At 46.4% G+C, this 51,634-nt stretch carries 45 protein-coding genes (1 of these 45 cut by a window edge); 16 read left to right on the top strand and 29 right to left on the bottom strand.

Annotation, left to right across the window (positions count from 1 at the left end; genetic code table 11):
• Positions 1 to 93 precede the first annotated feature (93 nt).
• Both porX and kdsB read right to left on the bottom strand, forming a co-directional pair.
• Positions 94 to 1,662 carry a T9SS response regulator signal transducer PorX gene (gene porX / locus AC1XTG_RS13350; protein ID WP_056281463.1) on the bottom strand — a complete coding sequence of 523 codons (1,569 nt, stop codon included), beginning with the start codon at positions 1,660 to 1,662 and terminating at the stop codon, positions 94 to 96.
• A gap of 171 nt (positions 1,663 to 1,833) precedes the next feature.
• Positions 1,834 to 2,571 carry a 3-deoxy-manno-octulosonate cytidylyltransferase gene (kdsB, locus tag AC1XTG_RS13345; RefSeq protein ID WP_056283368.1) on the bottom strand — a complete coding sequence of 246 codons (738 nt, stop codon included), beginning with the start codon at positions 2,569 to 2,571 and terminating at the stop codon, positions 1,834 to 1,836.
• Positions 2,572 to 2,622: 51 nt separating this feature from the next.
• Between kdsB and AC1XTG_RS13340 the strand changes: the two genes are divergently transcribed.
• The 4 genes from AC1XTG_RS13340 to AC1XTG_RS13325 all read left to right on the top strand — a co-directional run bounded on the left by AC1XTG_RS13340 (position 2,623) and on the right by AC1XTG_RS13325 (position 7,073).
• Positions 2,623 to 3,411: a DUF4905 domain-containing protein gene (locus tag AC1XTG_RS13340; protein WP_484842318.1), complete on the top strand. Its 789-nt coding sequence runs from the start codon at positions 2,623 to 2,625 to the stop codon at positions 3,409 to 3,411.
• Positions 3,412 to 3,414: 3 nt separating this feature from the next.
• Positions 3,415 to 4,428, top strand: a complete 1,014-nt coding sequence (locus tag AC1XTG_RS13335; RefSeq protein ID WP_484842317.1) for a LysM peptidoglycan-binding domain-containing protein — start codon at positions 3,415 to 3,417, stop codon at positions 4,426 to 4,428.
• Between the two features lie 218 nt (positions 4,429 to 4,646).
• Complete coding sequence (locus tag AC1XTG_RS13330; RefSeq protein ID WP_056283371.1) at positions 4,647 to 5,444, top strand: TIGR02757 family protein; 798 nt, start codon at positions 4,647 to 4,649, stop codon at positions 5,442 to 5,444.
• 156 nt (positions 5,445 to 5,600) lie between these two features.
• Entirely contained in the window at positions 5,601 to 7,073 is a 1,473-nt protein-coding gene (locus AC1XTG_RS13325; RefSeq protein ID WP_484842316.1) for a tail fiber domain-containing protein, read from the top strand.
• 64 nt (positions 7,074 to 7,137) lie between these two features.
• Here the strand turns inward: AC1XTG_RS13325 and AC1XTG_RS13320 are convergent, their stop codons facing one another.
• The 4 genes from AC1XTG_RS13320 to AC1XTG_RS13305 all read right to left on the bottom strand — a co-directional run bounded on the left by AC1XTG_RS13320 (position 7,138) and on the right by AC1XTG_RS13305 (position 14,110).
• Entirely contained in the window at positions 7,138 to 10,545 is a 3,408-nt protein-coding gene (locus tag AC1XTG_RS13320) for a ThuA domain-containing protein (RefSeq protein ID WP_484842315.1), read from the bottom strand.
• Between the two features lie 146 nt (positions 10,546 to 10,691).
• Positions 10,692 to 11,744 carry a sugar phosphate isomerase/epimerase family protein gene (locus AC1XTG_RS13315; protein ID WP_056281472.1) on the bottom strand — a complete coding sequence of 351 codons (1,053 nt, stop codon included), beginning with the start codon at positions 11,742 to 11,744 and terminating at the stop codon, positions 10,692 to 10,694.
• A gap of 10 nt (positions 11,745 to 11,754) precedes the next feature.
• The gene (locus AC1XTG_RS13310) at positions 11,755 to 12,900 is read right to left on the bottom strand and encodes a Gfo/Idh/MocA family protein (protein ID WP_056281474.1); all 1,146 of its coding nucleotides are present in this window, start codon (positions 12,898 to 12,900) and stop codon (positions 11,755 to 11,757) included.
• Positions 12,901 to 12,982: 82 nt separating this feature from the next.
• Positions 12,983 to 14,110 carry a Gfo/Idh/MocA family protein gene (locus AC1XTG_RS13305; RefSeq protein WP_484842330.1) on the bottom strand — a complete coding sequence of 376 codons (1,128 nt, stop codon included), beginning with the start codon at positions 14,108 to 14,110 and terminating at the stop codon, positions 12,983 to 12,985.
• A 248-nt stretch (positions 14,111 to 14,358) separates the two neighbouring features.
• On the opposite strand from AC1XTG_RS13305, the gene AC1XTG_RS13300 reads away from it, so the two are divergent.
• Entirely contained in the window at positions 14,359 to 15,609 is a 1,251-nt protein-coding gene (locus AC1XTG_RS13300; protein ID WP_056281476.1) for an MFS transporter, read from the top strand.
• Between the two features lie 69 nt (positions 15,610 to 15,678).
• Here AC1XTG_RS13300 and AC1XTG_RS13295 read toward each other — a convergent pair whose 3' ends face one another.
• Entirely contained in the window at positions 15,679 to 18,087 is a 2,409-nt protein-coding gene (locus tag AC1XTG_RS13295) for an endonuclease MutS2 (protein WP_484842314.1), read from the bottom strand.
• A 169-nt stretch (positions 18,088 to 18,256) separates the two neighbouring features.
• Positions 18,257 to 18,775, bottom strand: a complete 519-nt coding sequence (locus tag AC1XTG_RS13290; RefSeq protein WP_056281480.1) for a DUF7935 family protein — start codon at positions 18,773 to 18,775, stop codon at positions 18,257 to 18,259.
• 140 nt (positions 18,776 to 18,915) lie between these two features.
• Between AC1XTG_RS13290 and AC1XTG_RS13285 the strand changes: the two genes are divergently transcribed.
• The gene (locus AC1XTG_RS13285; protein WP_056281482.1) at positions 18,916 to 19,218 is read left to right on the top strand and encodes a HesB/IscA family protein; all 303 of its coding nucleotides are present in this window, start codon (positions 18,916 to 18,918) and stop codon (positions 19,216 to 19,218) included.
• Positions 19,219 to 19,227: 9 nt separating this feature from the next.
• On the opposite strand, the gene AC1XTG_RS13280 is transcribed toward AC1XTG_RS13285, so the two are convergent.
• Positions 19,228 to 19,800, bottom strand: a complete 573-nt coding sequence (locus AC1XTG_RS13280; RefSeq protein ID WP_056281483.1) for an NUMOD4 domain-containing protein — start codon at positions 19,798 to 19,800, stop codon at positions 19,228 to 19,230.
• Between the two features lie 158 nt (positions 19,801 to 19,958).
• Between AC1XTG_RS13280 and AC1XTG_RS13275 the strand changes: the two genes are divergently transcribed.
• A complete protein-coding gene (locus AC1XTG_RS13275) occupies positions 19,959 to 20,318 on the top strand; it encodes a CoA-binding protein (RefSeq protein ID WP_056281485.1) in 360 nt (119 codons plus the stop codon).
• A gap of 5 nt (positions 20,319 to 20,323) precedes the next feature.
• On the opposite strand, the gene AC1XTG_RS13270 is transcribed toward AC1XTG_RS13275, so the two are convergent.
• The 5 genes from AC1XTG_RS13270 to AC1XTG_RS13250 all read right to left on the bottom strand — a co-directional run bounded on the left by AC1XTG_RS13270 (position 20,324) and on the right by AC1XTG_RS13250 (position 24,360).
• Positions 20,324 to 21,325 (bottom strand): 3-oxoacyl-ACP synthase III family protein, encoded by a 1,002-nt coding sequence (locus AC1XTG_RS13270; protein ID WP_056281488.1) that lies wholly within the window; start codon positions 21,323 to 21,325, stop codon positions 20,324 to 20,326.
• Between the two features lie 36 nt (positions 21,326 to 21,361).
• Positions 21,362 to 22,066: a CDP-diacylglycerol--serine O-phosphatidyltransferase gene (pssA, locus tag AC1XTG_RS13265; RefSeq protein ID WP_484842329.1), complete on the bottom strand. Its 705-nt coding sequence runs from the start codon at positions 22,064 to 22,066 to the stop codon at positions 21,362 to 21,364.
• 16 nt (positions 22,067 to 22,082) lie between these two features.
• Positions 22,083 to 22,721: an MBL fold metallo-hydrolase gene (locus AC1XTG_RS13260; protein ID WP_484842313.1), complete on the bottom strand. Its 639-nt coding sequence runs from the start codon at positions 22,719 to 22,721 to the stop codon at positions 22,083 to 22,085.
• A 145-nt stretch (positions 22,722 to 22,866) separates the two neighbouring features.
• On the bottom strand, positions 22,867 to 23,577 hold the full coding sequence (locus AC1XTG_RS13255) for a hypothetical protein (protein WP_484842312.1): 711 nt from the start codon (positions 23,575 to 23,577) through the stop codon (positions 22,867 to 22,869).
• A gap of 105 nt (positions 23,578 to 23,682) precedes the next feature.
• On the bottom strand, positions 23,683 to 24,360 hold the full coding sequence (locus AC1XTG_RS13250) for an SAM-dependent methyltransferase (protein WP_484842311.1): 678 nt from the start codon (positions 24,358 to 24,360) through the stop codon (positions 23,683 to 23,685).
• A gap of 104 nt (positions 24,361 to 24,464) precedes the next feature.
• On the opposite strand from AC1XTG_RS13250, the gene AC1XTG_RS13245 reads away from it, so the two are divergent.
• A complete protein-coding gene (locus AC1XTG_RS13245) occupies positions 24,465 to 24,899 on the top strand; it encodes a hypothetical protein (protein ID WP_484842310.1) in 435 nt (144 codons plus the stop codon).
• Here the strand turns inward: AC1XTG_RS13245 and AC1XTG_RS13240 are convergent.
• Positions 24,892 to 25,668, bottom strand: a complete 777-nt coding sequence (locus tag AC1XTG_RS13240; RefSeq protein ID WP_484842309.1) for an alpha/beta fold hydrolase — start codon at positions 25,666 to 25,668, stop codon at positions 24,892 to 24,894. The genes AC1XTG_RS13245 and AC1XTG_RS13240 overlap by 8 nt on opposite strands.
• A 347-nt stretch (positions 25,669 to 26,015) precedes the next feature.
• Here AC1XTG_RS13240 and AC1XTG_RS13235 point away from each other — a divergent pair, with 347 nt between their 5' ends.
• Positions 26,016 to 29,366, top strand: a complete 3,351-nt coding sequence (locus tag AC1XTG_RS13235) for a TonB-dependent receptor (RefSeq protein WP_484842308.1) — start codon at positions 26,016 to 26,018, stop codon at positions 29,364 to 29,366.
• A gap of 55 nt (positions 29,367 to 29,421) precedes the next feature.
• Here AC1XTG_RS13235 and AC1XTG_RS13230 read toward each other — a convergent pair whose 3' ends face one another.
• A complete protein-coding gene (locus AC1XTG_RS13230) occupies positions 29,422 to 30,309 on the bottom strand; it encodes a glycerophosphodiester phosphodiesterase family protein (RefSeq protein WP_484842307.1) in 888 nt (295 codons plus the stop codon).
• A 12-nt stretch (positions 30,310 to 30,321) separates the two neighbouring features.
• A complete protein-coding gene (locus AC1XTG_RS13225; protein WP_056281506.1) occupies positions 30,322 to 31,230 on the bottom strand; it encodes a patatin-like phospholipase family protein in 909 nt (302 codons plus the stop codon).
• A gap of 403 nt (positions 31,231 to 31,633) precedes the next feature.
• Between AC1XTG_RS13225 and AC1XTG_RS13220 the strand changes: the two genes are divergently transcribed.
• Positions 31,634 to 32,608: a polyprenyl synthetase family protein gene (locus AC1XTG_RS13220; protein ID WP_056281507.1), complete on the top strand. Its 975-nt coding sequence runs from the start codon at positions 31,634 to 31,636 to the stop codon at positions 32,606 to 32,608.
• Positions 32,609 to 32,708: 100 nt separating this feature from the next.
• Positions 32,709 to 34,133 (top strand): leucine-rich repeat domain-containing protein, encoded by a 1,425-nt coding sequence (locus tag AC1XTG_RS13215; protein WP_484842306.1) that lies wholly within the window; start codon positions 32,709 to 32,711, stop codon positions 34,131 to 34,133.
• Between the two features lie 3 nt (positions 34,134 to 34,136).
• Here AC1XTG_RS13215 and AC1XTG_RS13210 read toward each other — a convergent pair whose 3' ends face one another.
• The 7 genes from AC1XTG_RS13210 to AC1XTG_RS13180 all read right to left on the bottom strand — a co-directional run bounded on the left by AC1XTG_RS13210 (position 34,137) and on the right by AC1XTG_RS13180 (position 41,527).
• Complete coding sequence (locus AC1XTG_RS13210) at positions 34,137 to 36,314, bottom strand: DUF5916 domain-containing protein (RefSeq protein WP_484842305.1); 2,178 nt, start codon at positions 36,312 to 36,314, stop codon at positions 34,137 to 34,139.
• Between the two features lie 40 nt (positions 36,315 to 36,354).
• Positions 36,355 to 36,654: a DUF3817 domain-containing protein gene (locus tag AC1XTG_RS13205; RefSeq protein WP_056281513.1), complete on the bottom strand. Its 300-nt coding sequence runs from the start codon at positions 36,652 to 36,654 to the stop codon at positions 36,355 to 36,357.
• 144 nt (positions 36,655 to 36,798) lie between these two features.
• Positions 36,799 to 39,399, bottom strand: coding sequence for a cytochrome c biogenesis protein CcsA (gene ccsA / locus AC1XTG_RS13200; RefSeq protein WP_484842304.1), 2,601 nt, complete (start codon positions 39,397 to 39,399; stop codon positions 36,799 to 36,801).
• Positions 39,396 to 39,830, bottom strand: coding sequence for a cytochrome c maturation protein CcmE domain-containing protein (locus AC1XTG_RS13195; RefSeq protein ID WP_484842303.1), 435 nt, complete (start codon positions 39,828 to 39,830; stop codon positions 39,396 to 39,398). Before AC1XTG_RS13195 ends, ccsA (AC1XTG_RS13200) begins: the two co-directional genes overlap by 4 nt.
• 9 nt (positions 39,831 to 39,839) lie before the next feature.
• Positions 39,840 to 40,061: a CcmD family protein gene (locus tag AC1XTG_RS13190; protein WP_056283375.1), complete on the bottom strand. Its 222-nt coding sequence runs from the start codon at positions 40,059 to 40,061 to the stop codon at positions 39,840 to 39,842.
• Between the two features lie 68 nt (positions 40,062 to 40,129).
• Positions 40,130 to 40,819, bottom strand: a complete 690-nt coding sequence (gene ccsA / locus AC1XTG_RS13185) for a cytochrome c biogenesis protein CcsA (protein ID WP_056281520.1) — start codon at positions 40,817 to 40,819, stop codon at positions 40,130 to 40,132.
• 45 nt (positions 40,820 to 40,864) lie between these two features.
• On the bottom strand, positions 40,865 to 41,527 hold the full coding sequence (locus AC1XTG_RS13180) for a heme exporter protein CcmB (RefSeq protein WP_056283378.1): 663 nt from the start codon (positions 41,525 to 41,527) through the stop codon (positions 40,865 to 40,867).
• Positions 41,528 to 41,769: 242 nt separating this feature from the next.
• On the opposite strand from AC1XTG_RS13180, the gene AC1XTG_RS13175 reads away from it, so the two are divergent.
• Positions 41,770 to 41,997: a FeoA family protein gene (locus AC1XTG_RS13175; protein WP_031525588.1), complete on the top strand. Its 228-nt coding sequence runs from the start codon at positions 41,770 to 41,772 to the stop codon at positions 41,995 to 41,997.
• Positions 41,998 to 42,025: 28 nt separating this feature from the next.
• Positions 42,026 to 44,161: a ferrous iron transport protein B gene (feoB, locus tag AC1XTG_RS13170; RefSeq protein WP_484842302.1), complete on the top strand. Its 2,136-nt coding sequence runs from the start codon at positions 42,026 to 42,028 to the stop codon at positions 44,159 to 44,161.
• Between the two features lie 135 nt (positions 44,162 to 44,296).
• Here the strand turns inward: feoB and AC1XTG_RS13165 are convergent, their stop codons facing one another.
• Together AC1XTG_RS13165 and AC1XTG_RS13160 are read right to left on the bottom strand one after the other, a co-directional pair.
• Positions 44,297 to 44,602 (bottom strand): BrnT family toxin, encoded by a 306-nt coding sequence (locus tag AC1XTG_RS13165; RefSeq protein ID WP_484842301.1) that lies wholly within the window; start codon positions 44,600 to 44,602, stop codon positions 44,297 to 44,299.
• A 39-nt stretch (positions 44,603 to 44,641) separates the two neighbouring features.
• Entirely contained in the window at positions 44,642 to 46,123 is a 1,482-nt protein-coding gene (locus AC1XTG_RS13160; RefSeq protein WP_484842300.1) for an NAD(P)H-hydrate dehydratase, read from the bottom strand.
• Positions 46,124 to 46,338: 215 nt separating this feature from the next.
• Between AC1XTG_RS13160 and rplS the strand changes: the two genes are divergently transcribed.
• Entirely contained in the window at positions 46,339 to 46,701 is a 363-nt protein-coding gene (gene rplS / locus AC1XTG_RS13155; RefSeq protein WP_484842299.1) for a 50S ribosomal protein L19, read from the top strand.
• A 95-nt stretch (positions 46,702 to 46,796) separates the two neighbouring features.
• Positions 46,797 to 47,576 (top strand): diaminopimelate epimerase, encoded by a 780-nt coding sequence (gene dapF, locus AC1XTG_RS13150; RefSeq protein WP_484842298.1) that lies wholly within the window; start codon positions 46,797 to 46,799, stop codon positions 47,574 to 47,576.
• 19 nt (positions 47,577 to 47,595) lie between these two features.
• On the opposite strand, the gene AC1XTG_RS13145 is transcribed toward dapF, so the two are convergent.
• Both AC1XTG_RS13145 and AC1XTG_RS13140 read right to left on the bottom strand, forming a co-directional pair.
• The gene (locus tag AC1XTG_RS13145; protein WP_484842297.1) at positions 47,596 to 47,895 is read right to left on the bottom strand and encodes a rhodanese-like domain-containing protein; all 300 of its coding nucleotides are present in this window, start codon (positions 47,893 to 47,895) and stop codon (positions 47,596 to 47,598) included.
• Complete coding sequence (locus tag AC1XTG_RS13140; protein WP_484842296.1) at positions 47,896 to 49,038, bottom strand: DEAD/DEAH box helicase; 1,143 nt, start codon at positions 49,036 to 49,038, stop codon at positions 47,896 to 47,898.
• Positions 49,039 to 49,205: 167 nt separating this feature from the next.
• Between AC1XTG_RS13140 and AC1XTG_RS13135 the strand changes: the two genes are divergently transcribed.
• Positions 49,206 to 50,030: a hypothetical protein gene (locus AC1XTG_RS13135; protein WP_484842295.1), complete on the top strand. Its 825-nt coding sequence runs from the start codon at positions 49,206 to 49,208 to the stop codon at positions 50,028 to 50,030.
• 9 nt (positions 50,031 to 50,039) lie between these two features.
• Here AC1XTG_RS13135 and AC1XTG_RS13130 read toward each other — a convergent pair whose 3' ends face one another.
• Positions 50,040 to 51,634 carry the 3' portion of a M14 family metallopeptidase gene (locus tag AC1XTG_RS13130; RefSeq protein ID WP_484842294.1) on the bottom strand. The gene runs 136 nt beyond the window's last position, so the window shows 1,595 of its 1,731 coding nt (coding positions 137-1,731); the start codon falls outside the window, past its right edge — the gene reads right to left on this strand; its stop codon occupies positions 50,040 to 50,042.

Below are 51,634 nucleotides of genomic sequence, written 5' to 3'. Positions count from 1 at the left end.
GCAAACTTAGGTCTGCTACTGTTTCAAAACTTTAATTTATTTATCCCAAACCTGTATCGGGTTTTCAGGACTAGTCACTACCTGTTGCATTAATTACTTAGCTGTCATATCGATGATCGGAATGATCATCTCTTCCAGTGACACGCCGCCATGCTGGAAGGTATCCCTGTACAGGTTGACGTACTGGTTATAGTTATTCGGATAGGCGAAGAAGTAATCTTCCTTCGTGAATACATAAGAAGTTGAAACGTGCGGTTTTGGCAGGAATATCCGCTCAGGCTTGCGGCAGACCATTAAATGGTTGTCATCAAATCCCAGGTTCTTTCCGTGTTTATATCTCAGGTTGGTGTTTGTTTCACGATACCCAATGATCTTCACCGGCTTTTGTACTCGGATCATACCGTGGTCAGTGGTCAAAATCAGCCTGCATTTCTTTTCTGCCACCTTTTTTATGAAATCCAGAAGGGGAGAATGCTGGATCCAGGAGCGGGTAATAGAGCGGTAAGCTGCTTCATCTGGCGCCAGTTCCTTGATCATCTGCACGTCCGTCCTGGCGTGCGACAGCATATCCACGAAGTTATAGACAATCACATTCAGCTGATTGTTCAGCATGTTGTTGAAATTGTCAACCAGCGATTTGCCCTGATTTGTATTAAGAATCTTGTTGTAAGAAAACTTAATGTTGTTAAAGTGGTTCATTTCCAGCTGTTTTTGCAGGAAATCCTGTTCGTGGTTGTTCAGTCCCTCTTCACCTTCCGGCGTATTTTCATCGCTAACCCACCACTGCGGATGCTTGCGCTCCATTTCACTCGGCATTAAGCCCGAGAAAATTGCATTCCGCGCATACCCAGTAGTAGTTGGCAGAATGGAATAGTAGGAAGATTCTTCCTCAATGTTGAAATACTCCTGCAAAATGGGCTGGATCATCTTCCATTGATCATAACGGAAATTATCGATCAAAAGGAAAAATACAGGTTCGTCGGAGCTCTTCAGATGTGGAAATACCTTCTGCTTCATCAATTGGTGAGATAAGATTGGCTTATCCGACTTGGGGTCGTTCAGCCAGTCTTCGTACTCATCTTCAATAAACTTGCAGAAATTAGCATTCGCCTCACTTTTCTGCATGCTGAACACTTCTGCCATTCCCTGATCCTCGGAATTTTCGAGTTCCAGTTCCCAGTAAATCAGTTTCTTATAAATATCTGCCCACTCTTCGTGCCCGATCCTGTCCTGGTATTGCATAGCCAGGCTTCTGAATTCCTGCTGGTAGCTCAGGGTCGTTTTTTCGGTAACCAGTCGTTTGTTGTCGAGTATCTTCTTAACCGAAAGCAGGATTTGATTAGGATTAAGAGGTTTGATCAGATAATCATCTATTTTAGAGCCTATTGCATCCTCCATAATGTGTTCTTCCTCACTCTTGGTGATCATCACTACCGGAAGGCTGGGCTGCTGTTGTTTGATCTGGGCGAGTGTTTCAAGGCCGGTCATACCCGGCATCATTTCGTCCAGAAAAACTATATCAAACCGGTCATTTTCAATGCGGTCCAAAGCATCAGCGCCACTGTTTACAGGAGTGACATTGTACCCTTTGTTCGTCAAAAACATGATGTGTGGTTTGAGAAGATCTATTTCATCGTCGGCCCAGAGAATGTTATATTGCATAAGCTTGTTTTTTCAATGATAATTAAAATGGAATGCCTTTAAGGGTAACGGGACAATCAGAAAGTGTGGTATAAAAATACCCGTTTTAACATATTTTTAGAATTGACACCTGACTGTATACGTTGCCAAAACCGGTACAAAAGGCATACCAAGAATAGGGTTTTCGGCTGGTTACAAAAACTTTTTGGTAACACGTTCCAGGTCGTCAGGAGTGTCAACGCCGTGTGAATCGTCAGAGGTAATCACCGCTCTTATCGCGTAACCATTTTCCAGCCAGCGCAGCTGCTCCAAAGCCTCGGCCTTCTCCAATGCAGACACCGGCAGCTTTGTGATTTCGGCAAGTACGTCGGCCCGGTAAGCATAAATTCCAATGTGTTTGTAAAACGTATGTGCAGCAAGCCATTGCTCTTTTTCTGCATTGCGGAGATAAGGTATTGTTTGGCGGCTGAAATACATTACTTCATCTTTCTTGTTCAATACAGCTTTTGGCACATTTACATTAAACAGAAGATCTTCCTGATCGATCACTTTCACCAGGGTCGCGAGCTCGGTGCGACTGTCAAGTACCCCGGCGAGCTGGTCGATTGGTTCGGGGCTGATAAATGGTTCATCGCCCTGGATATTAATGATATAGTCAAAGTGGCCTTCTGTTTTTGTAAGCGCCTCATAGCAGCGGTCGGTACCGCTCTGGTGAGCTTCAGATGTCATTACAGCAATTCCTCCGAAGCTTTTTACATGATCCATAATCCGTTCATCGTCAGTGGCCACGATCACCTGAGCCAGGCGGGCCGCTTTGGATGATTGTTCGTAAACTCTCTGGATCATACTTTTACCCCCGATATCCACCAGGGCCTTCGCCGGAAAGCGGGTAGAGGCGTAGCGGGCGGGAATGATTCCTAATATTCGCACAAGGTCGTTGGTTTGATTTTTGTCAATTCTGTTCCCAAATAAAGCTAAAAATTGCAAAATACTTTTTCATATCGCTTTTCAAAGAATATCTGGCGCATCCTTCCCGATGCAGATCCGGCAAGCTCACTATGGGCTGTCGAGCTGCGTGACACAGAACATAAAGTTGCTTCTGTAGCGGTGATTGACTCAGCAAACAAAGCAATGCAATGGGAAGGTGTTCCGCTGGGAATGGACTGGTGGTCGTCAGTGACTTCGTTCTCCTACGGGCGGTTTTTCCTGCATCATTACAGATATCCCGATCTGCCGGAGCCGACAGACTTATCTGCATTCTCTGCGGAGGACGGCGCGCACTTATGGGACTTGCCAAATCATCTGCTGGTTAAAGTGGCTGATAAAAACCGCATTGAAGTAGCAGCCAAATCGGGGAGCGGTTTCAGCTACCATTTGTGTGACGTACGCTCAGGCGCGTTGCTGCCGCAAGAGGAAATAGGGGCGGATAATGAGGAACAGGTACTTTTGGAAGAACCTGTTCGTTACAAAAAAGGAAACGTATTTTTCGATAAGCTGGCGTCCTTTATTGAGGAAATTACTGGCGGACATCAGCCAGTTAGTATCGATTATTTAGAGAAAAGGCCCTTTATGATCTTTTCTTATTATATTTACCATCAGGATAAAACCGTGCAATATCTTCTGATTATCACTACTAAAAGGGAGCTTGTTTTACACGAAAAGCTATCAGAAGAACGCGAAGGAATAGGCCGCTCCACAATGATATTAAAGGCATCTTCATTGGTTTATCTTAAAAACAACAACGAATTTTCGAGTTTAACGCTTTCATAATAAATGAAATACATTTTTTGCCTGACTGTTCTGGCAGGTATTTTCTCAGGAATGATCAGTGCCCGGGCTGCGGGGAGTATAAGGATTGATTCAGTAGGAGTTGAAAGGGTGGGAGGCAAGGTGTTTGTCTTGCACAAGGTAAACCAGGGGCAAACCATGTTTGCGGTAGTGCGGCAATACGGTACTTCTATCCAGGCCCTGCGTGAAGCCAATCCCGGCATGAGCGATCAGATCCAGTTTGGACAAACTATCCGAGTACCCTATACTCCGAAGGTCAGCAAAAAAGAAGCTAAGAAAGAAGAGAAAAAGGAGGAGAAGAAGGAAGAAAAGAAAGAAGAGAAAAAAGAGGTTAAACCTGCGGTTCCGGCCACAGCTGCAAAGCCTGATACTACGCCATCCACTACTTCTGCGCCTACCGCAGGATCTGCCGTTTCGGTATCCCCCAATGGAAAGCACATCGTTGAGCCAGGACAAACACTTTACCGTGTTGCTGTGAAATATGGCGTTTTAATGGCAGATTTGCGTAAATGGAACAATCTGGCGGACGATAACTTGAAAGATGGTCAGGAGCTGATTGTAAGTGAAAAAGGTGCTGAAAAGGCTGTTGCGGCAGTTACACCACCCGTGGCACCGAAAGTGACGAGCACAACAGTTGTGAAAGACTCTGTAAAAGCAAAAGCGGTTGTTCCCGAGAAGGTAGTTAAGCCTGTGGAGGAAGTTGTTGAAGCGCCGAAAGTTGTCAGAGGCAAGAGGAAATCAGAATCCGGGTTGGCAGAAGTGATTGAGACTGACGAAAGTACCAGTAAGTTCCTGGGCTTGCACCGTAGTGCGCCAATTGGTGCGTTGGTAGAAGTATTGAATGAATACAATCAGGAGAAAATCATCGTCCGCATTATTGGACGGATACCGGATACCAGCGTTAATGATGATATTGTTATTAAATTATCATCACGCGCATTCGAAAAAGTATCCCCGAACAGCAAGCGTTTCAGAGCAGTTGTAAGTTACCTGGAATAGTTTTGTTATTAATCCCGTCATGAAACATTCACCCCAATTCCGTTCGAAGAGAGAAGAGGAAAGAGAAGCCCTGAAAAATACGGCTGGTTATAAAATTTGGAGCGTTATGTTCACATTGCTCTACCCCTTCATCGCAATTTTTACATTTCTTTTTTCAGGAATAGTCATGTTCTTCTCTGGTATCTCCCGTGTTCTGGCTTACCTGTTTGGAGGAAGCCATGCAAAGCATTGAAGTGCCCCATTTATCTCCCTACATCATTGATTTATTGGAGGAAAAAGTCGTGCAATACAACAAGCCCGACTTTATCTCCCTCGATCCCGTCAGTATCCCACATCGTTTTTCTGTAAAGCAGGACATCGAGATCATGGGTTTCTGGGCGGCAGTACTTGCCTGGGGACAGCGCAAAACGATCATCAGCAAATGCCTGGAACTGGCTTCGCTCATGGATAATGCTCCTTTTGATTTTATCAGAAATCATCAGGATAGTGATTTAAAACCCTTCCTGGACTTTAAGCACCGCACGTTTAATGCGACTGACACGCTTTATTTCCTTCATTTCTTCCAAAACTACTACCGGCAGCACGATTCACTTGAATACGCATTCAGCAAGCACATCAGCGCTTCGGACGAGACGATAGAAAAGTCGCTGATCGGTTTTCACAACATGTTCTGCGATTCAGAAAATTTTCCTTCGCGAACTGCCAAGCACATTGCCACTCCGGCCCGGAAATCCTCCTGTAAGCGGTTGAATATGTTTCTGAGATGGATGGTCCGGAAAGACAATCATGGTGTGGATTTTGGTATCTGGAACAACATTGTACCTGCACAGCTGGTCTGTCCCTGCGATGTGCATGTTGACCGCGTTTCCAGATTTCTGGGCCTTATCAAAAGACCTAACACTGACTGGCAAACTGCATTAGAACTTACTGCTTCATTAAAACAGCTCGATCCGTCAGATCCTGTCAAATACGACTTCGCATTGTTTGGGTTAGGGATTGAAGGTTTTGCAAAGTAGTGTTACAAACCCGCTTCCAAGTACTTAACCCAAGAAAAAAGGCGCTCCCGATCGTTAATTTTCCCCAGCCTCTGAATTATCCTTTTCTCGTAAATCACTCTAAGTGTAAAACTTGCAGCTGCAAAGTTTGCAACAATTCACTAAACGATCGGCGAGATGAAAAAAATCTACAGGTTATCAGGTGCTGTCTTTTTAGCGGCAGCAATGTTTAACAACGTTTGCGCACAAACCACCTCTTTCGGTTCGCAAGCCGGCAATCAGGGTATCGATGGTACTTACATGGGAATCTGGGCGGGCTCCTCCACAATTGGTGAGCATAATACATTCGTTGGAAGTCTTTCGGGGTACGGGAATGTTGGTGGGAATCAGAATACAGCGCTTGGGAGCAGGTCTGCCTACACGCTCTCTAGTGGTAGTGAGAATACCTTCTTAGGGTACTTCTCGGGTAAGGCAAACACGACGGGCAGTTGGAACACTTTCGTGGGTTCAAAGTCTGGCGCAGCGAATGCGGTTGGTCTGAGAAACACATTCCTGGGCGTAGAAGCAGGGGGTAAAAATTACTTCGGAAACGAAAATATATTCATCGGTTGCCGAAGCGGTTTTTTCAATACGGACGGAAACTACAATCTGTTTGCAGGTAATGGCGCCGGAGAATACAATTCAAGCGGCAATTATAATGTGTTCCTTGGCCATGGTTCCGGGAGAAGCAATTTGAAAGGACTTGCCAATACGTTTATCGGGTACGAAACTGCGGGTAGCGCTAACGTGACCTACGCGACAGCAATTGGTGCGGCGACCAAGGTTACCCGGGACCATAGCATTGTGCTCGGAACAATTTTCGACAATGTGGGAGTGGGTGTTGAAGCTCCCACTTACAAGCTCCATCTCAGTACTTTCTCAGCCGCAAAAGCAGGCTCTTCTGCCTGGATCATTGCTTCTGACAAACGTCTTAAAAAGGATGTTTCAGAGTACGCGGAAGGGCTTGATGTATTGAAGCAGATCAAGCCTGTCTGGTTCAGCTACAATGGAGAGGCGGGGTTGCCGACGAATAAGAAATTCGTGGGTATCATTGCGCAGGATATGCAGAAAATTGCTCCTCACATGGTAGGTACATTTACCTATCAGGATTCGCTCGGGAACAAAACGGACTATCTTGATTATGACGCCAACGCACTGACCTACATGCTTGTAAACTCTGTCAAAGAGCAGCAGCAAACGCTTGATCGGAAAGACGAGGAGATTCGCCAGCTCACCGCAGAAACTGCGGAGTTAGCAAAGAGGCTTACCCAACTTGAACGCATTGTAGCTTCCAATACAACCCGGCCGCTTACGACTCCTGCCGCAAGAACCAATGATGTAAATGAAAATGGCGTGATCCTGGAACAGAATGCACCGAACGGCTTTTCAGGTATTTCTTCTATCAGGTTCTTTATTCCGGATACGATCAAGGATGCGGTATTGAACATTTACTCGACCAATGGACAGAAAATCCGCTCAGAAATCGTCAGAACACGCGGAGAAGGCGCTGTACAGCTTTCTGCTGATGATTTTGGAACGGGCGTGTTTGTTTACGATCTCATAACAGATGGTAAGAGCAACGGAGCTAAAAAGATGATGGTAAGTAAATAGTGCTTTAAAACGAGAAAAGCCGGACTTCAATGAAGCCCGGCTTTTCTCATTTTACTAATTAAACTTATAGAGCAGCGCGGTCAAATCGTACCGTTTCAACAGTAAACAGCGGCTTTCCTCCTGCATTTGGATTTTTGAACACAAAGAACAGCTTGTGCAGCTTCTGGTCAGCCGGACCTTTTACTGGAATACTTACTTCTCCGGTTTTGTCAATTTTCACTTCACCGATCTTTGTACCGGCCGGGCTATCGAGGCGCACTTCCAGCGTTCCGCCAGCTGTAAACTTTTCGTTGCTGCCGCCAGCAATCGCCAGGTTTGTAATTCCCGACAGGTCAATACCGTCGAATGCGAAGAAACTGCCGCTTTTCGATCCCAGCACAACTTCCTTGCCATTCTCAACCTTGAAATTAACAGTATGCATGGCTGAGTCTGCCAGTGCGGCTGTCAGGGTAGCAGGGCGTAAAGCAAGTGTTTTCGCGCCTGTAAGTGGTCCCATTGTGCTGCTTCCCTTGTCGGTGTAGCTGGCCGAGATAATGTATGAACCCTCTTTTTTCTTCGCTTCCGTTACATAAGAGCCTTTCAATGGTTTTTTATCAACAGCCTTATCATTAGCAAGAGAAAGGATGTATTTGACCATATCCTCAATTTCCTCCGGCTTATGCTGCGGGTGGCCCGGCATTGCCTGCTCGCCCCAAACACCACTTCCGCCTTTCAGAACTTTATCAGACAATGTTTTAAGTGAATTGCGCTCGCTTGCATACTTCTTGGCAACTTCCTTGTAAGCAGGGCCAATGGATTTTTTGTCTATCGAATGGCATGCTTTGCAGTCGCTTAGTTCGATTAACCTTTTTCCGGTTTCAAATCCAGTATTTGCCTGGTGACCCTGGGCAAGTATGGTTTTGTCAAAACCTTCCAGATAATTAATGGTCACAGTTACTTCATCCTCAGCTATTTTCTTGTTTGCAAGGCTGCCATCTTCTTTATCCAAAACAGAAACTTCGTAGTTAACGGGTTTGTCGTTCCAGTAAAAGGATTTATTTCCTTTGATAGCTACATCCACTTTCGGGATCGCATTGCCAACTCTCACGATTACTTCCGAAGTATTTGCATTTCCTGCATTATCAGTCACTTTCAACACGGCGGTGTATTCACCCGCTTTCGCATAGGTGTAGCTTGGATTAGCCACATTGCTTTTTGGAAGACCTTTTCCAAAAGACCATTCGTACTTGATCGGATCGCCGTCGTAGTCGACTGAGCCTTTTGATGAAAAGTTAACTTTCAATGGCGTAGCGCCGGTGGTGTTGGTAGCAGAAGCTACTGCCAGTGGCACGCGGTTGCCAGCATTGTAAGTGATGTGTGACAGACTGGCTTCATCGTTTTGGGCAAACCAGTTTGGTCCGTATTCCAGTGTATAAAGCGAACCGTCATTGGCAAACTGCATATCAATCGGGTGACTGAATTTTGTATTTGGCAAGAAGCGGTCAATGCTTTTCAAATCACCTTGCTCGTTCATGGTAACTATATTGATATAGTCACGAATCCAGTCGTAAGCGAAAAATTTTCCATTGTAATACTCAGGGAATTTCACTTTACTGTCCTTAAAATCAGCAGAATAGTAAACCGGCCCGGCCATTGCATTACGGCCGCCTTTGCCCACGATCGCACCGAATTCAGGAGAGTCTGCATAAGGATAAAAGATGAATGCAGGATTAGCCGGCGGCAACTCTTGCAAGCCCGTATTATGCGGTGAGTTATTGATCGGTTTCGCAGGGTCAAATGGACCATGTGAAGTACTGTCAGCGAAATTGAAGTCGATATAAGGCTTGTTGTCCGCAATGAAGAGGGGATATCCGTAATAACCTGCCTTTCTCGCCTGGTTTACCTCGTCGTAACCGCGTGGGCCACGCTTTGGATCGTCCAGAGAAGCGTCAGGACCTACATCACCCCAGTACAGATAACCATTATGCTGGTCAACTGAAATGCGGTAAGGGTTCCGTGTTCCCATCACGTAAATCTCAGGACGTGCTTTCGGGTTGCCGGCAGGGAAGAGGTTGCCTTCGGGAATATCATACAAATTGGTTCCGCCTGGCATATTCGCGCGACGATCGCCGTAACGTGGTTTAATGCGTATTACCTTGCCTCTGAGCGAGTTTGTATTGGAAGAAGTATGCTGTCCGTCAAAGCCTTCACGTCCCGGCCGCTCGTCAATCGGTCCGAATCCATTGGACTGGAATGGGTTTACGTCGTCTCCGGTGGACAGGTACAAATTCCCTTTACTATCCCAGGCAATGGACCCGCCCGTGTGGCAGCAGTCTGTTCTTTTCACAGGAACAGTCAGTAAAACTTCTTCCGTACTGAGGATCAGCGTGTCTTTTACATCGTCATATTTGAAACGTGATAAATGCTGCGCCGTATCAGGAGCAGAAGAAAGCGGAGAATAGTACAGGTAAACAAGCTTGTTGGTTTTGAAATTAGGATCGATATTCAAGCCCATTAAGCCGTATTCCTGTTTGGTATAAACAGGTACCTCGGCTACAACTTTCACTTTGCCCGTTTTCGGATTATACAATTTCAGCTTTCCTTTTCTTTCTGAGAAAAGTACGCGCTGATCTTCCAGCACTACCAGCTCGGTAGGTTCGTCAAGCTTGGTAGCGAGCGTCTTTTTGGTAAAACGGTTTTCTTCCGGTCTCGACTTCGCGAAGTCCAGCTTCTCGGCCATTGCCCATTTCAAGCCGCCGATGAAATGTTTTACAAATACCGGATTTTCATAGGTAGCATCTTCATGTCCGAAGTTGGTGTAAAATGCTTTTCCCCCATCATATTCATGGTACCACGACATAGGATGGTTGTCGCCCATTTTTCCGTCTTTGTAAGACTTCTCGTCGATGTTAACTAAGACATTTACCTTTGGATTAAAGTTTTTGAAATCATAAAACTCATCCTTGATCTTCCATTTCTTCGGAAAGCCCGTCATGGAAGGGTGCTGATCATTTACAACGTAAGCTTCACCTTCCTGCACGTTCGGGTTGCCTGGGTGGCTTGCGAAATAGGCGCCGGACAGCTGGTTGTACCAGGGCCAGTCGTACTCGGTGTCGGTAGCCGCGTGAACTCCCACGTACCCGCCTCCTGCCTGGATGTAGTGTTCAAATGCCTCCTGCTGTTTCTCATTCAGGATATTGCCGGTAGTGTTCAGAAAAACAACCGCCCCATACTTTTGCAGGTTTTTCTCTGTAAAGACAGTTGCATTCTCGGTAGTATCTACCGCGAAGCCATTTTCTTTGCCGTATTTCATGATAGCCGCTTTCCCGGCAGGGATAGAAGAATGCCGGAACGCAGCCGTTTTGGCAAAAACAAGCACACGCTTTTCAGGTGTGACAGTCTGTGCCACGGACGCTAAACCGCAACAGACAAGGCCCATTGCACCAATTACTCGGAAGCGGTTCAGTAAGTTTTGATAAAGAATTTTACGCATTACAGATTAGGTGAACTGGTTATTTTTTAGTGTTGGAACTGCATTCTCATTCTACTCAAAACGAAATAATGCAGCAGGTAATTATATGAAAAAAACCTCCCTTCCATAAGGAAGACAGGTTTTTAATATACTTGTACAATCGACAATTACAAACCTAAAACTTTGCGGTTGAACGCCTCGTCAGCGCCGGTTCCGGCAAAATCGTCAAATGCCTTTGTAGTTACTTCTATAATGTGGCTTTCGATGAAAGGCGCACCTTCGGCAGCACCCTGAACAGGCGACTTAATGCAGCATTCCCATTCCAAAACTGCCCAGCTGCCGTAATCGTACTGAGATAGTTTGGAGAAAATACCGCCGAAGTCAACTTGTCCGTCACCAAGCGAGCGGAAGCGACCAGCCCGGTCGGCCCAGCCTGCAAATCCGCTGTAAACACCTTGCTTACCCGATGGGTTAAACTCGGCATCTTTTACGTGAAATGCCTTGATCCGATCGTGGTACAAGTCAATGAATTGAAGGTAGTCGAGCTGCTGGAGTACAAAGTGGCTGGGGTCGTAGTTGATGTTGGCGCGGGTGTGACCATTAAGGTAATCAACAAACATTTCGAATGTGGATCCGTCAAAAAGGTCTTCCCCGGGGTGGAGCTCGTAAGCTACATCCACACCGTTTTCATCATATACATCCAGGATTGGTTTCCATCTTGCAGCCAGTTCTTTGAATGCAGTCTCTACCAGTCCGGCCGGGCGCTGTGGCCACGGATACAGGAATGGCCAGGCCAATGCACCGGAGAAAGTAGCGCTCGCGGAGAGGCCCAGTCTGCGGCTTGCCTGCGCAACGTATTTCAAATGTTGCGTCGCCCATTCCGCACGTGCTTTCGGATTGTTGCGCACTTCGGGTACTGCAAAACCATCGTACATTTCGTCGTATACCGGGTGCGATGCCACCAGCTGGCCGATGATGTGCGACGCGAGCTCCGTAATTTCCAGACCTTTATCAGCCAGTTTGCCTTTCAGCTCATCAGCATAAGTCTGCGACTCGGCGCATTGTTTCACATCAATCACCCGCGGATCCCAGGTAGGAAGTTGAAGGCCCTTATAGCCCAACCCTGCCATGTAATCAGCAATTGAATCCAATGAGTTAAACGGAGCTTCGTCACCCAAAAACTGAGCAAGGAAAATTCCAGGTCCTTTTATCGTTTTCATATTTGTTGATTTAAATAGTTACCCAAGACTGCGCTCTGTTGCTTTCAAGTATCTTCTCACAAATCAATAATTCCCGGTATCCGTCTGCGAAGGTTGGGAATGTTGGGTTTTCTGGTTGTTTGCCTGCGGCGATGGCTGCGTATACCTCTTTGAACATTTGCTTTGAAGTATCAGGGAAGCCTTCGTTGTGCCCGCCAGGGAATGTAATTGTTGAGCGCACATCTTCATTCACAAGAGAAGGATCGCGCATCAGGATTTCATTGCTCTTGTCACGGTTACCGATCCACATTTCGTTCGGCGACTCTGAGCACCAGCTGAACGTTTTCTTGGATCCGGCAATTTCAAGCGCCATTCTGTTTTTCCGGCCCGCTGAAACCTGTGATACCGTAATTACCCCTTTGCTTCCGTTGTCAAAACGCAGCAAAACGTTTGCGTGGTCTTCCGTATTAATAGGTACATCGGCATAATCCTCAGGCTGCAGCATTTTGCCTGAATACGTTTCCACCGGTTTAAGCGGCTTTTTACGTGTTTTGTGAATGGTATTGAAGTCCGCCATTACTGAAACCGTTTTCAGGCCGGTAATGTATTCCAGAATGTCCATCAGGTGAGAGCCGATATCTGCAATCGCACGGGAATCGCCTGATTTGTCTGGTTCGAGGCGCCAGTTGTAGTCGGTTTCGTAGAAAAGCCAGTCCTGCAGATAAGATCCTATGAATGAATAAATCTCACCCAGCTCGCCTTTTTCGCGCATGGATTTCATCTGACGTGCCAGCGGATAGTAGCGCAGGTTGAAGTGTACAGCATTCACCAGTCCGGTTTCAGCAGCAAGCTTTACCAGCTCTTCGGCTTCGGCAAGGTCTTTGGCAAGTGGTTTTTCACAAATTACATGTTTTCCAGCGAGCAATGCAGCTTTCGATTGTGAGTAGTGCAGGAAGTTGGGCGTACAGATATGTATTGCCTGAATGTCATCCTGTTTCAAAAGGTCTTCGAAAGTATAGGAACGTTCGATTCCGAGTGCGTCTGCTTTTTGAGCGGCCAGTTCAGCCGTTACTTCGCAAAGCGCTGCTACTTCAACATTAGGAAGGCGTCGCAGCGCTTCAATGTGCGCCGGGCCGATGAAACCTGTGCCGACAACGCCGACTTTGATTTTATTCATAAACGGGTATGGATAATAGGTGAGAAAACAGTCCGCCGGAGCGGGTTGGGGATTTAAGGTTAAAAATAATGTTTAATGCAGGTCAGAAGTCAGTCCACTTGGTGTCCGTCTGATTGGAGGCAATGACAGTGTCAATGAACTTCATTCCTCTCAAACCATCCTGCGCAGTCGGGAAGTCGTATACCGGATCGGCTTTGCGGCCCTCCCAATAAGCCCGCAAATGCAATGCAAAATTGCGGTAGAGGTTGGCAAATGCCTCGAAGTAACCTTCCGGGTGGCCTGCGGGAATGCGCGTATGCACCTGGGCAGCTTTTGAAAGATTTCCTACGCCCGTGCGGATAATGCGTGCGCCCTGATTGGTTTTGTGGATCAATGTATTGGGGTCCAGCTGCTTCCATTGCAAGCCGCCGGTTTCGCCGTACACGCGGATATTAAGGTCGTTTTCTTCTCCGTTGGCGATCTGGCTGTTTTGCAGGATCCCTTTCGCGCCGTTGTTAAAGCGGAGGAGAATATTGGCGTCATCATCCAGCAGGCGACCTTCTACAAAAATGGTCAGGTCGGCGCAAAGCTGCGTGATTTTTAGCCCGGTAATGTATTCTGCCAGGTTTTCAGCGTGCGTTCCGATGTCGCCCAAGCCGCCGGCGGCACCGGAGCGTTTTGGGTCGGTACGCCAGGCAGCCTGCTTGTTTCCGGTCACTTCTACCAGAGTAGCCAGCCAGCCCTGCGGATATTCCACAATCACTTTCCTGATTTCGCCGATAGCACCCGACCTGATCATCTCGCGGGCTTCTTTCACCATCGGGTAACCGGTGTAGTTGTGGGTCAGACAGAAGATCAGGCCGGTTTTTTCAACCAATGCAACAATCTCTTCTGCTTCTTTAGTATTTAATGTAATCGGTTTATCGCAAACGACGTGAAAACCATTTTCAAGGGCAAGTTTGGCAGGGGAGTAGTGAACGTGATTGGGGGTAACGATCGCGACGAAATCCATTCGCTCTCCTTCCGGAAGCTGCTTTTCTTTCGCAATCATTTCTTCAAAATCATTATAAATCCGGTCCTCCGGTAAGTACAACGCTCTTCCTGACTCTTTTGACTTCAATGGGTCGGAGCTGAAAGCGCCGCAGACAAGTTCAATTTCTCCATCCATGATCGCTGCACGGCGATGTACCCCGCCAATAAACGCGTCCAGGGAACCACCTACCATGCCCATTCTGATCTTTCTTGACATTCCAGTTGGTTTAAAGTTTTGAAAAGATTTTAAAGGTATAAAGAGTAGTATATATCACTCTTACTTCTTACAAATATAATTTTAACAGTCAAAAAACACCCCCGAAAGCCTGTTAAAACCAGTAGAATCGCCGTTAATTTGTTTTTTCTGTGAAAATCTTAAATTAAAACTTTAAGGCAGACCGTTTCCAAAAAACCATCTAATTCAAATAATCAAACCCTTTTAGTCTTATGACTCAAACTGTTAACAGCAGCAGGTTATTCAACGCCAGTTGTCTTGCCATCATTACAACGGCCTTTTCATTCAGTATAAGAGCAGGTATCCTCCCGCAATTAGGCACTGAATTTGGCCTTACCGCCGAGCAGTTGGGCTTTATTAACTCCATGTTCTTCTTCGGGTTTCCAATCTCGATGGTCATAGGAGGTATCGTGTACCACACCATCGGACCGAAAATTATCATGCAGGTGGCCGTTGTGGCTCACACGCTTGGTATCCTGCTGACTATCTATGCAGGCGGCTACACAGGTCTTTTGGTGTCTACATTCTTTATCGGGTTTGGAAACGGCTGTACAGAAGCGGCTTGTAACCCGATGATCGCGGATATGTATTCTTCAAACAAGCTGAACAAAATGCTTGGCCGCTTTCACATGTGGTTCCCAGGTGGGATTGTACTCGGAAGTTTGATCTCGAAATTTATGACAGATGCAGGTGCATCATGGCAGACTCAGATCTGGGTATTGATGATCCCAACCGTTATTTACGCATTCCTTTTCCTTGGTCAGGCTTTCCCAAGACCAAAAGTGGAAGGTGTAACTTCACTTGCGAAAAACTTCCAGGCGATGCTTACTCCTTTATATATCTTCATTTTCTGCTGCATGGCACTTACTGCGATCACAGAATTTGGTCCTAACCAGTGGGTTAACGTGGTATTGAGTAACAGTGGAGCAGATCCAATGCTGGTATTGGCATTGACATTCGGTGTGATGACGATCGGCCGACTTTTCACAGGCCCTGTTGTTGATTTGGTTGGACAAACAGGTATTCTGCTTTTCGGAGCGGTTCTGGCAGCTATCGGTATCTACATGTTTAGCACAGTAACCGGCCCGATCGCCTATTTCGCAGCTGTGATTTTCGGACTTGGTGTATGCTTCAACTGGCCAACTGTGATCGGTTTCGTAGCGCAACGCGTTCCATTGAGCGGTGCACTTGGAATGTCCATCATCGGTGGGGTAGGTATGTTGTCTACTTCAATCTTCCAGCCTTTCATTGGTCGCTGGATCGACTCAGCGCATGCTGAATATTCGGCACAAGGTCTTACAGGCCCTGCATTGGAGCTGGCGGCAGGCCAGGCTACATTGTCTACCATGCTTACTTTCCCGATCATCCTCATCGTCGCATTCGCGATACTGTGGTTCTGGGCGGGGAACCCGAGAGCAAGTGCAATGGACGAAAAAGTCGTTGCTGAGCAGCCTCAGTTGTAAGGTCAGCTTAATAGCATGAAAAAAGCGTCAGGCAGTTATCTGCCTGACGCTTTTTTCATGCCGTCTAACCTATTTCAGTTTCACAATGGTAACCCCCGCGCCGCCACGGTCGGGATGTTCGTCCTGCATTCCTTTTACCTGCGAATAGCCCCTCAAATGGTTTCTCACAAGTGTTCTCAGGATTCCGTCGCCTTTTCCATGCACGATCCGCAGCTCATCATAACCGAGCATAATTGCATTGTCCATAAACTGGTCCACAAGCCCCAGCGCTTCTTCTCCGCGTTTGCCGCGCATATCCAGGTTGAAGCTGAAATTGAGCATGCGCTCATTCAAATCAACTCCTTTGGCAGTGGATTTCAGCTTCTTTTCGCCTGTGGCCGCTTTGTAGGTCTTGTTGGAAACCTTTTCGAGACGGTTCAGCTTTACATTCGATTTCAAATCCCCGATCCTGATCTCAGCATCTTTACCTTTTACAGCCAGTACCTCGCCAATAGCAGTCTGCCCGAGAATGCGCACGTAACTTCCCGGCACGATTTCGCCGCCTTCCGGCTCGTATATCTCCTCTGCCGGCGCTGTCTCTTTTACTTCTTCCAGCGCCAGGTTTTTCTTGCCAAAAGTTTCAAGTTCGCTTCGGACGGATTTCGTCTTCTCTTTCTCTGCTTTATTCTCCTTGATTTCCCGAATGGTATTCTCGATCAGCTGATTTGCATCAGTTAGCAGGTTTTTCGCTTTTTGCTTTGCCTCGTTTACAATCTTTTTCTCATTGTTTTCAAGACGTTCTTTCAAAGTAGTATAGTCTGCCAGCTGCTTGGCCAGCTTCCTTTCCTTGATCCCGATTTCAATGTTCTTCTCCGAAAACACTTTGCGTTCAATGTCGAGCTCTTTCAAAAGCTTCTCAAAGTTAACCTGCTGCTTGCCGAGCTTGTCTTTGGCGCGGTTTACCACAGATTCCGGTAGCCCGATCTTCGATGCAATTTCAAATGCAAACGAACTGCCGGGACGGCCAATTTCCAGTTGATAAAGCGGTTCCAGGTGCTCTCCATCAAACCGCATTGCGCCATTCACGAGCCCCTCGGTTTTGTCGGCGAGTACTTTCAGGTTTGTATAATGTGTGTTAATCACGCCATAAGCGCCCGATTTTACGAGGTTTTCCAGGATAGACTCCGCGATTGCGCCGCCCAGTCCCGGCTCGGTACCCGTTCCAAACTCGTCAATGAGGAATAAAGTACGCCGGTTTGCGGTTGTCAAGAAGTAGCGCATGTTCGTCAAATGGGAACTGTACGTACTCAGGTCATTTTCCAGCGATTGTTCGTCGCCTATATCAATGAAGATATTTTGGAAAAATCCCATGGATGAACCTTCGTCGACAGGTACCAGCAAGCCGCATTGGAACATATATTGAATAAGTCCCACTGTTTTTAAAGACACAGACTTACCTCCCGCATTCGGTCCCGAAACGATCAGTATCCTTTGCTTCTCACTCAGTTCAATGTTCAGCGGCACTACTTTCTTGCCTTGTTTTTGGAAAGACAAATGCAGCAGCGGGTGACGGGCATTTCGCCAGTCTATAAACTGTTTGTTGGTAAAAGGCGGATTGATCGCGCTCATTTCAGCGGCCAGTTTGGCTTTAGCCCGCAGAAAGTCCATTAACCCGAGAAAACCATAGGCTTTTTGGAGATCCGGAACAAAAGGTCGCAGCTGACTGGTCAGTTCAAGCAATATCCGGTTGACCTCGCGCCGTTCTTCATATTCCAGCTCGCGGATCTCATTATTGGATTCAAAAACGTCCGTAGGTTCAATGAAAACGGTTTGTCCGGTGGCGGATTCATCGTGGATAAATCCCTTCAGCTTCCTTTTATGCTCGGCCGCCACAGGAATAACCATTCTTCCGTTCCGCACCGTAAGTGAAACATCGTCACCGATCCAGCCGCTGCTCCGAGCCGATTTCAGGATTGTATCAAGCTTTTTACGGATTCCTGCCTGCTCCGAAATTAGTCTTTTTCGGATGCGTGACAGTTCGCTGGAAGCAGAATCGCGGATTTGTCCGCGGTCATCAATAATGCGGTCGATAGCGTCAGTGATCGATTTGTCGACTTTGATAGTCCTGGCGTACTCGCCCAAAATAGGGTAGGAGTCGGGCTCCTGGCTTTCAAAGAAGCGCTGACAAAGCTTGATCGTGAGCAATGAAACTTTAAGGTCAGAAAACTCGGCCTGTGTCAGCAACATTCCTTCGATTGCGGCGCGTTTGAGATAAGGTGTCGCGTCTATATAGTTCTGGGAAGGAAAATTCTCTCCGATTTCCAGGATACGCTGCATCTCCGCCGTCTGGCTGACGAGCTTTTCTACCAAAGTAAAATTCTCCGAAAACTTGATCTTTTCCACAAAAGCTTGTCCCAGCGGACTGATACAAGCCTCCTTCAATCGCTCCCGAAGTTTATCAAAACCTAATTTTTGTTCTAGTGTATTGGGGTAAAGCATTATTTGGCTTTCGGCGTTCAGCTTTCGGCTTTCGGCCTTTTTTAGTTAAAGATGGAAGTGGTGGCTTGTGAGTACTTCGGTTTTCGGCAATCGGCTTTCGGCTTTTTGGTTTATTGCTTGCCGGTTTTAATTCGCAGAGCAAAGGTCTGATTGCCGACGGCCGACAGCCCTAAAATATCCCCCTGATCTCCTCTTTCAGCACTTTCAATGCATGTGAGGCTGGCTGTACTTCTTTTTCGATTACGTGTGAAAAGATTTTTTTAGCCAGGTCAGAAGGTGGGGCTTCTGCTGGTACTTCGGTGGCTGCCTGGTTGATAACCGCAACGGTTTCGTTCATTGCATTGGTGATCTGTTCCCAGGCGTGTGTACTCATATATAGCTGCTGCGCCACGTTGTGATTGTATTCATCCCTGATCTCCTGCAAAAGGACCTGCTGCAATTCCAGCGCGCTCATTGCCGAAGGTACCAGTCTCAATAACAAATTACTAGGCGTGATACGTTCAAGAAAGAGGCACATGCGCTCGTAAGCCTGCAATCTCAGGGGAAGGGTGATTTCGACGTTTTTGCTTCTGATATCCAGTTTCTTGTTTTGAAAAATCTTGTCTGCAACTGTCGTGACGGTCATGTAAATGCCGAACGTAACAATCCCACCAAGTAGCAAAAAGGCCAGTATAAGCTGATATTCCATATTCTAATGTTAATTTTCGATCCAAAAACGAATTGCAAAATTAGCGGATTGCCAGAATAAGCGGATATTTATTTAAGGTCGCGAAATGGAACGGGGATCGCCGCTGTTTAGTTTTTATCCGAACGAGTATCTGCATTCAAATGGAAAGTCCGATTCAACTTACAGAAAACGCAAGGCTGGAAATAAAATCTACACTGGAAGCAAACAAGATTCCTGACACCTACGGACTGCGGGTAGGATTGCGCGGCGGCGCGTGCAGCGGCACTTTTCTGCTCGGATTTGACACTGCAACCGAGTTTGACCAGACTTACCTCGTGGAAGGAATCAAGGTAATCATAGACCGCCGCCACCTGATGTACGTGATCGGAGTATCGGTTGATTATGAAGAGGGCGTGAACGGCAGCGGCTATACGGTTTCAGCCAACGAAAGAAACATGAAGTAAGTAAATCAGTTATTCTTCGATTGTTACGTGTTTCCAGTTTTCGCCTGAACGGATCCGGTTAAGCTGCGTATGCGTAATCCCAAATTGCTTCGCAATCATTTTAAGTCGGTTATTGTCATTCTTAAGCAGCTTTTTAATGATACGCACTTTGCTTTCCGTCAACTTGTAATTTTTTGTACGTCTTGGGATCACACGGTTAATGAATGCCGGATTTTCGCGGTTATGCTCTATCATTTCAGCCTTCGTAACCCATTTTAGATTCTCGTAGTAGTTGTTTTGTTTTTCAAAGTCGATGTGTATAACAAAGTTATGCTCTGCATCAGGCTTATCTACAAAGTGCTCAGCTACAAGCTTGTGTACGTATCGATTTATTGTTTTTCCTCCCGCAACCCTGATATTCAGCGATCTGTACCCCTGGATAACTGATCCTTTAATGACCACTCCCTCCTTCGGATTGTTCTGAAAGCTTTTCAGCCTGCCGTAATTAGATACTTCGTAATGAGGAGCGTTCTCGATTTCGTCGAAATTAATTTTTGCCCACTTTTCGTTCCAGAAACTCCGACTTACATTTAACTCATTCATTGTGTTAAGGATATATTATTAGGTTTTTTCAGGTTGCATTTAAATTTGCCGCGTCGGCTTGCTATGCGCTTTGCTGGAAACATTTTTGCAATCTTTTTCTGTTGCTATAAGTGTGCCTTATCAGGTTTACACATTTACATTCATCAAAAACTATAAAAATGAAACGTACGCTCATCATCGGCGCTACCGCCAATCCAACCAGGTACGCATATCTGGCTGCTCAAAAACTCAGGAATTACGGTCACCCGATCTTGTTACTCGGCCGGAGAAAAGGTTCGGCTCTGGGAGAAGAGATACATCTTGAAAAGACAGACTGGGAAGACGTGGATACCGTTACATTGTACATTAACCCGAGCCACCAGCCTGAATATTACGATTATATTGTCTCTTTAAAACCCAAACGCGTCATTTTTAACCCTGGTACTGAGAACCCTGAATTTAAAAACATGTTGTTGGATAAAAATATCATACCAATTGAGGGCTGTACGCTGGTAATGCTATCAATTGGTCAATATTGATTGTATTACCACTTAATTAATGCAGAAGCCCACGTGAACCCGCTTCCGAAAGCAGCCAGACAAATCAGGTCGCCGCTCTTCAACCTGCCTTCCTCCCAGGCTTCCGATAATGCAATGGGAATGGAGGCGGCGGTGGTGTTACCGAAGCGTTGCAGGTTATTCACTACTTGCGATTCGCTCAGTCCCAACTGCTGCCGCACATAGTCGCTGATGCGGATATTAGCCTGGTGAGGTACCAGTAAGTCAAGGTCGCTGTGAGTGAGTCCGTTAGCTTCAAGTGCTTCACCAATTACCTCTCCAAAACGCACAATTGCGTGTTTGAAGACTGCATTTCCATTCATGTAAACATTAAATCCGCCTTCTTCCAGCATTTCGCTGTTCACAGGTCTTCCCGGCCTGCTGCTTCCTGGGTCGCGGACATAAAGTTCTTCTGCAAATCGCCCGTCTGCGTGCAGGTGTGTAGATAATATACAATGTTGGGGATCGTCGGTTGCCGATACGACGGCCGCACCTGCGCCATCACCAAAAATCACCGCAGTATTGCGCCCGGCGGTACTTTTATCTATCCACGAAGACTGGATTTCCGAACCTACCACCAAAGCATTCCTGTACATTCCCGATTTGATAAACTGGTCGGCGATAGAAAGCGCATATACAAATCCCGAGCATTGTTCACGAATATCAATGACGGGCTTTCCGTCCATTTTGAGCTCTCGCTGCATTAAAAATGCGGAGCCGGGGAAAAAATAGTCGGGGGTAATAGTTGCGTAAACGATTACGTCAATCTCATCAGCGCTCATGCCAGCGCGTTCCAGCGCCTGGCGGGAAGCAGCGGCGGCCATGCTGTAATTCGTGTCTTTGCCATATTCAAAGTAACGGCGCTCGCGAATGCCGGTACGTTCCTGGATCCATTCATCGGATGTTTCCATCCATTGTGTCAGATCATTATTGGTCACGATGTTTTCAGGAACGTAGTAACCCAAACCTGTAATGCGCGAGAATTTCATATTTGTATTTTGAACAACAAGTTGTCAATGATTTAGTCAGGCCTTTTGTCTTCTCAGATTCTCTGCCAGCGATAATCCGATATAAAGGACGAGTATCAATGGTATTGCAAGGAATTTTAAAGTAACAAGAAGCACGATCGAACTAACTATTAAAAGAAACCGTGCCTCGTTTCCTTTCCAGTCGAAATGTTTGAATTTTAATGCAATCAATGGCAGCTCCATTACCAGCAGGTACGACATTACTACTGTCAGGATCAGGAGATTGGTTGTGTTGATAATGATATCTTTCCAGAATTCACTTTCGAACTGAACTATAAATGGCAGCGCGGCGATCAGCATGGCATTGGCCGGAGTAGGTAAGCCAATGAAGGTATCCGATTGCCTGGTGTCGTTATTAAATTTGGCTAAACGCAGTGCCGAGAAAATCGCAATGATAAACGCAGGATAAGCCTTCCAGATCCCCATCAGGTCGGGAATGCTTTGCATTAACAATTGGTAAACGATAATCGAGGGCAGTAGTCCGAAGGTGACCATATCTGCCAGTGAATCGAGGTCTTTTCCAATGGCGGAACTCACTTTTAGCAGTCGCGCCAGAAAACCGTCCAGAAAGTCAAAAATCAGCGCCACGCCAACGAGGATGCAGGAGATCAGCAGGTTGTTATGAAATGCTTCCACCACGCCAATGCAGCCACAAAGAAGGTTTCCGCAAGTGAGTGCATTGGGTATGTTTCGCCTGATCATGATATCGTCGGGTTTCTTATCTGAAAAATGGATTGTTCTTTTTCTCAAAACCAACCGTAGTTGCATCCATGTGGCCTGCATAAACGGTATAGTCTTCCGGTAAGGTGAAGATTTTGGTACGGATGCTTTCCAGCAATGCGGCGTGGTTCCCGCCTGGTAAGTCTGTGCGCCCGATACTGAGCCGGAAGAGCACGTCGCCGCCAATTACAAAACGGGCTTCGTGACTTACAAATGCAATGTGGCCCGGTGCATGTCCCGGTACAAAAATAATTTCGAGACTGCTGTTACCAAAGCTGAATACTTCTCCTTCTTTGAGGTAACCGTCGAGTTCCGGTTCGTCGAATTTGTAAAAGCCGTAATTGGAAGCGTAAGTTCTTACGGCTTTCAGTAGCGGCTCGTCGAGCTGGTGCAGCGAAAATGGAATGTTGTATTTCCGTTTCAATGCAGCTACGCCCAGCACGTGGTCGATGTGTGCGTGCGTGTTGATAATATGTACCGGTTTGAGGTTGTTGGCCTCGATAAAACCGGCCAGCTCCTCCACTTCCGACTGCTCGTAACAACCCGGATCTATGATAACGGACTCGCCGGTCTCATCATAAAGCAGGTAAGTATTCTCCGAAAATGGGTTGAATGTAAAATCTTTTACGCGAATCATTAAAGTCAGATTTACTGCATTTGACGCAGGGGCGAAGTTACAAAAGACTTTGTAAACAGCCCCTCGGCGTTGACTTAATAAGACCTAAAAGAAAAATGCCACAATGCAAGACCCTCGCATTGTGGCATTTTGATGCTTTGCTTAATTAATCTGCCTTTACTTCCTGCAAAGTGACTATAATGCGGTTGTAGTACAATCTGGTAGTTCCCTCGTAGCCTGAATCCGTACCAACAAAAAGCCAGATCTCTCCATTTGGATTGGCTTTGACGATGAACGGTTTGTCTGCATTCGACTTGTCGATGAGCGTGTATTTCACTTCATCTGTTCCATTTGCCACATCTCCCAGCACCACCACATCCGCACCTCCCTGCGACTGCTGCCCTTTATCCAGGTTAAACTCGTACTCGGTACCTTTCAGGATGGTCCTCGGTTCTGTACCGGATGCGCCTACCTTTACATAAACCGAATTGGCGGGCGACCCCCCGATTCCTACACTGCCGTTTGCTGCATTGGTTCCCAGGTTGATATCAAAGACAGTCTCGTAAGTTTTACCCGGAACAAGGTCGGTTACCTTTTTCTTTAGGTACATAAAAACATCGTCGCTGCGGTTTGTGCTTTGAATCATAAAAGCTTGCTGAGAGCTATCGAGTCCCTTCGGTAAGGAGGTTACACCGGCAGCTAATTTCAAGATCGAAGTGTCAGTTTTGGTGGAATAATCGGAGAATTCAGCCACCCAGCCTTCCTCTCCTGTCTCAAAATTGGAATTCACTGTTGTAATTGCATCCAAACCGTCATCATTGCAGGCAGCCATCGCCAATGTGAAAAGTACACCTGCTGCTGCGATCCATTTTTTCATGGTACAAACTATTTTATTGATAAGGTAAATAATGCGTTGTTTCTTCCAAGAGGCAAATTCCGGCTGCAAGGTTGGAAACGGCACTGCTTTAAAATGGCTTTACACTTACCCGATTGAAAATATAACGGGCCGCTTGTGCAGGTCAGGTTTATTCGATTTCCAGTTCCTGACGGGCATTGTTTTCAAAAATTCGGTAGCTGCAGTGATGTCGGCTGCGATGCTGAGCATTGTATCCGGCTGGCAGGTTTCCAGCAGTGTGTCAAGCAACTGGTTATTCCTGAAAGGAGTTTCCATAAACAGCTGCGTCTGCTGTCGCTGCCGGCTTTCCCTTTCTAGGGTTTGTATCATTTTCTTACGCTGTACCTTGTCGATCGGCAGGTAACCATGAAATGCGAACGATTGTCCGCTCAGCCCCGAGGCCATAAGCGCCAGCAGAATGGAAGACGGACCTACCAGCGGCACCACCTGAATGCCCAGCTGATGTGCAATGTTCACCGCGATGGCACCGGGATCAGCAATACCGGGGCAGCCCGCTTCGGATATTACACCCGCATCGCGGGTCAGCCTTTTCAATGCATCATAAGTTTCGCCCTCAGGAGTGTCTTTGTTCAGTTCGATAAATGTGAGCTGGTCAATCACTTTCCCGAGGCGCAGGCTGCTGATGAAGCGCCTGGCGGTACGCACATTTTCCACAAAAAAAATATCCAGCGCTTCAATAGCCGAAATCACCCCCGGACTGAGTACCTGATCTTGTGTATCATCAGCCAGGACGGTGGGTATCATGAAAAGCTTTAAGGCAGTTTTATGCATTGAAAATTGTAGTTATTGCTTGTTTCCAACCAATCCGGGGCTATTTGCATCCTAAGGTTTATACAAACTTAATCACTATGAAAAGGCTTTTATACTTCACACTATTTCTTACGGTTCTTATTTCCTGTAAAAAAGACAGCATGGACGCGGCCATGAATGGAATTGCTGTTGCAAGCCCGATCGCCGGTAAGTGGCGCCTGAGCCAGATTGAACGCGCTTCCGTAGACAACAGGAACGAATGGGAATACGTTGCTGCTTCTCAGATCGATACTATTGGTTTTCGTGAAGATGGGGTTGTTCTGCAAGCCGACGGTCTGCCGATGTGCTGTGCGCCCAAATCCCTTATTATTAATGGCGTGTTGATGGATATCAAGCCTCAATACCCGATTCCTGCAAACGGACTTTGCGCAACTGTCAACTGTATTTATTGTCCGGTATGGGAAATCACAGTTACCAACAACGAACTAATCGTATCTTCCTGCCTCAAACAACGCCGGAAATACATCAGATAGCCTCGTCGAAAAAGCCTGTAACAGCTGCAACGAATTCTTTCGGTTTTTCTGCCTGCACCCAATGGCCAGCGTCTGCAATGGTTTCAAACCTGGCATCGGGAAACATTTCCTGTATTTCCGCAAAATCCTCGTCTTTAATATAATTAGACTTTTCGCCACGTATAAAGAGCACTGGGCCAGGAATGGGTGTCTCGTATGTGATCTCCTGACCTACATTGGCCATATCCGTTGTGAGTAGCGGCAGGTTAAAACGCCACGCAAAGCCGCCTTCATCCTTTCTGTACAGGTTTTTGAGTAAAAACTGGCGCACTGCCAGTATCGGCTCATATTCCCTTAACAGCTCATCAGCCTCGTTCCGGCTTTCTATCTTATCAAGGGGAATCGCATTCAAGCCTTCCAATATCCTGGCGTGGTGAATAGGGTAACCTTTCGGGCCGATATCAACCACAACCAACGCCTCGTAAGTGCCCGGGTAGGTTACGGCATATTGCATCACCGTTTTGCCGCCCATTGAATGTCCGATCAGGATTGGGTTCTCTAAATGATGTTCTGCTATAAATTCCTTTAAGTCTGCTGCGAAAGTGGGAAAGTCAAGCGGTCCCGCGTGTGGGGAGCGCCCGTGATTTCGCTGATCGACCAGGTATACGCGGTATCCCAGCTCCGCGATTGTCTTGCTGATCCCGGACCAGTTATCGAGCAGGCCGAAAACGCCGTGAAGTATAATGACCGGCTTGCCGTGTTCACCTACCTGTTTAAAATTGAGCTGCATGATATGAGTTGAATGAAATTTAATAATACGATAATATTGGAATTTTTGCCCGCAGGCGCCTCCGCTTAAAAAAGTTTTAAAATTACCGAAACCGGTAAATAATCGGCTGAATACGGAAATGCTGCTGATAAAGGATTTTTAACGATTTGATAACTTGTAAAATATTGAAGTATTGGTACACTATTCTGTATTATTCCAATAGATCAGTTAGTTACGTATATTAGTATTGTATTTTAGTAGGATTAACGTTTTTGTTTCTAAAATAAAAATCTTATTATTTTGCGGTAAATGATCACTCATCGCTATCGATGATGCCCCCATTTATACAAACCAAATCACCAACTTTTATGAACGGGAAAAGTTTACTTTTCAAGGCAGCGTGTTGTGCGCTGGTTACTCTTCTATTAACCATTTTCGGGCCGGATGTTTCTGCCCAGGTAACTTCATCAGCAATCACCGGCCGGGTTACAGACACAAAAGGTGACGCGCTTCCAGGTGCAACCGTTGTGGCGATTCACACGCCTTCCGGTACAAGGTACGGATCTGTTACTAACGAACAGGGTCTGTACACGATTCCGGCAGTTAGGGTAGGCGGGCCTTACTCAGTGACTGTCTCGTTCGTCGGCTTCAGCGACAAATCTCAGGAAAATATCTTCGCAAACCTGGGAACAGCGGCAAATGTTAACTTCGATCTGCAGGACGGATCTACAGACCTGAACGAAGTAGTTGTGACAGGAGCAGGAAGTGACATTTTCAGTTCTGATCGTACTGGTGCAGCTACAACCTTTAACAAAGGATTGCTGGGCAGCCTGCCTACTTTGGGAAGAACGCTGAACGACATTACCAAATACAATGCTTACGGTAACGGCCGCTCATTCGGTGGGCAGGACAGCCGTTATAACAACTTCACCATTGACGGATCGGTTTTCAACAACGGTTTCGGATTGGGTAACGAGGCAGCAGCAGGTGGCCGGACAGGTTCTTCTGCAATCTCGCTGGACGCGATCGAAGAGGTTCAGATCAACATTGCGCCTTTTGACATTCGCCAGTCAGGTTTTGCGGGTGCAGGTATCAATGCGGTAACCCGCTCCGGAACAAACGAATTTTCAGGATCGGTTTTCCATTTCTTCAAAAACAAAAGTCTTGCAGGTGATAAGACTTACGGAAGCAAGATCAATGTAACTGAGTTCAATGAAAAAACGACCGGTTTCCGTTTTGGCGGCCCGATCATTAAAAACAAACTTTTCTTCTTTGTAAACGGGGAGTTTGTAAAACGTTCGAGTCCTGCATTGGATTTCGTCTTAAACCGCGGCCAGTCGGGTGACAACGTATCCCGTACTACTGCTGCCGATCTGGAAGATTTGGGTGCTTTCATGAGAGATAAGTTCCAATATGATATCGGTGCGATTGACGGTTTTAATAACGAGAACAAGAGTAACAAGTTTCTTGCCCGCATTGACTACAACATCAGCGACGCGCACAAACTGACAGTTCGTTACTCACACCACGATTCTGATTCTGACGTGTTGATCAGCCAGAGCAACAGTAGTAACACAGCTGGTTTCGGTAACCGTACCAACTCGCTTTCTGCTATTTCTCCTCAGAATACAGGCTACATTATCCAGGATAATACACGTTCTTTTGTAGCTGAACTGAACTCGAACTTCGGTGGGAAATTTGCAAATAACCTGATCGGTACATTCAACAAGCAGATCGAGGACAGAAAGTATAAAGCGCCGATTTTCCCGACTATTGAAATCCAGAAAGACGGATCTACTTACACTACAATTGGTTCTGATCCATTTACACCAAACAACAAACTGGATTACTCCACGCTGAACATTACAGACAACCTGACTTATTTTGCAGGAAAGCACACGCTTACAGCCGGCGCTTCTTACGAGTATTTCAAGTCGAATAACCTGTTCTTCCCGACTTCAAACGGAGTTTATGTTTTCAGGTCTATCGCGGATTTCAAAAATGCGGCTAACGCATACCTGGCTAACCCGAATCTGACTGTTGCACCGGATACATTGGTTCGTTTCAACTATCGTTATTCATTGCTTCCAGGCGGCGCTGCACCTTGGCAGGAGTTCAAAACGCAAACGATCAGTTTGTATGTTCAGGATGAATACCAGGTTACGCCTAACTTGAAAGTGACGGCAGGTCTTCGTGGCGATTATATCACAATCCCGAACACTTCAAAGCAATATTACAATGCAGAAGTAGCAGGTATCGAATTCAAGGATCCTGCTGGCGAGCCTTACAATGTTAACACGGGTAATGTTCCAAAAGCACGCATTTACCTGTCTCCACGTATCGGTTTCAACTGGGACGTAAAAGGAAATCGTACCACCCAGGTTCGCGGTGGAACAGGTCTGTTCCTGTCCAGAATTCCTTACGTTTTGATTTCAAACCAATTGGGTAACAATGGTGTGAACTCTGCGACAGTTGCCGGAAACAACACGACAGCTTATCCATTTACATTGGATCCGTCACGTTACAACCCGACAACATCGGCTCCTTTGCGTGGCTACCAGGTGAATGCATCTGACGAAAACCTGAAATTCCCTCAGGTTTGGAAAAGCAACATCGGTATCGATCAGCAACTGGGCTGGGGTGTTGTAGCGACTGTGGAAGGTATTTTTAACAAAAACTACAATGCACTCCGCTATATTGACGTGAACCTGAAAGCGCCTACTGCACAGTTTGCAGGTGTTGATAACCGCGACCGCTTCCCGGCTTCTGGCTTGTCTGGCAATGCAGTTAACCCTGCCCGCCTCGTGAACACGACGGTTTCAAACGTGTACGTTTTGACCAACACCAACAAAGGTTATTCTTACTCGATCACTGGTAAACTTGAAAAAGCAGCAACACGCGGCTTCGGTGGAATGATCGGTTATACTTACGGACAAGCGAAAGACATTGCTTCGGTATCCAGTACAGTGGAAGGTAACGTACCGGGTATTAATGGCTTGAACTACCTGGATCTTGCATGGTCGGGTAACGATTTGCGTCACCGTTTTGTAGGATATGTAAGCTACCGTAAAGAGTATGGTGGTAAATTCGGCGGCGCTACCATGTTTACATTGGGTGGTGTTTCTAACAGTGGCACGAAGCTTTCTTACATCAGTTCAACGGATTTGAATGGTGACGGTCAGAACAATGACTTGCTTTATGTTCCAAACAGTGCTTCGGAAATCAGATTCTCTACGCTGACTACAACTGTTAACGGGAAAACTTACACATTCTCGCCTGAGCAGCAAGCACAAGCTTTCCAGCAATATGTTGACAATCACCCATATTTGTCAAAAAGAAAAGGACAATACACAGAGCGTAATGGCGGTGCTTATCCTTGGCTGACTAGATTTGACTTCACAGTTGAGCAGGATTTCTTCGTGAAAGTAGGAGCGAAAAACAAGAAGAACATCATTCGCCTGAGAGCTGATATTTTCAATGTCGGTAACCTGATTAACAACAAATGGGGTGTAGGAAACCAGGTGACTGTTTCTTCAAACAGCACACAATCCAACCCGCTTAACTTCGCCAGTGTTTCAGCAGACGGAGTTCCTTCTTACAGAATGGGAACGCAGGTTGTAAATGGCGAGACTGTCCTGGTTCGCGACGCTTTCGTGAAAGGTCGTACGATCAATGACGTTTGGCAGGCACAGGTTGGTATCCGTTATATCTTCAACTAAGCAGAAATCTGCTGGTTAGCAAGCGAGCCCGGTCATTTGGCCGGGCTCTTTGTTTTTATTCCTTTTTGTAAAATATACTTTGTACCAGCACCGGATTGTCGGTGCAGATGATATCCGGCCCGCCACTCTCCCAGAGCTTCTGATACATTGGCCGCGACGCGCTTGCCTGGAGTGTATCTATATTGCCATTGGTACCCAGCGACGATACGACATTCAGGTTATGTATTTTGTCGTAAAATGGCTTATCCTGCAAATCCCGCGGGGTTAATGCAACCAGCTTTTCCATCGGCAAGCCTGATTTGGTAACTGCTTCAATGTGATCATTACTGTTAAATCCGACAGCCAGCATCATATCCGGCGCAAGCTGGTGTGCTTGTTTTGCCTCTGCCAGCGAGTAGCAAATCAGCACCGACTTATTTGCATTACCGGTCGCTTTCAGCATTTCAATGGTTTTGGGTAAACTGGTTTCGGGCTTTTTATCGACAATCAGTACCAGGTTTTTGTCTTTGCTCCAATCCAGCACGTGCTGTAATGTAGGTATACCATGCTCAGTGATGGTACCCTGGCTGTCTTTCAATTTCAATTTGCTTACCTCTTTCCATTTCTTCTTATTCAGCGGCCCTTTTCCATTGGTGCGGGTTTCGAGCTCGTTATCATGTGAAATGACGAGGAGGCTATCTGCGGTCATTCTTACATCAAATTCGAGTAAAACGCAGGGGACCTGCTTGTAGGTCCTTTCAAAAGTGGCCATACTATTGCCTGGAAAACCGTCTTCGGTACCGCCCTGGTGCGCCATAATCATGGGAGTGGTGCGGCCGGAGGGTTTCAGGTAGTTTTGCAGCGCGTTAGGCATGTCAAATTTGCATTCACCTGTTTGTGCATTACTATACATCGGAATGGCGCCTAGCAGCATTGCAATTCCGTTTTTGACTATTGAGTTCATGAGATTGGAAGTTTAGTCCGCAACGTTGTCTGTCTTCAAAATCGATTCCATTCCTGTCCGGTAGCCTTCTATGATCAGTCTCGAAATATCGTCTGACGTAAAATGCTGTAAGTCCAGGAACAGTGGGGCGATAGGGCGGATTACAGTGAGCTTCATCTGCTTTCCTCTTAGTATAGACCGATCAACATACGATTCAGCCCAAAGAATATTACTGTTAACAATTTGGTTCACAGTGATATCCCGCACGCGTTCGATCAAAGTAATAAGGTTTCGTGCATTGATTCCTTCGGGTTGGTATAGCAGAGGGGAGTGGCAGGCAATGAGCACGATTTCGGTGGCGCCATCTTCAATAGCCTGGCGAATGGGCGCTACTTCGCGCATTCCGCCGTCCAGGTAAAGTTGCTGCTCTATTTCCACGGCAGGCATCAACATGGGAATGGAAGAACTCGCAAATACGAAATCCACATAATGTGGGTCCGTTGTCGAAACATACCTGATCTCGCCGGAGCTGACATTCACAGCACCTACTTTGACTTTAACAGGGGTGTTTGCCAGATAGTCGTTTTTAATGTTTTTGCGGATCAGGTTGTGCAGCGGTACCGGGTCGACGATTCCGTCAAACCTGCTCATTAATGTATTCATTCCGAGCATTACGCGGGAGCGCAGCATAGATATATCCTGCGGCGCGGTGATGTTTTTGATCCAGAATTCAAGCAGACGGCGACCGGCGACCTGCCAGTTAACCTCATTCTTTTCAATAAGCTGTTTGCCTGCCTCATTGGCCAGAAAGGTTGTATTTAATGCGCCTACCGAAATGCCGTAAATCATTTCAGGTTCGAACCCATTTTCGAGTACCGCCTGGATCACGCCAACCTGAAAAGCGCCCTTCATAGATCCGCCCCCAAGGACAAGTGCTTTCATTTATTTAATGAGTTAATGGGTTTATGAGTTAATGAGTTGATGAGTTAATGAGTTGATGAGTTAATGAGTTAATGAGTGAATGAGTGAATGCTGTGGAACCAAGATACAAGCTTTGTCACCCTGAGCGCAGTCGAAGGGAGGAGCGACAACGCAATCCCTTCGACCGCCCGGCGGCGCGGTCCGCTCAGGGTGACAAGATTTCCCTTCCTCCCTTTTCTCCTTCGTCCCTTTCCTCCTTCCCCTCCAATTCTAAACATTTTCAATATTAAATTGATATAAACAGAAGATTTTATTCCAAATTTGAAGATTAGTGTTCAGGAACATCTTTGGTGTTCACAGGATCGGAATCCTGGCCTGGACTACCTCTTAATATCCAGAGGGACGCTGTCCCTTTTACATGCATATGACCCTTTCAATAAAGGAAATTCAAGTTCCTATTGCAGATGAAATGAAGGCTTTCGAGCAGAAATTTCGTCAATTTATGAAGAGCGATGTAATGCTTCTTGATCAGATCATGAACTACATTGTAAGGCGTAAAGGCAAGCAACTACGTCCGATGTTCGTCTTTCTTTCCGCCGGGGTCTGCGGTACTATTTCAGAATCAACATACAGGGGCGGCGCTTTGATAGAGCTTTTGCATACAGCCACACTCGTGCACGACGATGTTGTGGATGATTCCAATTACCGCCGTGGCTTTTTCTCTGTCAATGCTCTATGGAAGAATAAAATTGCGGTGCTGGTAGGGGATTACCTGCTTTCCCGCGGACTGCTTTTGTCAGTCGATCATGAAGAATTCTCCTTGTTGAAAATCGTTTCCACGGCAGTCCGTGAGCTGAGTGAAGGCGAGCTGCTGCAGATAGAGAAAGCGCGCCGCCTTGATATCGACGAAGAAGTATATTACCAGATCATCCGTCAGAAAACAGCCTCACTGATCGCTTCCTGCTGCGCAGTAGGCGCTAGCTCGGTGGGTGCGACCGAAGAGATCGTTAGACGAATGCATGCATTCGGAGAGAAAGTTGGAATGGCATTTCAGATCAAAGACGACCTTTTCGACTATGGCGAAGAAGAAATCGGAAAGCCGCTTGGCATTGATATTAAAGAAAAAAAGATGACCCTGCCGCTGATTTATGCCCTCAACAAAGCATCCTGGCTGGAAAAAAGAAGGGTAATTAACATCATCAGAAATGAAAGCCACAAACCAGGCAAGGTGAAGGAGGTCATTGATTTCGTAAAAAGCTCCGGCGGACTGCGCTATGCTCAGGAAGTAATGCAGCGGTACGTTGAAGAAGCACATGCGATTCTGATGCAATTCGCAGATTCCCCCCACAGAAGATCTCTGGAACAACTGGTACAATTCACGATAGAGCGGAGCAAGTAAAAGTCTTACAGAAAGGCAGCAAAATTTAATATATAAGTAAGTGTAATAATATGACTAAGGATTTAGTTATATTCGTGTACTCACCTTAACGCTGCCGCTTATGAAAACTTTTCTGCTGTGTCTGCTCTTATCCTGCGGACAATTATCAATCGCCCAGTCAGTTGTGCTCTATCAGAATGAAAATAGAGGCGGAGCACCAGTTCCTCCTGATCTGGATAAGAAGTACGGGAGCCAACCCACCAACAATTTCGAAACGCCTTACAGCATTCAGAAACGCTTTCAAAATGCCTTTCAAAGGATACTCGGCAGCGAAATGCGTCAAAACCTGAGTATAAGGGCAACGTTATACCTCAACGAACAAGGCAAAGCTGACTACCTGTTTTTCAGTCTCGCCAACCCTTTCTACCCCACTACGGGGCAGACTGCGAAACCCGAGTCACTGAATCTGGATTCATTATCCAAAGTTGTGCAAATCGGTATCCAGCCTTTTGCAGATAGTCTGATATCGAGACGAACGATAGGCCGAAAGGCGGTGATAGGGATGTACGCTGCGCTTAACTTTTCAAATCTGCCTGCTGGCGTTCCCCACGCTGTTAAGGATAGCGTCATCAGAACACTCGCGGAGGCCGTTGAAACCCGCGATACCATGAGAGTAAAAGAACTTTCGTTAAGCCGGGCGCTGCTTACCTCCGTTCCTGACGTAATCTACCGCTTCCCCAACCTGGAAAGACTTTTTCTCGCTGACAATGATATTGAAAATGCAAGTGTAGATCTGTCCAGGCTACCGAAACTGCAGCAATTGGATTTAAGTGGCAACATACTTAAAACTAACGCGATCAGCCTTCCAAAGAACAAAACCCTGCATTCTCTGAATCTGCTTAAAAATCAAATGGACGATATTCCGCCTGTTGCCAAGAGTTGTAAAAAGCTTCAAACCCTCTGGCTGGGCAGCAATCAAATCACCGCATTGAAGAACAGCAGTTTCAGAAGGGTAAGGCGCCTCAGGGACCTTAATCTTTATAAGGCTGAATTAACTTCGGTCCCAAAAGGCATCAGTAAAATGAAGAGACTGGAAGTGCTCGATTTATATTATAATCAACTTGAAGTGCTGCCCAAGTCTATTTGCAAACTTAAAAGACTGACGCACCTGGCAATTTCTCATAACCAGATCAGCGCGCTTCCGGAGAAAATATACAAGCTGAAAAATGTGCATACCTTATACGCGCACCACAACCACCTCAGCAAACTGCCGGAGCGCATTGTACAAATGCAGAACCTGAAAATACTCGATCTGGGTTATAACTGGCTCACTCAATTCCCAAATGAACTGGTGGCTTTTACAAACTTGCAGGAGTTGGATTTATCAGCCAATAACTTCCCCGAATTCCCTCAGCAATTGCTTCAAATCAAGAAGCTGGATAAGCTTTATTTGCGTGGTAACCCTTTCCTGGGAGAGGATAGGGAAACCAGATATAACCGGCAGTTCAGCTTGTTGAAGGATAGAAATATCGAGGTTTTCTATTGATTGCTATAAATTCCACCAGTAAGTAAACTTCAACACAACAGCTCTGTTTTTAACGCGGAAATTCTCGGGTAAATAGTTGTCGGTATACACGATAAACAAGTCAGAAGCTGGCTTGTACCTCCATTGCAGACGGGCATTCAGGTTGATATTGTCAGCCTGATTGTTGTACTGCATGAATGTCGTGAAGAACAGCCGGTTCGTGAAGGTAACATCTACCCGCGGCCCCACGAGCCAGAGCTGCGTGCGGTTCCAGGGTTCGGGAAGACGGATATCGTTGTAGTTTCCCGCCATTGTAATAGCCACATAAGGCTGAAAACGATAACCCAGCTCCGCACGGAGGTTGTTTCTGTGCCCATTTTGATAGTAACCTCCAAAAATACCTGATGCGAGGAAGGTAAAGCGGTTTTGCGGACCAGAGACAATGTCAAAACCGGTTGCCTTCCATTTATGAAGACTGCCCGTTTCCAGTGTGAAACTGCCCAGGTTTGTTGGGTCAAACGGACGAAGCAAACGAATGTCATAGCTTGCAGCCCACAACGCAATTGTAGCCCTGCTAATAAAATTCACATTGTAGGATAATGTAAATTCTTTATCACTGACATTGAATTTATTATCCCAATACACATTGCTGACCAGCTTTGGTCCGTGACTTATAATCTTCGGGTTCTTGATAAAAAACAGGTAACCGACATTGGGACTAATCTTGTAGTATCCCTGGCGCGTTGCATTGGGTACATATCCGACTTCTGCATTGAAGTTTTTACCAACATACTCATGCTGCCACTGCCAGAAGAAGTTGGCGCGATTGAATTTAAGGTCAGCTGCGTGCGTGAAATCATTACCTGATTTACCGGGCGTAAACGATTTTAGCACCATTACCTTACCTGTCCAAAGGTTTTTCGCACTGGCCAGGTTGAATTCCGCACCGACATTCCGGTTGTACCGATTGGTACCTACATGTCGCTCGGCCACAAAGTTGGTCGCATCCTTATTTACAAAAATGAAACGCACGTTGGAACGGGCAAGTACCTGTCGCTGTAATGCGAGAACCGCGTAGTTATTTCTGGGAGTCAATGTATCATTTGAGCCGGTTTGTACATCCAGCAGGCCCACACGCCAGTTCTTATTGATCTTTCCGCTTACCCTCGCACCAAACTGGATAGGTACTCCCAAACCAATGCGGCGCGAGAAGAATGGGCGAATGGTAGCGTACCCGAAGTTGGCGAAAAGGTCAGCGTTTTCGAGAAAAAACTGGCGGCGCTCCGGGAAAAATAGCTCAAACCGATCCAGGTTAGTTTGCTGTACATCCACATCCACCTGCGAAAAATCTGGATTGACTGTCAGGTCCAGGTTCATGGAAGGTGTAAGTCCGATCTTCACATCACCGCCGATAGCGGGTTTGTAGTTGGGATGTGCGTCGGTCTGATAGTTTTTGGTCAAACGCGTCGCTGCGTAAGGAATAAGCGAAACGTTTGGTCCCGGGTTCGGTGGCGGGGTATCCCAGACCAGCACGCCCGTGTAAGCTAGCGAAGCCGAAGGAAACTGGCGTGGTACCGGCGCCCAGGCCGACTTTTCGGAGATTGTCAGATCCTGGCGGCTGAAATTAATTCCCCAGCGGGTAATACCGGGTTTGTAGCGAATACTTTTGAATGGAACCGCAGCTTCCCAAACCCATTTGTCATCGTCGTTTTTCACCACACTGACCCATTTATTATCCCAGCTCAGATCCACAGTACCGCCGTCGCCCTGCTGTCCGTCCCAGGGAGCTCCTGCCGCATTGGCCCCAAACGAAAAACCGTTTGTCTTATCGTCGAACGTATCCATGAAGAGAAGGAAGTTGTCGTTTTTACCAAAAGAGAAATCCCTTTTCAATGACTCGACGATAATGGAACCTTTCACGGGCTTGTGGTTGACGACAAGTATGTAGAGGTTGTTCTTGTCATAGCAGAGCTTTACGTCGGTTTGCGCCCGCGAAAAGCTGGTGTCCATGGGCGTAATCATAAAGAAGTCCCGCGCCGTTTCGGCAGCGCCCCAGGCCATATCATCGGCTACACCGTCGATAACAGGCTCCGACGTTGCTGCATGAATGTGATACTGGTAATTTTCATTGGGTTTCTGGGCAATGCTTCCTGAAATGATTAGGCAGAAGAATAGGCAGGTTAGGATAGAAGTACGTTGCACTTGTCGGGGTTAAGGAATTAGGAAGATGGAGCTGAATGCATTAGTTTCTGAACCACTTGGCATCGGCATAAAATGTGCCAAAAGGAACAATCGAAGAAAGGAAAGATAAGAGCGACTTTTTAAAAGACCAGCTTCTTTCTATTGCAACCTGAATAAGTAAAATAACGAAAAGGACGAAAAGAACACCGTGGGCTGTACCCACGTGACGAACAGCCATCGGCATGCCTGCGAAATATTTCAATGGCATTGCAATGCCCAGTAAAACCAGGTAAGATATACCCTCCAAAAAAGCCACGATGCGAAGGCGGCCCAATGCAGATTTAATGAGGTCGGAAAACATATTGAAATTCAGATTAGAAATAACAGATTTGAATGTAAAGATACATACTGAACGGTTTTGAACCCGGAACTTTTTGTATACACCAGAACAAAAAAGAGGGTTCAGCCAAAGCTAAACCCTCTTTCCCGGAGACCCGGCTATTCGTTACACAGCTGCCACTTTCTTCGTTTTCGCTTTCGGAAGTCCGGCAGGTGCATTTTCTTTATTTCTCATTTTTACAAAATCCTTGAAGCGGCGGATAGTAGCCATTGTAAAGCCAATCACCAGTACGAATGTACCCAGCCAAAGAATGTTGATCAGTGGCTTCTCCGTTGCTTTCATAACAATGAAATCACGTTGGGTAGTGTTCACGCCGAAGGTAAACTGCCCTGTTTGCGGATTGATTTCCTGGAACTGGATGCGTAAACCCAGATCGTTGCTCGTTTCCGGTTTGCGGGCCACCATTCTGTCGCGGATTACGAATGAAGGTGTAATCACAAATTCTTTATCCTTATCCAGAATGCGAACGATCGCTTTTACAGCAGCATCGCCAGAACCCAATGTAACACCTTCCACTTCTTCCGTCCTTACTACATTGTCCAGAACAGCTACGTAATCGTTAACGAAAAACGTGTCGCGCAGGTTGACTGTAAAGTTCTCAGTCTGGCTCCAAACCGGCTCAGCAGTAGGGTTGGTGACCATGGAAACGTAGGTGTACAAATCTTTATCAACCTTGCGCTGAATGTCCGGAGAGGACACAATGCCGCCCATTCTCGGATTGATTTGTACGCGGGGGAACAATGTGAAAATCCGGCCTGACGGTTCGCGATACTCGATTTCGTAGTAGAAGTTTTCGGGGAAAATCTCGATGGTATCTCCCTTTGCATTGTATTTTTTTCCGTCTACTACAATATCGCGCAATGCCACAGCATGGAAATCACCTTCTACGATATCAACCCAGCTTTTTGGTATATAGCCCGGAATGTGGCGTGGTTCTACGCGTACATCGCGCCAGGTAAGCATATAGTCGCCCATTTTCTCGGCTTTGTTGAGCCAGAGCGTAATGTTCTCCTTGTTCTCTTTATTGTCGTTGCTTGTAAATTCCTCACTGCGAGAGATCATCAAACCTGAGTTGTTAATCGAAACAACTTTGGTATAGGCAGACGAAAACAGGATCCCTATCAGCATCAATGCAACACCAATGTGCGTTATTGCGCCTCCTGACAGGTTATAGTTTCCACGAATGATATTCAGCAGGATCGTTCCGTTTGCAACAATGGCGAAGATGGCGGTTGTGAGCAGCACGATGTACTGGATATCACTCACACCTTTTACCGTAATCACAGCCGCACTGATCAGAAGCGAGATAAGCAGTGGGTTATAAAGTGCCTGCAGATTTCCTTTGCCCGTGCGTTTCCACCAGAAGAACTGACCGATACCAGTCAACACGATGATAAGCGAGAAGAACCAGAGCTGGAATTTATTGTAATGGGCGATCTGGTCGGCCGGCAGCGCCATGTTCAATACCGTTCCAAATGCTTCGGCTATCTTATTGTAAACCGGGATTGATGTTGTAGCCAGAATCTGAAATCCGGAAAGGCAAAGCAGGGTAGCGCCAATGAAAATCCAGAATTCCTGAGAGTAGGTAGATACTTCCTCTTCGTCGCTCGGCAAAGATTTCCAGCGGTAAACCAGCAGTGCAATCGAAACGATTGTGAATGTGAAAAGGTAGATCAGTAACTGACCGGACAAGCCAAGATCTGTAAACGAGTGAACAGAAGCGTTACCTAAAACTCCACTTCGCGTCATAAACGTGGAATAAAGGATCAGGATAAATGTCGCGATTGTTAATATGAAGGATGTTTTCAATGCAGTTGCATTCCTCCTTGCGATGATCATGGTATGAACCGCCGCTACGAGCACCAGCCAGGGTACAATGGAAGAATTTTCAACTGGATCCCAGTTCCAGTAGCTACCGAAGTTAAGCGTCTCGTAAGCCCAGTAGGCACCCATTAAAATTCCGACACCGAGTATCAGCGCAGAGAAAAGTGCCCATGGCAATGCAGGACGTACCCATTCCTGAATTTTCTTACTCCAAAGTCCTGCGATCGCAAATGAAAACGGGATCAGCGTGGAAGCGAAGCCGAGGAAAAGGGTAGGAGGGTGGATTACCATCCAATAGTTTTGCAACAGCGGGTTCAAACCATTTCCGTCTTTTGGAATGAAGTTCGGGTCCATCTTGTAGACAGGCAGATCCGGCATTACTTCTTTTAATAACAAGAACGGGGTAGAACCTATTTTCAGATCCAGGCCTGGAATGACCACGCCGAGGATCATCGATGTAAGGAATGCTTGTACCAATGCAAAAACCGTCATCACAGGAGCCTCCCATGAACGGTTTGAGAAGATCAGAATGCAGCCCAGCACTACATTCCAGAAAATCCATAGCAGGAAGCTGCCTTCCTGATCCTGCCAGAAGCTGGAAATGGTATAACCGGTTGGTAGAGAAAGCGAGGAGTTTTTCCAGGCATAGTGGTATTCAAAATAGTGGTTTCCGATGATCCAGTACAGCGAAAATACCACACCGATTACCGCAGCCATATGGACAAAGAACACAACCCTCGCAAATCGTTTCCAGGTGAGGGTATCTTCCAGCGAAGCCGCCTGCATTCCGGATTTGAAATAGGCGAATGTAGCAACTAGCGCTGTTACAAATGCAATAATAACCAGCAGGTGCCCTGCACTTCCTATGGTACTGTGAATCATAATTGTACTGCGGTATGTTCAGTGGTTTCCATCTTCCCGTTCTCGTATTTAGACGGACATTTCATGAGTATTTTTTCAGCTGAAAATGTTCCGTTTTTCATTTTACCAACCACAACAACCTGTTCTGATTTGTCAAAATCCTGAGGTTTAGAGTTTTTGTAAACAACCTTTTGCTCAACATTATTATTATCCACCAGCGTGAACACAAAGTAGTTAGGGTCTACTTCTGGCTGGTATTCCATTTCAAGGATCTGGCCGACATTGTCTTTTTTAAGTTTTCCAACAACGTGGATACTTTCTTCGTCACCATCCTTGGCCATTTCTCTGGCTTTGGTAAAATCTACATAAGTACTTGCGTCTCCGGCAGTTGAGACGATAATTCCTATTGCAACCGCAATAATGATAAGGCCGAATATCTGGATCTTTTTCACTGGATTAACCTATTTGATATTTAACTCTTTTTCAATTTTTCTAAGCTTGCTGTCAATGCGCAGCATATTAATGGCAATTCCCGCAAACACTACGGCAATTACAGCCACAACGACCCAGATCTTACCATCTTCTCGCAGCTTATCGGCCATAGGCACATCGTCAGTGGCCTGTGCGAATACATTGACGGATAGAAGAAGTAAGGTCAGCAGGATGAGAGAAAGTCTTTTCATCATATTTAATAGACTCAAAATCTTAACGAAATTTTGATTTGAAATGTTTACCGGATTCTAAATTAAGCTTAGTGTGCGACTTTATCGCCGGTTGTCAGGGATTCTTCCTGCACCCGGTTGATGTGCTTCATACGTATCCGCAGCTCGGCCAGCCAGAGTCCCAGAAGGATATAACCGATCACAGCCGGGTAAAATACTTTGCGGATATCGTTGTTGAAATCGTAAGAGCCGAATGTACTGTTACCGCCACTGCCCGGATGCAGCGAGTCTGTCAGACGGGGCAGGATGTAAATGATCGGGATAAAAACGGCAAATGCGAAAATGTTGTAAACCGACGAAATGCGCGCTTTTCTCTGCTCATCCTCAAAGGAGCTTCTCAGCAGCAGGTAAGCCAGGTAAATCAATATCCCGACAGCCGCTCCATTCAATTTCGGATCGTTTGGCCAGGGATCGCCCCAGGTGTAATTGGCCCAGATAGAGCCCGTCAGGCAACCCAGTATACCAAAGAAAATGGCAGACTTGGCTAGCTCGCTGGCAATATCGTCATCATTAATTTTTCCCTTGTTCAGGTATCTGATCGAAAAGACCATGGATAAAAATAGCAGGGTTGTCATGGCGAGCCAAAGTGCCACGTGAAAGTAGGTATTGCGGATACTTTCGTTGATAATGGCCAGGCGCGGTACGGGCCCGATCAATCCCATGACGATCACATAAAATATGATCGCGATACACAGGATTTTCCACCAGATCTTTCTCATTTTGAATCTTTTTACCTTAATGTTTGTGCCCGCTCTCTGCTAAAATCAACTTCTCCACAGATAAGGAAAAAGCAGGTAGCTGAGCGTAATTACTATGAGATCAATAGATAATAGTGTGGTGATTTCGTCCGTGCTGACAGACCAATCCAGTCCGTCGAGCGCGTTTTTCGCCAGCCTGATTGTCATCAGAAGCATGGGCAGGATGATAGGGAAGCTGAGTACCGCCATTAAGGTCGCACTGTTGTCTGCTTTGGAGGCGATACCTGCCACCAGCGTGAGCACGGAAGCAAAACCGATTGCCGCCAGCACAATGCTGATCAGATACAAGCCGATATCTCCCACCGGATTTCCCATAACCAGAGAATAGATCGCAAAACCGATTCCCGACAATGCGAGCATGATCAGCGAATTATAAATGATTTTGGAAATGATAATCGCTTGGGGGCTGCACAAGCTGTAATAGTACATCAGCCGTCCATGCCGTTCCTGAGAAAAACTCTTGGCAATTGCATTGACCGCTGTAAACAAGATAATGATCCAGAATAACGTATTCCAAACGATAGGAGTGAGCTGGTTCCGGCGAAGGCTGAAACTCAGGTAAGCCACAAAAACAGTGCTGACAACGTACAGTAACATGCCGCTAAGCGCATATTTTTGTCGCCATTCCAGGGTTACTTCTTTCCAGATTAGGGTTCTGATCTCGTTCAAATCGTGCAATCGGCTATCTGCGATCAGCTATCGGAGCGTCGCTTAATGATGAAAATCCCGGACTGGGATCCTCTGTTTCGAGCTGCAAAAATACGACATAAAGCCTCAGGGAAATAATAAAACGGACAGGATTTTGAGCGACTGTTGTCATAAAGCATTTGAATTCCGCGTGGAAATATTTGAATTGCGGGTGGATAGTGCTTTATTTGTGGTTTAAATAAAATCAATCTAAATAAGCATAGATGCCCGGCAAGAATGTAGCTCAGCTTCGCAAAGGCGAAACAGGTGTGATCAAATCTTTCACCGACCGGGATCTGTCTTTGAAGTTGCTGGAAATGGGCTGTCTGCCCGGTGCGGAGGTGAGAGTGGAAGCGGTGGCACCCTTTGGCGATCCGATCTGCATTAATGTTTCCGGCCAGTATAGTTTATCTCTTCGCCTTAACGAAGCGTCTGTCATTGAGTTGGAATAAGGTTTAATGCTGTTTACAGTCTTCTCCATTGAAACAAGGAAATATAAAAGTAGCGCTGGTAGGTAACCCGAATGCCGGCAAATCCACATTATTTAATGCATTAACCGGTTTACGTCAGAAAACCGGCAATTTCCCTGGTGTTACAGTCTCCAAAAAGTCAGGAACATTTAGAATCCCTTCCAATAATAACCACGAAGAAGCACAGGTAACCCTGGTCGACTTGCCTGGATTGTACAGTATCTATCCTAAGTCGAAGGATGAAAGTGTGGTAATGGACATTCTGGCCAATCCAAAACATCCCGACTTTCCGGATGTGGTTGTAATCGTGGTTGACGCTTCGAACCTGCAACGAAACCTGCTGCTGTTTACCGAAGTGAGCGACCTTGGGATACCTTCCGTCATTGCTTTGAATATGCTTGACGTTGCGGAGAGCATGAGCCTCACAGTGAATGCAGTACAGCTTGCAATGCAGCTGAATGTGCCTGTTGTCAGTATCAATGCAAGAACAGGAAAGGGCGTTGACAAGTTAAGAGATGCGATAGGGCAACTTTATCATTCTCAGGAGAAGGCCGCGCAATGCTATTTTTACGAACCTAAGGAAAGTGAGGCCAATCTTATTGGGGAAGTCAAAGAGATCTACCAGCTTGAAAATGACTATGTTGCATTGCAATATGTTTGTCAGCACGATAATTTCTCCTTCCTCGAACAGCCGGCGAGGACGCGTTTGGACAAGCTGATCGAGAAGTATGGTTTTGATGAAAAGCATTTTCTCGCCACGGAGACCATTGCGCGGTATGAAAAGATCAAACCGATTGTTTCAAAAGCGGTTAAATCTGCGGGGATCACGGAGCAACCTTACTGGACGAGAAAGCTGGACAGTATCCTGCTGCATCCTTTTTGGGGCTACATTTCTTTTCTGGCTGTCCTGGTCATCGTATTTCAGGCCATTTTCGCGTGGGCAACTTACCCCAGTGACCTGATCGATGCGGGTATTGCGCAAGTAATCGAATGGACTAAGGAAGTACTTCCGCCCGGGGTTTTAAACGACCTGATTACGGACGGTATCCTTGCGGGAATTGCTGGCATTGTCGTTTTTATTCCACCAATTGCTATTCTTTTTGCATTGGTTTCGATCCTGGAAGAATCGGGATATATGGCACGGGTAATGGTAATTATGGACAAATTAATGCGCCCGTTTGGCTTAAATGGCCGGAGTGTGGTGCCTCTTATTTCAGGAGCTGCCTGTGCGGTACCTGCGATTATGACGACAAGGAGCATCAGCAGCAGATATGAACGGCTGCTTACGATCCTGGTCACTCCGCTGATGAGCTGTTCTGCGCGGTTGCCCATTTATACGATCCTTATTGCGTTGGTGGTACCATCTACTACAGTGCTTGGTTTTCTCAATTTGCAAGGTCTGGTTTTACTCGGACTGTATGCTTTGGGTTTGATTGGTGCCTTGTTCTCAGCCTGGCTGCTTTCACTTTTTATTCCAAGAAAAGAGCCCAGCTATTTCATGCTTGAAATGCCTTCCTATAAGTTGCCAAGGTGGGGACATGTGGGTTTTACGATGTATGATAGTGTAAAATCGTTTGTGCTCGAAGCCGGGAAAGTGATCATGGCGATCTCGATCATTCTTTGGGTGTTATCCAATTATGGTCCGGGCGATAAGATGGCGCTGGCCGAGCAGCAGACTGTTGAGCAAATGCAGGCTGCACCTCAGGAGCAAATTGATGCGGCAGTAGCGTCGGCGAGATTGGAGCATTCTTATGCGGGACAGTTCGGTCGTTTTATCGAACCTGCAATCCGCCCGCTAGGCTACGATTGGAAGATCGGGATTGCGTTGCTTGCTTCTTTCGCGGCGCGGGAGGTATTTGTGGGTACAATGGCTACTATATACAGTATTAGTGGTGATTCGGAGGATGTACCTACGGTAAAAGAGCGGCTTTTGCAGGAGAAGAATCCGGATACCGGAGCGCCGATGTTCAGTCTGGCGGTATGTTTCTCACTCCTGATGTTCTACGTATTCGCGATGATGTGTATGAGTACGATCGCAGTGGTACAGCGTGAAACCCACGGCTGGAAATGGCCACTGATCCAATTAGCTTACCTCATGGTACTTGCGTACGGATCAGCATTTGTAGTTTATCAGTTGCTGAGTTGAGCTGCTTCGATGTCGGAATGCGTTATCCGCTTTTTGCCACGAGATATTTCAACGATTGTGGAAAGATCTACTTCCAGAGGTTGATTAAAATCTTTCGAGGAAACATTTTTGGGCACGGTCCGAACAAAAAAAGGTTTACTTGCTTTTGCAGTATAATTCCTTCTCTTTTTTGCGGGCAACCCGTGTTCCAATGATTCTGACTTTCCCATCTCTAACTAAAAAATAAGAAGTTAATATTCTTTTCAGGAAGCTGGTTCCAATGCAAAGGAAGCGAACTTCTCTGGATCTGTTGCTAATAAGGATTAGTCGATTGCGATCTCTAAAAGTACTTTCCGCCTCAATATTAAGGATTTGGTGTTTTTCCTCAGATTTTCGTTCGTTTCCTTTATCCCAATCAAAGTTTAGTGGTGCCAATTGCAAATCAACTAATGTGATATGCATTTAGACGTACATGACTCAAATTAGTAACGTATTCCAATATCACCAACCCAGGCTATCCACAACATCGGAAGCGATTAATGCGCTTTGACCTCTTTGAGCGGCGGCTTTGTCTCCGGCTAATCCGTGTTGGTATACTCCGAAAATTGCGGCTTCGTGAGGTTCGTATTTCTGTGCCAACAGACTGAGAATTATTCCCGTCAGTACGTCGCCGGTACCGCCCGTTGCCATTCCGGGGTTTCCGGTTGAGTTGAAATGTACTTCTCCATTTGGAAGAATGACAGCGGTATTAGCACCTTTCAGACATATAATGACCTTGTGTTTCGCCGCAAATTCCCGACCAAGTTCAAGACGATCAAATTCGTTCTCACTATCACCTGCCAGTCGCTGGAATTCTTTCGGGTGCGGAGTCAGAATGGTGTTCTTGGGTAGCTTGTCCAACAAGTCGCGTTTCGAGGATAGTATGTTCAGCGCATCTGCATCTATGATCAAAGGTACCCTGACTTCTTCGAGCAATCTTTCAAGTACATTCGCCACCTCGGCCTCCTGTCCGACTCCCGGCCCGATTCCCACCGCCGAGTAGGAGCTAAGCTCAGGCAATTTACTCAGGTGATTTTGCGCCTGATCTGCTGAAACCATGGCTTCCGGAATGGAGATCTGAATGATATTGTAGCCGCAAAGCGGAGAATGCATTGTCAATAAACCCACTCCTGAGCGCAGGCAGGCTTTTCCGGATAACACTGCCGCACCCATTTTACCGAAACTCCCGGCCAGCAGCAAAGCGTGTCCGTAGGTGCCTTTATGCGAAAATTTATTCCGTGGCTTAACCAGCAGTTCAGCTGCCTGTCGATCGGTGAAGAAGTACGGACTTTGGGCTTCATTAATGAACTGTTGATTCAACCCGATATCAACTACGTGCCACTCTCCGGTGAAAGCGGCATTTTGCGGGAATAAGAATGAAAGCTTCGGAAGTTGAAAAGTAACCGTAAAATCCGGCTCTATAATCACGTCCTCTTTCGCATTCGACTGATCTGTGTAGAGCCCGCTTGCTATGTCAACAGATACAATCCTGTTGGGTAATGCATTGATTCTTGTGATGATTTCAGCCAGAATTCCCTCTACCGGCCGCGACAAGCCTGACCCAAGTAGTGCATCAATGCAAACTACCTGGGAAGAAATTACTGGGAAGTCAGCAACTGACTGAATGTAAACCGGCGTAAGCTGATCCTGCAACCGGATCAGATTGGCTTGAAAATCTTTTGAACTTTTGTCTGTATATTCAACAATAGCAACCTGCACATCGTAGCTCCGCTGACTGAGTAAACGCGCAATCGCCAGGCCGTCGCCGCCATTGTTTCCCTTTCCGCAAAACACGCAGATTGGTCTTGTATTAACATATTGATTGCAAAACCAGCCGACAAAAGCTGCCGACGCACGTTCCATCAAATCGAGGGAAGAAATGGGTTCGTTTTCAATCGTGTATTTGTCCAGGTTCCGGATTTGTTCTGCACTTAATATTTTCATGCGCTTTATAATGAATGAGGTAAGTATCTGTTCCAAATCTTCATACCAGCTGGTCTGGCCGATTGTTTTACGCTAATAATTGCGATAAGTGCTTTTAGATAAGCGGAAATAATCTTAGATTTGCACTCGTTTTCGCAAAAGCTGTTTTGAATGAAGGGGCGTCACCCCGTCCGCTGGGAACAAGCTATCACTTAAATCTATAAAAAGCATTCGTCATGAGCGAACTTATTAAACTCGTAGAAGCTACGATTGAAAATCGTAAATCCGAGTATCCTGAATTTTCATCAGGCGACACAATCAACGTACACGTTAAGATTCGTGAAGGTAACAAAGAGCGTATCCAGCAGTTCCAGGGTACCGTTATGCAACGTCGTAATCTTAGCTCAAGCGGCGAAACTTTTACAGTACGTAAAATCTCAAACGGCATAGGTGTTGAACGTGTTTTCCCAATTCTTTCACCAAGTATCGCGAAAATCGAATTGATCCGTCGCGGTAAGGTGCGTCGTTCACGTTTGTTCTATCTACGTGGCCGTCAGGGTAAAGCAGCTCGCATTAAGGAGCTTAAAGTGACTAAATAAAGTCCCTCTCAAAAATTTTAAAACCCTGCAAGTGATTTTTTCTTGCAGGGTTTTGTTGTTTTGTACAAATCCGCCAATTCAAACAGCACAATACAATGACAATCGAATTCTTCAAATACCAGGGCACCGGAAATGATTTCGTGATGGTCGACGACAGAAACCTGCAATTCCCGGTTTCGAAAGAACTCATTGCGTCAATCTGCCACAGAAGATTCGGTGTAGGTGCTGACGGGCTGATCCTGCTTCAAAATGACGGAGCGTACGATTTCAGAATGGTATATTTCAATGCAGACGGTGGAGAAGGCAGCATGTGCGGCAATGGCGGGCGCTGTGTTGTTCAGTTTGCCAGCGACCTGGGCGTTTTCTCCGGTAAAACGCGGTTTATAGCAGTTGACGGCGAGCACGAAGCTACGATCAGCGGCGACACCATCACACTAAAAATGTCGGGAGTGAAAGATTTGGAGCGGTACGATGCATTTGATTTCATGAATACAGGCTCCCCACATTACGTCACTTATGTGGATGATGTAAATGAAGCAGATGTTGTAGGTATCGGAAGCGAGATCCGTTATGGTTCGGTTTATGGACCCAAAGGCGGCACAAACGTGAATTTCGTTGAGATAATCGAGGAGAACCACCTGAGCGTAAGAACGTACGAGCGCGGGGTAGAGGATGAAACGTTCAGCTGCGGAACCGGCGTTACAGCCTGCGCATTATCTGCCCATTTAAGAAAAGGCTGGGGAAGTCCGATCAAAGTAGAAACAATCGGCGGTACGCTGCAAGTCGCTTTTACCAACACTGCCAATGGCGAATTCAGCGATATTTATCTGATTGGCCCGGCCGTAAAGGTTTTCAGCGGTACATTGACTGTATAGGGATTTGCAGGGCGGCAGCCTAACTTTCGAGTATGCCGCCTTTTACATGAAAAATGGTCTTTTCAGACCATTCAGGCACCCGGCAATAGTCCATCGCAGCTACCTTACTGCGAACACCGTTGGTGCAGATCACAATAATAGGATCGTAGTTTGCCAGCAGCTTCCTTTTTTCCCTGATATCAGCGAGCGGGATATTGATCCCGCCCTCATTAAACTCCTCAAATTCCCATTGCTCACGAACGTCAACAAGCACTGAACCTGGCTTTTTGGTCAAATCCAGTGCCTGTGACAAGCTGATATCAGAGTAACTCTTACGCATTTACCTCAATACAGCAAAAGGATGGTTGGTCTCAACCGGGATGTTTTTGGCGATCAGCTTGTGAATGTCGCGTAGAAAAAGCTTTTCTTCTTTGTCGCAAAATGAGATAGCAATCCCTTTTGCTCCCGCTCTGCCTGTCCGCCCGATCCTGTGAACATAAGTTTCCGGGATATTCGGGATCTCATAATTGATCACGTGGGTAAGATCGTCTACGTCAATTCCGCGGGCAGCGATATCAGTTGCTACCAAAACGCGGGTAGTCTGGCTTTTGAAGTTTTTTAATGCATTTTGACGCGCATTCTGCGATTTATTACCGTGGATAGCTTCCGATGTAACGCCGGCTTTTCTCAAAACCTTCACCACTTTATCGGCTCCGTGTTTGGTACGTGTAAAAACCAATGCAGTTGAAATGGACTGGTCCTGCAAAATATGCAGCAGCAGCGAATTCTTGTCGGATTTGTTCACAAAGAAAACAGACTGCCTGATCGTATCAGCTGTGGATGAAACCGGAGTTACTTCCACTTTTACAGGCTGGTTCAGGATCGTTCCCGCAAGCTGCACAATCGCCGCGGGCATGGTAGCCGAGAAGAAAAGTGACTGCCTTTTAGCCGGCAATAATTTTATAACTTTTTTGACGTCATGCACAAAACCCATATCCAGCATACGGTCTGCCTCGTCTAAAACGAAAAATTCCAGCTGGTTGAGTTTAATGAAACCCTGGGTGATCAGGTCGAGCAAGCGGCCCGGTGTCGCCACCAGGATATCAACTCCTCTTCTTAATGCGTCGGTCTGGGGCTTCTGCCCGACACCACCGAATATCACTGTATGTTTTAACCCGGTATGGCGACCATAAGCAGCGAAACTTTCGCCGATCTGAATCGCAAGTTCCCTCGTTGGTGTTAGTATCAATGCGCGGATCCGCTGTCTCTCGGTATTGCCAACAGGCTTGTTGTAAAGCAGTTGCAACATAGGTATTGCAAAAGCGGCCGTTTTTCCTGTGCCGGTCTGCGCGCAGCCGAGCAGGTCTTTCTGGTCTAAAATAATCGGGATCGCTTTTGCCTGAATAGGGGTGGGGGTAGTGTATCCTTCTTCTTTCAGAGCCTTCGTAATAGGCTCAATGAGTGTTAATTCCTGAAATGTCATTTGTTTTATTTAGCGGCTGTTTCAGATATTGATTCCCAGCCAGATTTTATTGTGGCCAGCGGCCGACGTTATAACAGCAGTTACGTTTTTAACGTTCATGAAAAAATATCGCACGATTGTCTGCCCTTTTCATAAATTTAGCTAATTCTCATCAACCATATGTAGCCATGATCAAAAACAGTACTTTAACATTCCTGCTCTCCCTCTTGTTTTTCGCCGTACAGGCGCAGGATATCATCGTCAGGAAGAATGGTAAAACAGTCGAAGGAAAGGTAACCGAAGTAGGCGTCGACCGCATTACTTACAAGATTAACAAGGAAGAGAGCAGCGCCAATTTCGTGATCCTCAAAAAGGATGTTCTACGCATTGAATTTGAAAATGGACAAACCGTTTTCATGACCGACCGGATTGATGGCGGCCGGGCCAAAACCGTCATAGAACGTGAAAATGAAGATTTCGGTGCTAACCTGATCAACATCTCTCCATTTAAAGCACTTGACAGCGGCCCCGGTTTCGGCATCAGCTACGAGCGTATAGTGGACAAAAAGGGCTATTTCGGAATCATTATCCCGCTGACGGTCACCATTCCGGGAACTTCTACCTACATCTTTGACGTGTCAGATAACAATGGATCTTACATGTTCTATTTTTCTCCCGGTTTAAAGATTTATCCATTCGGACAGCGAAAAGTTACCTACGCGGTCGGTCCGAACTTCTTCTTTGGCAAAGGCGAAAGATGGAATAATTCATCGATCTACGATCCCAATACAGGCGGGTATATCTCAAACGAGCAAAACACTGAATGGGTGAGAATGGGCTTGCTGGTTAACAACTATATTAATTTTCAGGTTACACCCAAATTTCAGATCAGCCTCAACGGTGGCTTGGGTTCCAGGTATGTGGATCGGGAAAAGTACCAGGTATCTACCACGGTGATCCGTGGCTTGCAAGTAACCGGCGAATTCAGTTTCAGCCTTGGATTCAGGTTCTGATAATGAAACCTATTTAACAACCCTGAAAACCGGATACCGCAGAAACTCCTTTTCGCGGTAAACCGACTGATCATAAATAAAGTCGAGCTGGGCATTTGCATTCTTTGCAAACTCCGGTTCGGCTTTCTTTTTTGCTTCCAGCTTTTGTTTCAGCTCAGGTGATTTGGCAAGAAGCGCCGCCGCCAGATCTTCAAACACATAATTGGAATAATGCTCTTTCGCCTGCAAAATCGTGTCAAAGAAATTCCATTTGAAAAAGGAGTCCACTGCTTTCGGTTCCAATGTTTCTACAATATAGCGGTTAGTCCATTGGTTGACAGGTATATACCAATCTCCTTTCTTGAAGGTAAGCCTTTGTTTTTCAGTTCTGACATTTACGCTGGTATGCCAGTAATGTCCCTCAAACGGCGACTTTGGTGATTCCAGATCTTCTATATAGTAGGTTTCAACATCAAGTTCCGTATCTTTTTCAAGCTGCTGCATGGATACCTGGTTGAGTTTCAGCAATGCAACTACGTTATGCCAGCCCTGCGGAATCACATATGCATCTGGTTTCGTGACTTCGTCCAGCGGAACGTAAGTATCATAGAAAGGGATTGTTTTGGTAAATGGCTTTGTGCGGTCATAATGAAGCCGCTGGGCTCCGGTTACCTCGCTTTTGATATACTCTGGTTCGTACCCTTTAAATTCGATCTGCGTATTTTTCGCCTTATCCACCTGCCAGGTTATCGCAAATCGCTCCTGCGTTTTCACCGACTCTTTCGTTTCCTGGCGTAATTTCAGCAGCTTGTTCCTGTTAGCAGCCAGGAATTTGAGGTTCCCGTGCAGGTAAGCGTACGTGGCCTTCACACGCTGATCGTACGGTTTGAGCATGTGGGTCTCTGTCATCACACCAATCGTGTGAAACAATGCCGCATAACCCGTAGAATACCGCGGCCAGTCAGGAAACTGAACAAATCCTTTGTCGGGCGTCTGGCCCCAGGCATTTACATAAGGAGTGGATTCAAACCCTGCCTCTTTCAGGTGTTTGTACATATAAGGCAGGAAAACTTCATTGTTGAAATCGCCCAACGGTCCGCCGAGCTTGTCTTTCTGCGCATAGTCGAGGGTCATCACATATTGGTAATCTGCTCCATTGCTCACGTGCGTATCTGCAAAAAGATCGGGGTCCAGCTCGTGAAAAATAGCCGCGAAACTCCGCGCATTGCGCGTGTCACTTTTGATGAAGTCTCTGTTCAGGTCATAATTGCGCGCATTTCCCCGAAATCCATATTCCTCAGGACCTTCCTGATTGGTGCGCGTCGTACTGTTCCGGTTCAATGCGCCGCCAATGTTATAGAATGGAATAATTGCAAGCACCACACTATCCATTTCCGGGTACTTACCTGGATTTGTTACGATATCCCTGAGCAGCATCATGGAAGCATCCACACCGTCGGATTCTCCCGGGTGAATCGCATTGTTGACGAACAAAATTGCCTTACGCTGCGCTTTCAGCTTTTTAATATCAAAAACGTTGTTTTTGGAATATAGTACCAGGTGCAGCGGCCGGCCACTATCGGTCGGGCCTTTTTCGGTGATCTGAATCTGCGGGAAATTCTTTG

It is taken from the genome of Dyadobacter sp. HNCC25DJ183, assembly GCF_056895175.1.
The sequence above is the reverse complement of the archived record's forward strand: the minus strand, read 5'-3'. Positions and strand labels throughout refer to the sequence as shown.

What these genes read in the sequence shown, in the direction of transcription:
- porX (WP_056281463.1), bottom strand. Translation starts at nt 1,662, where the DNA reads ATGCAATATAACATTCTCTGGGCCGACGATGAAATAGATCTTCTCAAA.
- AC1XTG_RS13335 (WP_484842317.1), top strand. Translation starts at nt 3,415, where the DNA reads ATGAAATACATTTTTTGCCTGACTGTTCTGGCAGGTATTTTCTCAGGA.
- AC1XTG_RS13330 (WP_056283371.1), top strand. Translation starts at nt 4,647, where the DNA reads ATGCAAAGCATTGAAGTGCCCCATTTATCTCCCTACATCATTGATTTA.
- AC1XTG_RS13325 (WP_484842316.1), top strand. Translation starts at nt 5,601, where the DNA reads ATGAAAAAAATCTACAGGTTATCAGGTGCTGTCTTTTTAGCGGCAGCA.
- AC1XTG_RS13320 (WP_484842315.1), bottom strand. Translation starts at nt 10,545, where the DNA reads ATGCGTAAAATTCTTTATCAAAACTTACTGAACCGCTTCCGAGTAATT.
- AC1XTG_RS13315 (WP_056281472.1), bottom strand. Translation starts at nt 11,744, where the DNA reads ATGAAAACGATAAAAGGACCTGGAATTTTCCTTGCTCAGTTTTTGGGT.
- AC1XTG_RS13310 (WP_056281474.1), bottom strand. Translation starts at nt 12,900, where the DNA reads ATGAATAAAATCAAAGTCGGCGTTGTCGGCACAGGTTTCATCGGCCCG.
- AC1XTG_RS13305 (WP_484842330.1), bottom strand. Translation starts at nt 14,110, where the DNA reads ATGGGCATGGTAGGTGGTTCCCTGGACGCGTTTATTGGCGGGGTACAT.
- AC1XTG_RS13300 (WP_056281476.1), top strand. Translation starts at nt 14,359, where the DNA reads ATGACTCAAACTGTTAACAGCAGCAGGTTATTCAACGCCAGTTGTCTT.
- AC1XTG_RS13295 (WP_484842314.1), bottom strand. Translation starts at nt 18,087, where the DNA reads ATGCTTTACCCCAATACACTAGAACAAAAATTAGGTTTTGATAAACTT.
- AC1XTG_RS13290 (WP_056281480.1), bottom strand. Translation starts at nt 18,775, where the DNA reads ATGGAATATCAGCTTATACTGGCCTTTTTGCTACTTGGTGGGATTGTT.
- AC1XTG_RS13285 (WP_056281482.1), top strand. Translation starts at nt 18,916, where the DNA reads ATGGAAAGTCCGATTCAACTTACAGAAAACGCAAGGCTGGAAATAAAA.
- AC1XTG_RS13280 (WP_056281483.1), bottom strand. Translation starts at nt 19,800, where the DNA reads ATGAATGAGTTAAATGTAAGTCGGAGTTTCTGGAACGAAAAGTGGGCA.
- AC1XTG_RS13275 (WP_056281485.1), top strand. Translation starts at nt 19,959, where the DNA reads ATGAAACGTACGCTCATCATCGGCGCTACCGCCAATCCAACCAGGTAC.
- AC1XTG_RS13270 (WP_056281488.1), bottom strand. Translation starts at nt 21,325, where the DNA reads ATGAAATTCTCGCGCATTACAGGTTTGGGTTACTACGTTCCTGAAAAC.
- pssA (WP_484842329.1), bottom strand. Translation starts at nt 22,066, where the DNA reads ATGATCAGGCGAAACATACCCAATGCACTCACTTGCGGAAACCTTCTT.
- AC1XTG_RS13260 (WP_484842313.1), bottom strand. Translation starts at nt 22,721, where the DNA reads ATGATTCGCGTAAAAGATTTTACATTCAACCCATTTTCGGAGAATACT.
- AC1XTG_RS13255 (WP_484842312.1), bottom strand. Translation starts at nt 23,577, where the DNA reads ATGAAAAAATGGATCGCAGCAGCAGGTGTACTTTTCACATTGGCGATG.
- AC1XTG_RS13250 (WP_484842311.1), bottom strand. Translation starts at nt 24,360, where the DNA reads ATGATACCCACCGTCCTGGCTGATGATACACAAGATCAGGTACTCAGT.
- AC1XTG_RS13245 (WP_484842310.1), top strand. Translation starts at nt 24,465, where the DNA reads ATGAAAAGGCTTTTATACTTCACACTATTTCTTACGGTTCTTATTTCC.
- AC1XTG_RS13240 (WP_484842309.1), bottom strand. Translation starts at nt 25,668, where the DNA reads ATGCAGCTCAATTTTAAACAGGTAGGTGAACACGGCAAGCCGGTCATT.
- AC1XTG_RS13235 (WP_484842308.1), top strand. Translation starts at nt 26,016, where the DNA reads ATGAACGGGAAAAGTTTACTTTTCAAGGCAGCGTGTTGTGCGCTGGTT.
- AC1XTG_RS13230 (WP_484842307.1), bottom strand. Translation starts at nt 30,309, where the DNA reads ATGAACTCAATAGTCAAAAACGGAATTGCAATGCTGCTAGGCGCCATT.
- AC1XTG_RS13225 (WP_056281506.1), bottom strand. Translation starts at nt 31,230, where the DNA reads ATGAAAGCACTTGTCCTTGGGGGCGGATCTATGAAGGGCGCTTTTCAG.
- AC1XTG_RS13220 (WP_056281507.1), top strand. Translation starts at nt 31,634, where the DNA reads ATGACCCTTTCAATAAAGGAAATTCAAGTTCCTATTGCAGATGAAATG.
- AC1XTG_RS13215 (WP_484842306.1), top strand. Translation starts at nt 32,709, where the DNA reads ATGAAAACTTTTCTGCTGTGTCTGCTCTTATCCTGCGGACAATTATCA.
- AC1XTG_RS13205 (WP_056281513.1), bottom strand. Translation starts at nt 36,654, where the DNA reads ATGTTTTCCGACCTCATTAAATCTGCATTGGGCCGCCTTCGCATCGTG.
- ccsA (WP_484842304.1), bottom strand. Translation starts at nt 39,399, where the DNA reads ATGATTCACAGTACCATAGGAAGTGCAGGGCACCTGCTGGTTATTATT.
- AC1XTG_RS13190 (WP_056283375.1), bottom strand. Translation starts at nt 40,061, where the DNA reads ATGAAAAGACTTTCTCTCATCCTGCTGACCTTACTTCTTCTATCCGTC.
- ccsA (WP_056281520.1), bottom strand. Translation starts at nt 40,819, where the DNA reads ATGAGAAAGATCTGGTGGAAAATCCTGTGTATCGCGATCATATTTTAT.
- AC1XTG_RS13175 (WP_031525588.1), top strand. Translation starts at nt 41,770, where the DNA reads ATGCCCGGCAAGAATGTAGCTCAGCTTCGCAAAGGCGAAACAGGTGTG.
- AC1XTG_RS13165 (WP_484842301.1), bottom strand. Translation starts at nt 44,602, where the DNA reads ATGCATATCACATTAGTTGATTTGCAATTGGCACCACTAAACTTTGAT.
- AC1XTG_RS13160 (WP_484842300.1), bottom strand. Translation starts at nt 46,123, where the DNA reads ATGAAAATATTAAGTGCAGAACAAATCCGGAACCTGGACAAATACACG.
- rplS (WP_484842299.1), top strand. Translation starts at nt 46,339, where the DNA reads ATGAGCGAACTTATTAAACTCGTAGAAGCTACGATTGAAAATCGTAAA.
- dapF (WP_484842298.1), top strand. Translation starts at nt 46,797, where the DNA reads ATGACAATCGAATTCTTCAAATACCAGGGCACCGGAAATGATTTCGTG.
- AC1XTG_RS13145 (WP_484842297.1), bottom strand. Translation starts at nt 47,895, where the DNA reads ATGCGTAAGAGTTACTCTGATATCAGCTTGTCACAGGCACTGGATTTG.
- AC1XTG_RS13140 (WP_484842296.1), bottom strand. Translation starts at nt 49,038, where the DNA reads ATGACATTTCAGGAATTAACACTCATTGAGCCTATTACGAAGGCTCTG.
- AC1XTG_RS13135 (WP_484842295.1), top strand. Translation starts at nt 49,206, where the DNA reads ATGATCAAAAACAGTACTTTAACATTCCTGCTCTCCCTCTTGTTTTTC.